The organism is Peptacetobacter sp. AB845 (assembly GCF_047528295.1).
GTDB lineage: Bacteria > Bacillota > Clostridia > Peptostreptococcales > Peptostreptococcaceae > Peptacetobacter.
Genome location: NZ_CP180001.1, coordinates 1,268,772 through 1,326,442, shown reverse-complemented (window position 1 = coordinate 1,326,442; position 57,671 = coordinate 1,268,772). Strand labels below are relative to the sequence as shown.

At 31.4% G+C, this 57,671-nt stretch carries 51 protein-coding genes and 1 other annotated feature (1 of these 52 only partly in view); of the genes, 4 read left to right on the top strand and 47 right to left on the bottom strand.

The window, feature by feature from the left end; genetic code table 11:
* Together ACK2WO_RS06220 and rny are read right to left on the bottom strand one after the other, a co-directional pair.
* A protein-coding gene (locus tag ACK2WO_RS06220) for a DNA helicase (RefSeq protein WP_414697082.1) crosses the window boundary here: on the bottom strand, positions 1-1,496 show its 5' portion. 310 nt of this gene lie to the left of the window's left edge; the window shows 1,496 of its 1,806 coding nt (coding positions 1-1,496); the start codon lies at positions 1,494-1,496; its stop codon lies beyond the left edge, outside the window.
* 128 nt (positions 1,497-1,624) lie between these two features.
* Positions 1,625-3,166 carry a ribonuclease Y gene (gene rny / locus ACK2WO_RS06215; protein WP_178412345.1) on the bottom strand — a complete coding sequence of 514 codons (1,542 nt, stop codon included), beginning with the start codon at positions 3,164-3,166 and terminating at the stop codon, positions 1,625-1,627.
* 409 nt (positions 3,167-3,575) lie between these two features.
* On the opposite strand from rny, the gene ACK2WO_RS06210 reads away from it, so the two are divergent.
* The gene (locus ACK2WO_RS06210) at positions 3,576-3,800 is read left to right on the top strand and encodes a hypothetical protein (protein WP_414697081.1); all 225 of its coding nucleotides are present in this window, start codon (positions 3,576-3,578) and stop codon (positions 3,798-3,800) included.
* Between the two features lie 71 nt (positions 3,801-3,871).
* On the opposite strand, the gene recA is transcribed toward ACK2WO_RS06210, so the two are convergent.
* From recA to ACK2WO_RS06115, 19 genes are all read right to left on the bottom strand, one after another.
* Positions 3,872-4,951: a recombinase RecA gene (gene recA, locus ACK2WO_RS06205; protein WP_414697080.1), complete on the bottom strand. Its 1,080-nt coding sequence runs from the start codon at positions 4,949-4,951 to the stop codon at positions 3,872-3,874.
* A gap of 246 nt (positions 4,952-5,197) precedes the next feature.
* On the bottom strand, positions 5,198-5,740 hold the full coding sequence (gene pgsA / locus ACK2WO_RS06200) for a CDP-diacylglycerol--glycerol-3-phosphate 3-phosphatidyltransferase (protein ID WP_414697079.1): 543 nt from the start codon (positions 5,738-5,740) through the stop codon (positions 5,198-5,200).
* Positions 5,724-7,061: a 30S ribosomal protein S12 methylthiotransferase RimO gene (gene rimO, locus ACK2WO_RS06195; protein WP_414697078.1), complete on the bottom strand. Its 1,338-nt coding sequence runs from the start codon at positions 7,059-7,061 to the stop codon at positions 5,724-5,726. The genes pgsA and rimO overlap by 17 nt, the downstream gene beginning before the upstream one ends.
* 61 nt (positions 7,062-7,122) lie before the next feature.
* The gene (locus tag ACK2WO_RS06190) at positions 7,123-9,465 is read right to left on the bottom strand and encodes a DNA translocase FtsK 4TM domain-containing protein (protein ID WP_414698739.1); all 2,343 of its coding nucleotides are present in this window, start codon (positions 9,463-9,465) and stop codon (positions 7,123-7,125) included.
* Between the two features lie 247 nt (positions 9,466-9,712).
* The gene (dapG, locus tag ACK2WO_RS06185) at positions 9,713-10,915 is read right to left on the bottom strand and encodes an aspartate kinase (protein WP_414697077.1); all 1,203 of its coding nucleotides are present in this window, start codon (positions 10,913-10,915) and stop codon (positions 9,713-9,715) included.
* A gap of 24 nt (positions 10,916-10,939) precedes the next feature.
* Positions 10,940-12,184: a M16 family metallopeptidase gene (locus tag ACK2WO_RS06180; protein WP_414697076.1), complete on the bottom strand. Its 1,245-nt coding sequence runs from the start codon at positions 12,182-12,184 to the stop codon at positions 10,940-10,942.
* A gap of 129 nt (positions 12,185-12,313) precedes the next feature.
* Positions 12,314-14,401 carry a polyribonucleotide nucleotidyltransferase gene (pnp, locus tag ACK2WO_RS06175; RefSeq protein WP_414697075.1) on the bottom strand — a complete coding sequence of 696 codons (2,088 nt, stop codon included), beginning with the start codon at positions 14,399-14,401 and terminating at the stop codon, positions 12,314-12,316.
* A 98-nt stretch (positions 14,402-14,499) separates the two neighbouring features.
* Positions 14,500-15,342: a DegV family protein gene (locus ACK2WO_RS06170; protein WP_414697074.1), complete on the bottom strand. Its 843-nt coding sequence runs from the start codon at positions 15,340-15,342 to the stop codon at positions 14,500-14,502.
* 127 nt (positions 15,343-15,469) lie between these two features.
* Positions 15,470-15,727: a 30S ribosomal protein S15 gene (rpsO, locus tag ACK2WO_RS06165; protein WP_414698738.1), complete on the bottom strand. Its 258-nt coding sequence runs from the start codon at positions 15,725-15,727 to the stop codon at positions 15,470-15,472.
* Between the two features lie 131 nt (positions 15,728-15,858).
* A complete protein-coding gene (locus tag ACK2WO_RS06160; protein WP_414697073.1) occupies positions 15,859-16,794 on the bottom strand; it encodes a bifunctional riboflavin kinase/FAD synthetase in 936 nt (311 codons plus the stop codon).
* A 63-nt stretch (positions 16,795-16,857) separates the two neighbouring features.
* A complete protein-coding gene (gene truB, locus ACK2WO_RS06155; protein WP_178411934.1) occupies positions 16,858-17,766 on the bottom strand; it encodes a tRNA pseudouridine(55) synthase TruB in 909 nt (302 codons plus the stop codon).
* Between the two features lie 10 nt (positions 17,767-17,776).
* Positions 17,777-18,778 (bottom strand): DHH family phosphoesterase, encoded by a 1,002-nt coding sequence (locus ACK2WO_RS06150; protein WP_414697072.1) that lies wholly within the window; start codon positions 18,776-18,778, stop codon positions 17,777-17,779.
* Complete coding sequence (rbfA, locus tag ACK2WO_RS06145; protein ID WP_300529813.1) at positions 18,768-19,151, bottom strand: 30S ribosome-binding factor RbfA; 384 nt, start codon at positions 19,149-19,151, stop codon at positions 18,768-18,770. Before rbfA ends, ACK2WO_RS06150 begins: the two co-directional genes overlap by 11 nt.
* Positions 19,152-19,244: 93 nt before the next feature.
* Positions 19,245-21,176 carry a translation initiation factor IF-2 gene (infB, locus tag ACK2WO_RS06140; protein WP_414697071.1) on the bottom strand — a complete coding sequence of 644 codons (1,932 nt, stop codon included), beginning with the start codon at positions 21,174-21,176 and terminating at the stop codon, positions 19,245-19,247.
* Between the two features lie 16 nt (positions 21,177-21,192).
* Entirely contained in the window at positions 21,193-21,510 is a 318-nt protein-coding gene (locus tag ACK2WO_RS06135; RefSeq protein ID WP_178411638.1) for a ribosomal L7Ae/L30e/S12e/Gadd45 family protein, read from the bottom strand.
* A complete protein-coding gene (gene rnpM / locus ACK2WO_RS06130; protein WP_178411637.1) occupies positions 21,503-21,775 on the bottom strand; it encodes an RNase P modulator RnpM in 273 nt (90 codons plus the stop codon). Before rnpM ends, ACK2WO_RS06135 begins: the two co-directional genes overlap by 8 nt.
* A gap of 20 nt (positions 21,776-21,795) precedes the next feature.
* Positions 21,796-22,968, bottom strand: coding sequence for a transcription termination factor NusA (gene nusA / locus ACK2WO_RS06125; RefSeq protein WP_178411636.1), 1,173 nt, complete (start codon positions 22,966-22,968; stop codon positions 21,796-21,798).
* A gap of 23 nt (positions 22,969-22,991) precedes the next feature.
* Complete coding sequence (gene rimP / locus ACK2WO_RS06120) at positions 22,992-23,456, bottom strand: ribosome maturation factor RimP (RefSeq protein WP_414697070.1); 465 nt, start codon at positions 23,454-23,456, stop codon at positions 22,992-22,994.
* A gap of 223 nt (positions 23,457-23,679) precedes the next feature.
* The gene (locus ACK2WO_RS06115) at positions 23,680-27,981 is read right to left on the bottom strand and encodes a PolC-type DNA polymerase III (protein ID WP_414697069.1); all 4,302 of its coding nucleotides are present in this window, start codon (positions 27,979-27,981) and stop codon (positions 23,680-23,682) included.
* A gap of 140 nt (positions 27,982-28,121) precedes the next feature.
* Between ACK2WO_RS06115 and ACK2WO_RS06110 the strand changes: the two genes are divergently transcribed.
* Positions 28,122-28,877 carry an NAD-dependent protein deacylase gene (locus ACK2WO_RS06110; RefSeq protein WP_414697068.1) on the top strand — a complete coding sequence of 252 codons (756 nt, stop codon included), beginning with the start codon at positions 28,122-28,124 and terminating at the stop codon, positions 28,875-28,877.
* 131 nt (positions 28,878-29,008) lie between these two features.
* Here ACK2WO_RS06110 and ACK2WO_RS06105 read toward each other — a convergent pair whose 3' ends face one another.
* From ACK2WO_RS06105 to ACK2WO_RS06075, 7 genes are all read right to left on the bottom strand, one after another.
* On the bottom strand, positions 29,009-29,449 hold the full coding sequence (locus ACK2WO_RS06105; RefSeq protein ID WP_178412931.1) for a winged helix DNA-binding protein: 441 nt from the start codon (positions 29,447-29,449) through the stop codon (positions 29,009-29,011).
* A 48-nt stretch (positions 29,450-29,497) separates the two neighbouring features.
* The gene (gene scpB, locus ACK2WO_RS06100; protein WP_414697067.1) at positions 29,498-30,028 is read right to left on the bottom strand and encodes an SMC-Scp complex subunit ScpB; all 531 of its coding nucleotides are present in this window, start codon (positions 30,026-30,028) and stop codon (positions 29,498-29,500) included.
* 1 nt (position 30,029) lies between these two features.
* Positions 30,030-30,779, bottom strand: coding sequence for a segregation and condensation protein A (locus ACK2WO_RS06095; protein WP_414697066.1), 750 nt, complete (start codon positions 30,777-30,779; stop codon positions 30,030-30,032).
* 47 nt (positions 30,780-30,826) lie between these two features.
* Positions 30,827-31,417 carry a site-2 protease family protein gene (locus ACK2WO_RS06090; RefSeq protein WP_414697065.1) on the bottom strand — a complete coding sequence of 197 codons (591 nt, stop codon included), beginning with the start codon at positions 31,415-31,417 and terminating at the stop codon, positions 30,827-30,829.
* A gap of 220 nt (positions 31,418-31,637) precedes the next feature.
* Positions 31,638-32,912 carry a glucose-6-phosphate isomerase gene (locus ACK2WO_RS06085; protein ID WP_414697064.1) on the bottom strand — a complete coding sequence of 425 codons (1,275 nt, stop codon included), beginning with the start codon at positions 32,910-32,912 and terminating at the stop codon, positions 31,638-31,640.
* Between the two features lie 196 nt (positions 32,913-33,108).
* On the bottom strand, positions 33,109-33,312 hold the full coding sequence (locus tag ACK2WO_RS06080; RefSeq protein WP_414697063.1) for a hypothetical protein: 204 nt from the start codon (positions 33,310-33,312) through the stop codon (positions 33,109-33,111).
* Positions 33,313-33,399: 87 nt separating this feature from the next.
* Complete coding sequence (locus tag ACK2WO_RS06075) at positions 33,400-35,076, bottom strand: ribonuclease J (protein WP_414697062.1); 1,677 nt, start codon at positions 35,074-35,076, stop codon at positions 33,400-33,402.
* 523 nt (positions 35,077-35,599) lie between these two features.
* On the opposite strand from ACK2WO_RS06075, the gene ACK2WO_RS06070 reads away from it, so the two are divergent.
* On the top strand, positions 35,600-36,337 hold the full coding sequence (locus tag ACK2WO_RS06070) for a metal-dependent hydrolase (protein ID WP_414697061.1): 738 nt from the start codon (positions 35,600-35,602) through the stop codon (positions 36,335-36,337).
* Positions 36,338-36,430: 93 nt separating this feature from the next.
* Here the strand turns inward: ACK2WO_RS06070 and ACK2WO_RS06065 are convergent, their stop codons facing one another.
* From ACK2WO_RS06065 to ACK2WO_RS05990, 16 genes are all read right to left on the bottom strand, one after another.
* On the bottom strand, positions 36,431-36,886 hold the full coding sequence (locus tag ACK2WO_RS06065; protein WP_414697060.1) for a Fur family transcriptional regulator: 456 nt from the start codon (positions 36,884-36,886) through the stop codon (positions 36,431-36,433).
* A gap of 97 nt (positions 36,887-36,983) precedes the next feature.
* Positions 36,984-37,250: a DUF1292 domain-containing protein gene (locus tag ACK2WO_RS06060; protein WP_414698737.1), complete on the bottom strand. Its 267-nt coding sequence runs from the start codon at positions 37,248-37,250 to the stop codon at positions 36,984-36,986.
* Between the two features lie 174 nt (positions 37,251-37,424).
* Positions 37,425-37,847 carry a Holliday junction resolvase RuvX gene (ruvX, locus tag ACK2WO_RS06055; RefSeq protein ID WP_006440123.1) on the bottom strand — a complete coding sequence of 141 codons (423 nt, stop codon included), beginning with the start codon at positions 37,845-37,847 and terminating at the stop codon, positions 37,425-37,427.
* On the bottom strand, positions 37,834-40,053 hold the full coding sequence (locus ACK2WO_RS06050; RefSeq protein WP_414697059.1) for a hypothetical protein: 2,220 nt from the start codon (positions 40,051-40,053) through the stop codon (positions 37,834-37,836). The genes ruvX and ACK2WO_RS06050 overlap by 14 nt, the downstream gene beginning before the upstream one ends.
* Positions 40,054-40,057: 4 nt before the next feature.
* Positions 40,058-40,315: an IreB family regulatory phosphoprotein gene (locus ACK2WO_RS06045; protein ID WP_414697058.1), complete on the bottom strand. Its 258-nt coding sequence runs from the start codon at positions 40,313-40,315 to the stop codon at positions 40,058-40,060.
* Between the two features lie 29 nt (positions 40,316-40,344).
* Complete coding sequence (gene alaS / locus ACK2WO_RS06040; RefSeq protein WP_414697057.1) at positions 40,345-42,981, bottom strand: alanine--tRNA ligase; 2,637 nt, start codon at positions 42,979-42,981, stop codon at positions 40,345-40,347.
* A 67-nt stretch (positions 42,982-43,048) separates the two neighbouring features.
* Positions 43,049-43,273, bottom strand: a binding site (T-box leader).
* A gap of 86 nt (positions 43,274-43,359) precedes the next feature.
* The gene (mnmA, locus tag ACK2WO_RS06035) at positions 43,360-44,433 is read right to left on the bottom strand and encodes a tRNA 2-thiouridine(34) synthase MnmA (RefSeq protein ID WP_414697056.1); all 1,074 of its coding nucleotides are present in this window, start codon (positions 44,431-44,433) and stop codon (positions 43,360-43,362) included.
* Positions 44,434-44,468: 35 nt separating this feature from the next.
* Complete coding sequence (gene nifU, locus ACK2WO_RS06030; RefSeq protein WP_040410429.1) at positions 44,469-44,909, bottom strand: Fe-S cluster assembly scaffold protein NifU; 441 nt, start codon at positions 44,907-44,909, stop codon at positions 44,469-44,471.
* 91 nt (positions 44,910-45,000) lie between these two features.
* The gene (nifS, locus tag ACK2WO_RS06025; RefSeq protein WP_414697055.1) at positions 45,001-46,197 is read right to left on the bottom strand and encodes a cysteine desulfurase NifS; all 1,197 of its coding nucleotides are present in this window, start codon (positions 46,195-46,197) and stop codon (positions 45,001-45,003) included.
* Between the two features lie 117 nt (positions 46,198-46,314).
* Positions 46,315-46,782 (bottom strand): RrF2 family transcriptional regulator, encoded by a 468-nt coding sequence (locus ACK2WO_RS06020; RefSeq protein ID WP_414697054.1) that lies wholly within the window; start codon positions 46,780-46,782, stop codon positions 46,315-46,317.
* Between the two features lie 89 nt (positions 46,783-46,871).
* The gene (locus ACK2WO_RS06015; protein WP_414697053.1) at positions 46,872-48,164 is read right to left on the bottom strand and encodes a replication-associated recombination protein A; all 1,293 of its coding nucleotides are present in this window, start codon (positions 48,162-48,164) and stop codon (positions 46,872-46,874) included.
* Positions 48,165-48,287: 123 nt separating this feature from the next.
* Positions 48,288-49,073 (bottom strand): GTP-sensing pleiotropic transcriptional regulator CodY, encoded by a 786-nt coding sequence (gene codY, locus ACK2WO_RS06010; protein WP_414697052.1) that lies wholly within the window; start codon positions 49,071-49,073, stop codon positions 48,288-48,290.
* Between the two features lie 288 nt (positions 49,074-49,361).
* Positions 49,362-51,443, bottom strand: a complete 2,082-nt coding sequence (gene topA / locus ACK2WO_RS06005) for a type I DNA topoisomerase (RefSeq protein ID WP_414697051.1) — start codon at positions 51,441-51,443, stop codon at positions 49,362-49,364.
* A gap of 25 nt (positions 51,444-51,468) precedes the next feature.
* Complete coding sequence (gene dprA / locus ACK2WO_RS06000; RefSeq protein WP_414697050.1) at positions 51,469-52,590, bottom strand: DNA-processing protein DprA; 1,122 nt, start codon at positions 52,588-52,590, stop codon at positions 51,469-51,471.
* Positions 52,591-52,741: 151 nt separating this feature from the next.
* Complete coding sequence (locus tag ACK2WO_RS05995) at positions 52,742-54,298, bottom strand: YifB family Mg chelatase-like AAA ATPase (RefSeq protein WP_414698724.1); 1,557 nt, start codon at positions 54,296-54,298, stop codon at positions 52,742-52,744.
* Between the two features lie 14 nt (positions 54,299-54,312).
* Positions 54,313-54,660, bottom strand: coding sequence for a YraN family protein (locus tag ACK2WO_RS05990; protein WP_414698723.1), 348 nt, complete (start codon positions 54,658-54,660; stop codon positions 54,313-54,315).
* 316 nt (positions 54,661-54,976) lie between these two features.
* Here ACK2WO_RS05990 and ACK2WO_RS05985 point away from each other — a divergent pair, with 316 nt between their 5' ends.
* Positions 54,977-55,483: a flavin reductase family protein gene (locus ACK2WO_RS05985; RefSeq protein WP_414698722.1), complete on the top strand. Its 507-nt coding sequence runs from the start codon at positions 54,977-54,979 to the stop codon at positions 55,481-55,483.
* Positions 55,484-55,636: 153 nt separating this feature from the next.
* On the opposite strand, the gene ACK2WO_RS05980 is transcribed toward ACK2WO_RS05985, so the two are convergent.
* Genes ACK2WO_RS05980 through ACK2WO_RS05970 form a run of 3 tightly spaced genes read right to left on the bottom strand, consistent with a single transcriptional unit; the run spans position 55,637 to position 57,401 of the window.
* Positions 55,637-56,509, bottom strand: a complete 873-nt coding sequence (locus tag ACK2WO_RS05980) for an IS3 family transposase (RefSeq protein ID WP_414698735.1) — start codon at positions 56,507-56,509, stop codon at positions 55,637-55,639.
* Positions 56,510-56,514: 5 nt separating this feature from the next.
* On the bottom strand, positions 56,515-56,685 hold the full coding sequence (locus tag ACK2WO_RS05975; protein WP_158573270.1) for a hypothetical protein: 171 nt from the start codon (positions 56,683-56,685) through the stop codon (positions 56,515-56,517).
* A complete protein-coding gene (locus tag ACK2WO_RS05970) occupies positions 56,652-57,401 on the bottom strand; it encodes a transposase (RefSeq protein WP_178411908.1) in 750 nt (249 codons plus the stop codon). The genes ACK2WO_RS05975 and ACK2WO_RS05970 overlap by 34 nt, the downstream gene beginning before the upstream one ends.
* Positions 57,402-57,671 lie beyond the last annotated feature (270 nt).

Below are 57,671 nucleotides of genomic sequence, written 5' to 3'. Positions count from 1 at the left end.
ACTATCACTTCTATACCAGCATCGTCTAGCGCTTTCTTTATCATATACTGGAAGTAGATAGTTTTTCCATTTTTAAGTCTTTTCTTATTAAATGGATATATTATAGCTATATCTGAATAATCTAATCCTTTCTTATCTACAAAGTACTCAATTTCCCATATAACAGAACTAATCTGATCATCTAAATCACTTACTTTAATAAGTGCTACCTGATTCTTTCCAAAGTCTCTAATAGGCTCTGATTCTAAGAATACACTTCTCTTTATATCAGGTCTGATTTCTTTATAGTAATTATCGGCATTTTGACCTAGTTTATTAGAAAAATCTACAAGACTACCAGTCTGTCTGTAATTTTTTTTCAATTCTACAATCTTATCTATATGTATATTCTCATATTTATTTTTGAATATGTTCATATTATTGGTTAGATTCATTGTCTTACAATTGAAAATATTGAAAATATGCTTTGTCTTATATAAGAACTCCTCTAGGAATTTTATCTGATCCTCGCTGAAATTCTCAGCCTCGTCTATAAATATTCCCTTGAACATTCTTTTATTTTTTATAACATTTTTAGCCTGTTTAATTATATTTTCAAATGTTTTTTCGTAATCCCTTTTAAGCATAGCATAGTCAAACACTAGATTGTATATTCTAGCAAGTTTAAATACAAAAGATCCAAATGTATGTATTTCTAAATTTGAAATATCATTGCTAAGAACCTCTAATTTTTCTCTTAAATCACTGCTAGACTGTTTATTTTCAGTTATTATAAGGAATTTATGATGAGGATATATCTTTGATAGCTTTATAGCTCTACTAAGCATTAGAGACGTTTTTCCCGTCCCTGAAGCACCATTGTAAAGAGTTGTCCCATAATGTATAGAATCTGCCTCTACAATCTGGCTATTTTCCATAACAGTAGCAGTATATTCGTATTCATTGCTAAAGAAAGATATTTTCTTAAAATCCTTATTTAGATGTAGTTTGCTATCCAAAATATAGTATTCAGAGCAAACATCAAATAGGAATAGGTTTAAAATTATTTCGTCATTTTCTTCATTCATATAATCGTCAAGAGATTTTTTACCACTCATAATTGCTTCAAAGCCATCTCTATCTATTATATTTTTTTCTACAAAATCTCCATAATCGTATACATCATCTATATTCACATATGGCATAACAAACATATAATCATACGATATTTGATTGTGATTTTGCTGCATTTTTATTTTTAATAAATCATATTCTTCTTTCATTATCTCTAAAAGTTCTTCATCCAATATAGAGAATAATTCATCAGTAGTATTCATAAACTTAAGAAATAAAGCTTTATTATCTTTTATGTAAAGCATATCTGTGTTTACACCTTTAAAAGGTATAACTTTGGGAATTATCCTTCCTTCATCCTTTATCTTTTCATAAAATATTTTTTCTATTTCTTTAAGCTTCAGGGCTTCTAATTGCGAATTTATATTTTCGTAATAGTTCATTAAATCTCCCCCCTTGTATTCTCTATTATATATTTAAACATAAGTATGTCTATTCCCTTTTTTTATAACTATTAAATTTATATTTTATACATAAAAAGCTATCTCATACGAGATAGCTTTTTAATTCATTATTTTGCATATTCTATTGCTCTAGTTTCTCTTATTATGCTTACTTTTATCTGACCTGGATATTCAAGTCCTTCTTCTATTTTCTTAGTCATATCTCTAGCTAATAGATGTATTTCTTCATCGCTAACTTCTTCTGGTTTTACCATTATTCTTATTTCTCTACCAGCCTGTATTGCGAACGATTTTTCTACACCTTCATAAGAATTGGCTATCTCTTCAAGTTTTTCTAGTCTCTTAATGTACGCTTCTAAAGTTTCACGTCTTGCACCTGGTCTAGCTGCTGATATAGCATCTGCAGCAGTAACTAGTACAGCTTCTATAGTCTGTGGTTCGTAATCTCCATGGTGAGTTGACATAGCATGTATAACTTCTTTAGATTCTTTGTATCTTCTTAATAAGTCCATACCTATTTCAACATGAGTACCTTCCATTTCATGGTCAACAGACTTACCTATATCGTGAAGAAGACCTGCTCTCTTAGCTAACTTAACGTCTACACCTAATTCAGATGCCATTATACCAGCTATATGAGCAACTTCTATAGAATGTTTAAGTACATTCTGTCCATAACTAGTTCTGTAGTTTAATCTACCAAGAAGTTTTATAAGTTCAGGATGAAGTCCATGCACACCTGTTTCAAATGCTGCCTGTTCTCCATATTCTTTTATTATATTTTCAACTTCTTTTCTAGCTTTTTCTACCATTTCTTCTATTCTTGCTGGATGTATTCTTCCGTCTGCTATAAGTTTTTCAAGAGCTATTCTAGCTATCTCTCTTCTTATTGGGTCGAATCCAGAAAGTATAACTGCTTCAGGAGTATCATCTATTATTAGATCTATTCCTGTTAATGTTTCAAGTGTTCTTATGTTTCTACCTTCTCTACCGATTATTCTTCCCTTCATTTCGTCATTTGGAAGATTTACAACTGTAACAGTTGTTTCGGCAACGTGATCTGCTGCACATTTCTGTATAGCATATCCTATTATTTCTCTAGCTTTCTTTTCAGCTTCATCCTTTGCCTGAGATTCTACTTCTTTTATCATTATAGACATCTCACGTCTAACATCTCTTTCAGCATTTGTAAGTATGATTTCTTTAGCCTTTTCTGAGCTTATTCCTGAAATACTTTCAAGTTTTTCAAGCTGTTTGTGCTTTATGATTTCTACTTCTTCTTCTTTTTTGTCTAATGCTTTTACTTTGTCTCTAAGATTTGCTTCTTTTGATTCAAGTTCAGATGTCTTTTTGTCAAGATTTTCTTCTTTCTGTAATACTCTTCTTTCGTACTTCTGTACTTCGTTTCTTCTTTCTCTGTTTTCCTTCTCTGCTTCTGTACGCAATTTATGAATTTCTTCTTTAGCTTCTAATAGTTTTTCTTTTCTTACTGTTTCAGAATCATGGTTTGCTTTATCTATAATTTCTTTAGCTCTAGTTTCTGCCTGGCCCACTTTAGCTTCAGATATATTTCTTCTAACAAAATAACCTACTATTATTCCGACTATTGCGCAACCTAACGCCACTAATATCTTATCTATGACATCCACCTCCTTTTTAATATTGCTAACTATTGTATAGACAATAGTTTTTAGGATTCCTCCCTTAATTTGCTAATCTTCCATTTTCATATTAACTCTCATATTCTAGTATATTAAACTTTTTAAAGAATATATTATTTTATTGGATATAGTTAAGTTTGGATAAAATACCCTCTTTTAATTTTATAATGTTTTCATAATCATGTCAAGATTGAGGAAACACAATGATAGTAATATTATTCACAATTTTTTCATATTTTTTATATTTATACCACTATTTATATTTTTTATTCTTATTTCAAAAAAATTTTTTATAATAATTATTTTAATATCTGATTTTGATTATTTTTACTTCTTGACTTTTTATTAAAAATCATTGTATATTATTCATATTAAAATTTAATTTAAGAGGTGTATTATGTTAGAATTTCAATTTTTAATAACAGCTTCTATAATTGGTTCTGGTTTACTTTTTGGACCTGGTGCTGTTACATTTGTAAGTGTTTTATGGTGTATTGAAACAGTTACTGTTGTTTTTATGCCTTGGGTTATGGCTATTCAGTTTATAAATATAGCTATTTCTTTTTTAATTGGAAAAGTTGTGGGGGGTATAAGAAACTTTATAAGAAATCTTTTTAGATAATCGTAAACATAAAAAAAGAGAGTTTTAAAACTCTCTTTTTTTATCGTTATATATTTGAACTTTATCTTAAATTAAACTGTTTTCTCTTCTTTTTTATCATCTTTAGCTGCTTTTGTAGCTTTTGGTTCTTCTACAGTTTCTTCTTCTGGAGAACTTCCATCTAAATGATAGTAATGTCTTACTTTAGCTTCTATTTCGTTAGTTAAATCCATATTGTCTTCTAAGAATTTTTTAACATTTTCTCTACCCTGACCTAGTTTAACATCCTGGTAGTTGTACCAAGAACCAGATTTTTTAACAACATCTATATCAGCTGCTATATCTAATAAGTCACCTATTTTAGATATACCCTGTCCATACATTATATCAAATTCTGCCTGTTTGAATGGTGGTGCAACTTTATTTTTAACAACTTTTACTCTTGTTCTACTTCCTAAAACTTTATCTCCCTGTTTTATAGTGTCTATTTTTCTAACATCTAATCTTACAGAAGAGTAGAATTTAAGTGCACGTCCACCAGTAGTTGTTTCTGGGTTACCAAACATTATACCAACTTTTTCTCTTAACTGGTTGATGAATATTGCAACACAGTTAGATTTCTTTATTGAACCTGTTAATTTTCTAAGAGCCTGAGACATAAGTCTTGCCTGAAGCCCTACATGAGAATCCCCCATATCACCTTCTATTTCGGCTTTAGGAACTAATGCAGCAACAGAGTCGACTACTATTATGTCTATAGCCCCACTTCTTATAAGAGCCTCTGCTATTTCTAGTGCCTGTTCTCCTGTATCTGGCTGAGATATTATAAGGTTTTCTACATCTACACCTAATGCTTTAGCATATACTGGGTCTAATGCGTGTTCTGCATCTATGAACGCTGCTATTCCTCCTGTTTTCTGTGCTTCTGCTACACAGTGAAGTGCAACTGTAGTTTTACCAGAAGATTCTGGTCCGTATATCTCAACTATTCTTCCTTTTGGAAGCCCGCCTATACCTATTGCTATATCTAGTCCTATAGAACCAGTAGATATTGTATCTATTTCTAGAGAAGTAGCTTCTCCTAATCTCATTACTGAACCTTTACCAAAGTCTTTTTCTATTTTCCCTAATGCTTCGTTAAGGGCTTTTAATTTTTCCTGATCTACACTCATCACGATTCTCCTCTCAGTTTATATATCAAACATTTGTTCTATCTTTTTTATATACTTATTATATCGTATAAAAACAACCTCGTCAATAAATAAGATTCGTTAAAAATTTTTTATTTTTAAAACGATACAAAATATATAAAATTTGCCTTCACTTTATTTATTGACATCTTAACTTAAACCTAAACAAATTTTTGCTAAAAAAAGAACTATTACAAAATTGTAATAGCCCTTTCAATAAATTTTAAATTATTTTGAATTCATAAATACGTGTCTATTTCCGTATAGGTATTCCCAACCTGAATAAAGAGTAAGAAGTGTAGCTATTATTAATAAAATATTTCCTACCATTAATATTGTTGCATTTCCTAGATGTGCTCCAAATAATAATAAAACTATTGAAACCATCTGAGTAGCAGTTTTCCATTTTCCACTCTTACCTGCAGCTATAACTGTACCGTCTGCAGCTGCTATTGCTCTAAGAATACTTACAGATAACTCTCTTGCAACTATTATTATTACCATCCATCCAGCAGCAAGATCTGTTTCTATCATACATATTAGTGTAGATATAACTAATAGTTTATCTGCTAATGGGTCCATAAATTTCCCAAAATCTGTTACTAGATTGTATTTTCTAGCTATTTTACCGTCTAGCATATCTGTAAGTGATGCAACTATAAAAATTATACAAGCTATTAAAAATTTAGACGGTATATCCATCATCATAACAATTACTAGAATCGGTATAAGGAATACTCTGAATAAAGTTAATTTATTCGGCAAGTTCATCTACAACATCTCCAATCAAATCATATTCCATAGCTTCTGTTATATAAACATTTACAAAGCTACCTATTTCTAATTCTTCATCAGAATTAACATATACAACACTGTCTATTTCCTCAGCATCTCCCTGAGTTCTACCAACGTATACGCCTTCTTCAGCCTCTTCTTCTATAAGTACTTCAAATACTTTATCTTCTCTTTTCTGATTTATTTCCTCAGATATTGCCTGCTGAACCATCATGACTCTATCTCTTCTTTCTTCTTTGATTTCCTCGTCCATGTGTCCATCCATTCTATCTGCAGGAGTATCTTCTTCTCTTGAATACGCAAATGCACCTAATCTATCAAATTTTATTTCTTTCATAAATTCTATTAATTCTTCTAGATCTTCTTCTGTTTCTCCTGGGAATCCAACTATAACAGTAGTTCTTATTACAGCATCTGGTATTTTACTTCTTATCATATCAACTTTATTTCTTATATCTTCTTTAGATGTTCTTCTGTTCATTCTTTTTAATACTCTGTTGCTTGCATGCTGTATTGGCATATCAAAGTAACTGCATATATTGTCGTGAGCAGCTATTACATCTATTAATTTTTCAGTTATTGATTCTGGGTAAGAGTACATTATTCTTATCCATTTTATACCTTCTATACCTGCTAATTCTTCTAATAACTCAGCAAGTTTAGCTTCTCCGTATAAATCTTCACCGTATCTAGTAGTATCCTGAGCTATTACAACTAACTCTTTTACACCTTCTGCAGCAAGAGTTTTAGCTTCTTCCACTATATCTTCTATTTTTCTACTTCTGTATTTTCCTCTTAATTTAGGTATTATACAGTATGTACAGTGGTTAGAACATCCTTCACCTATTTTTAAATAAGCCATATGCTCTGGAGTAGATACATATCTAGGTAAAGTTTCGTCAAATGCAAATTCTATATTTCCTATTTCTGTTACATTCTTTTCACTTTCTAATCTATCTATTATTTCAGATATATTCATAAAGTTACCAGTTCCAACTATTGCATCTATTTCTGGTATTTCTTCTAATAATTCATCTGCATATCTTTGTGCTAGACATCCAGTAACTATTAGGTATTTAAGCTTTCCAAATTCCTTTAACTGAGATAATTCAACTATTGTATCTATTGATTCCTGTTTTGCATCTCTTATAAATCCACAAGTATTAACGATTATTATATCTGCTTCGGCAAATTCTTCTACAAATTCGTATCCTTTTTCTTTTAAGATCCCTGTCATTATCTCCGCATCCATTAGGTTCTTTGAACATCCTAGGGATTCTAATGCTATTTTTAACATGTATTCTCCTTTCAATTTTAAAATTAAGGTGGAGTAATATCCACCTTAATCTAAATTTATATTATTTTTTCATTTCTTCTAACTGTTCTTTAGATATAAGGACTTTTCTAGGTCTACTACCTTCGTTCTGTCCTACTATACCTCTTTCTTCCATTGCATCTATCATTCTAGCTGCTCTGTTAAATCCTATTTTGTATTTTCTCTGTAGCATTGATGACGATGCCTGTCCATTATTAACTACAAATTCTATTGCTTCTGGAAGTAATTCATCTTCATCATCATGTTCTATATTTCTTACAGAAGATATTGTTTCTATTATATCTTCTTCATATTTAACTTCATCGTCTTTAAACTGAGATTTAACATATTCTATTACATTTTCTAATTCTGAATCAGATATAAATGCACCCTGAAGTCTTTCTGGTTTAGCTGCACCTAGTGGGTAGAATAACATATCTCCTTTTCCAAGAAGTTTTTCTGCTCCACCCATATCAAGTATTGTTCTTGAATCTGTCTGAGAAGAAACTGCAAATGCTATTCTTGAAGGTATATTAGCCTTGATTACACCTGTTATTACATCTACAGAAGGTCTCTGTGTTGCTATAACAAGGTGCATACCAGCAGCTCTAGCCTTCTGAGCTAATCTACATATATAATCCTCAACTTCTTTTGCACAAGTCATCATAAGGTCAGCTAACTCGTCTATTACAATAACTATGCTAGGCATTTTTTCTTCTGCCTTTTCATTATAGCTTTTTATATCTCTAACACCTGTATCGCTAAATGCTTTATATCTTCTATTCATTTCTGTAACCGCCCAATTTAACGCATTTGCTGCTTTAGATGGATCTGTTACAACTGGTATTAGAAGATGTGGTATACCATTGTAGTTAGAAAGTTCTACTACTTTAGGGTCTATTAGAAGTAATTTAACCTCATCTGGTTTTGCCTTGAATAAGATACTGTTTATAAGTGTATTTACGCACACACTCTTCCCAGAACCAGTTGAACCTGCTATTAAAAGATGTGGCATCTTAGCTATATCACTTACAAATATCTTACCAGAAACGTCTTTTCCAAGCCCCATAGCAAGAGGAGATTTAAAATCTTTAAATTCCTTACTTTCTATTATTTCTCTTATTCCAACCATCTGAGTTTCTTCATTTGGAACTTCTATACCTATAGCATTCTTACCTGGTATAGGTGCTTCAATTCTTATACTTCTAGCTGCTAGACTAAGAGCTATATCATCAGTTAAATTAACTATTTTGCTAACTTTTACACCTGGTTTAGGCTGAACTTCATATCTAGTTATTGTAGGCCCTACAGTAACCTGACTTATAGTAGCCTCTACCCCAAAGTCAGAAAGAGTTTTTTCTAATAATCCAGCATTTTTTATAACTGATTTTTTTACATTTTCATTTGATTTTTTATTTACTTTATTTAAAAGAGTTACTGGTGGAATCTTGTAATTTTTATATTTTTCATTATCTAAAGCCGAATCAAATGGCATAGTTGATTCCATAGTCTTAGGACTAACAGCAGAAGTTGTATTTACAGGCTCATCTTCAAACATATTATTGTATGTTTTTACATCTTCATTTGAAGGAGTGTTATCCCTTCTAAATACATCTTCTTTAGGCTCTCTTTCCTGATTTTGTAGCTCTTTTAATACATCAAGTTCTGACATACTCTGAGTTCCTTCAAGTATTTCTAAGTAATCGTCCTCAGCTTTATTGAATCCAACTATTTTTATAGTCTTATCATCATTAAATTCTTCTTCCTCAAAATCTTCTTCCTCAGATTTATTGAATTTATCCTTTAAGCTGCCAAACATTCCTTTTTTATCATCACTTGCATCTCTAGCAATCATAGTTTTATCGTCCATTTCATCTACTTCATCTGTTACCAGATTGATTGCAGAATCTTTCATTTTGCTAAATCTTTCTCTAAGCGATAATCCACTATTTTTAGTTGCTTTAAATCTTTTGAACATATCGCTAACTGATACATTGCATACATACACTATACTTATAATAAGTGCAAATATAGCAATTAACCAAGCACCTACTGTACCAAATATTTTACACATATAATATACGATAACTGTAGATATAAGACCGCATCCATTTCCTGTTACTCCTTGATGCATTATCTCTGTCATCATACTCTTTTCAAATGGGCTACTTACAACCATACTATCGGCATTTAATAATCCGTAGAATACAAATACAAATAATATTATTAGATAATAAACTTTTGTTTTTCTAAATCTGTAAATGTATTCATTTCCATCCATAAACCCTAAAATTCCTGTTAATATAAGTAGAACAGGTATGAATATAGAAAGTCCCCCAAATAAACCTTTAAAAATATTTTGCATAAACTGAGGTATCCATCCCATAGAATTCGAATTTAAGCTATATAGAAGGAATATCCCTAAAAATATAGTTATCAGATTATGATATTCTGAGTTAAATCTTATTTTCTGTTTCTTTTTTCTTTTTTTCTTGTTTTTCAAACTCGCCAAAAATATCACTCCTTTTCTTTTCTAAAATTATAATATTTAACATTTTCAAAGTAAATTATCAAAATCAACATTATATTATTATATCATATATATGACATTTTCAACAAATTTAGATATTAAACTAGCAACAGAATTTGCTATGTATAGCATGGACTGCATTTTCCATGTCATTTTCATCAACTAAGCAAGATATTGTCATGCTAGAGTCAGATGTCTGTAGTAGAGGTATTCCAGCTTCTTTAAGACCTCTAGCCACTTTAGACATAACACCTGGAATTCCTGTCATTGAAGAACCTATAAGTGTTACCTTTGCACAATTTTCTTTTATTTCATAGTCTACTTTATTTCCCTTTAATATTTCTTCTAGGTTATCCTTATCCTTTTCATCTATTACAAAGGCCTTTTCTCCTATGAAAAAGTTTATCATATCCATACTTATGCTTTTTTCTTCCATTTCAGATAATATGTCTGTAAAAGTTCCATTATCTTTTATTTTTATCTGAACTATATCTCTTTTATTTGCTACAGCAAATCTCTCTTCTTTGCAACAACATTCAAATCCGTCATTTTCTATATTTTTAACTGAGCAAATTTTTGTTCCTTCATAACTTGGATTTAATGTATTTTTTATAGCAAGAGTTATATTTCCGTCTTTAGCTATCTGAACAGCTCTCGGATGTATTACCTTAGCTCCCTTATCAGCCATCTGGAATACTTCTTCATAATCAATATAGTCTAGTACTTTTGCATCTGGCTCAACTCTTGGGTCTGCAGTCATTATTCCGTCGACATCTGTATATATTTCAACATATTTACAACCTAAAGCCTTTCCAAGTGCAACAGCAGAGGTATCTGAGCCACCTCTTCCAAGTGTGTTTATATCTCCTCTATCATCTCCACCCTGGAATCCAGCTACAACTACAACATTTCCATTTTCAAGCTCAGCCTTTATTCTACTTGGGTCTATATCCTTTATTTTTGCATCTGAATAAACACCATTTGTCATCATACCAGCCTGACTTCCTGTAAATGCAACAGCATCTACTCCATTTGCAGTAAGCATACTAGCCATTAAAGTTGAGGAAATTATTTCCCCACATGACATAAGCATATCTTTTTCTCTATCTGTAGGTTTATCTGTTACTTGTTCTAAAAGCCCTAATAGAGTATCTGTCGCATAAGGATCTCCTTTTCTACCCATAGCTGATACAACTATTACAACATCATTTCCTGTTTCTTTAGTTTTTTTAACTATTTCACATACCTCAGCCATTTTTTCAAAATTAGCTACTGAAGTACCGCCAAATTTCTGAACTACTATCATTTTAACCTCCTAAAATATGAACTTCTAAAGTTCAATCTCACTTACACCTTTTCCTACAACACATACTCCCATTTTATCTATATCTAAAACGTCTGATATTACCCTATTTATATCGTCCATAGTTATAGAATTTAATCCTTCTATAACATCTTCTAAGGTTTCAACTCTTCCTGTTATAAGCATATATTTCCCAATAGCATTCATTCTACTTTCAGTACTTTCCATGCCTAGCATAAACTCTCCCTTTAGCTGCTCCTTAGAATTATTTAATTCTTCTTCTGTTATTCCATTTTCATTAAGAGAAATAATTTCCTCTTTTATTAATCTATATACATCCTCTAAATTTTCTGTACTCATACTAGCATATATACCAAGCTCTCCCTTATCCCGATAGAATTCCTGTTCTGAGTAAATAGAATACACTAGCCCCTCATCTTCTCTAATTCTCTGGAATAATCTAGATGTAGAACTTCCACCTAAAACATTATTTATTATATCTATAGTATATACATCGTTTGAGCTAGAGCCTATTTTATCACATTCAAAACAAATAGCTAAATTTGTCTGTTCATAATCTCTATCTTTCTTTATGATACAAGGTTTAAATACTTCATCTTGTAGATTATAGTCTGGCTTTTGTCCATGCCAATTCTCAAACTTATCTTCTATAAGCTTTACAGTTTCCTCAAAGTCAAAATTACCACATATTGAAAGAACTGCATTTTCTGGTACATAAAATTTTTCAAAGTAATCTAAAATGGCTTCTCTATTCATACTTTTTATAGATTCCTTGTTTCCAAGTATGTTTTTACCAATTCCTTTATTATCATATACTTTTTCAAGTAGTATGTCGTATGTTAAATCCTCAGGAGAATCCTCGTACATTTTTAATTCCTCTGTTATTACACTCTTTTCTCTTTCAATGTCCTTTTCATCGAATTTAGAGTTTAAAATCATATCAGAGATAATATCTATACCTATATTCAAATGTTCATCAAGGAGTCTTACGTAGTAACATGTACATTCTCTACCTGTAAAAGCATTGATTACACCACCTAAATTTTCTATTTCTGCAACCAATTGTTTTGATGTTCTATTTTTAGTCCCTTTGAACATCATATGCTCTATAAAGTGAGACACACCATCTATATAATTTTCTTCTGTTTTTATTCCAGATCTAAACCATATCCCCATAGAGATTGATTTTAAATAAGGAATTTCTTCTGCTATAATTGTAAGCCCATTGCTTAATTTTTTTGTCTTATACATAAATCCTCCAAAAACATTTTTTATTCACTCCATTATATCATTATAATTTACATAGAATATATTATCAACTCAATTAGATAAAAAAAGAGATGCCTCAAAATTTTTCGGCATCTCTTGATTATTCATTTATTATAATAAAACTTTTCTAGAAAGATTTATTCTTCCTTTTTCATCTATTTCAGTTACTTTAACTTCTAATTCGTCGCCTATGTTTAGAACATCTTCTACATTGTTTACTCTTTCTTTAGATATCTGAGAAACGTGAAGAAGTCCTTCTTTACCTGGAAGTATTTCCATGAAAGCACCGAAGTTCATTATTCTAGTTACTTTACCTCTGTATACTTTGCCAACTTCTGCTTCAGCAACTATATTTCCGATAAGTTCTTTAGCTCTGTCTATCATAGCTTTATCTGTACCAGCTATGAATACTTCACCAGTCTGTTCGATGTCTATTTTAACACCAGTTTCATCTATTATCTTAGTTATAACTTTTCCACCAGGTCCTATTACATCTTTTATCTTATCTGGATTTATGTTCATTCTTTCTATTTTTGGAGCGTATGGAGAAAGCTCTGGTCTTGGTTCAGATATAACTTTTCTCATTTCTCCAAGTATGTGCATTCTACCTTCTCTAGCCTGTGCAAGAGCTCTTCTTAGTATATCTTCATCTATACCGTCTATTTTTATATCCATCTGTATAGCTGTTATACCGTGTTCAGTACCTGCAACTTTGAAGTCCATATCTCCTAAGTGGTCTTCCATTCCCTGTATATCTGAAAGTACAACTACTTTATCGTGATGTTTTATTAGACCCATAGCTATACCAGCTACCATGTCTTTTATTGGAACACCGGCATCTAATAATGATAATGTAGATGCACAAACACTTGCCTGAGAAGTTGAACCATTTGAGCTTAGTACTTCAGATACTAATCTTATTGCATAAGGGAAATCTTCCTGAGATGGTATTACTGGTAGTAATGCTCTTTCAGCAAGTGCCCCATGTCCTATTTCTCTTCTTCCTGGTCCTCTTGAAGGTCTAGCTTCACCTACTGAGTAAGCTGGGAAGTTGTAGTGGTGCATATATCTTTTGTTTTCTTCTTCATCTAATCCATCAAGTTTCTGAACATCACCTAAAGCTCCTAATGTAGCTATGTTCATTACCTGAGTCTGACCTCTTGTGAATATTGCAGAACCATGAGTTCTTGGTATCATACCAGTTTCACACCATATAGGTCTTATTTCATTGAATTTTCTGTTGTCTGGTCTTACTTCGTCATCAGTTATTAAAGATCTAACTTCGTCTTTTATTATAGCCTGAAGAACTTCTTCTATATCTCCAGCTACTTCTTCAAAGTTTTCTAATTTTTCTTCAAAGTAAGCGAATGTTTCTTCTTTAACTTTATCCATATTTTCCATTCTTTCCATTTTTTCAACAGTCTGAACGGCTTCTCTCATTTTTGCTGAAGCAAATTCTTTTACCTGAGCTTCTATATCTTCATCAGCATGGTATAATTTTACTTCTTCTTTTTCTTTTCCTGAACCTGCTACTATTTCTTCTATGAATTCAACTATTTTTTTGATGTGTTCATGTGCAAATAATATAGCTTTTAACATAGTATCTTCAGATACTTCCTGAGCACCTGCTTCAACCATCATTATAGCATCTTTTGTACCAGATACTACTAAGTGCATTTCACTTTTTTCTCTCTGCTCAGCATTAGGGTTTACAACGAATTCTCCGTCAACTAAACCTATACAAACTGAACCTGTTGGCCCATTGAAAGGTATATCAGATATTGATAATGCAACTGATGAACCTATCATAGCTACTATGTCAGGAGTACAATCCTGGTCTACTGAAAGAACAGTTGCAACAACCTGAACATCATTTCTGAATCCTTTTGGGAATAAAGGTCTTATTGGTCTATCTATTAATCTTGATGTTAATATCGCTTTTTCTGAAGGTTTTCCTTCTCTTTTTAAGAATCCACCAGGTATTTTACCTACTGAATATAATTTTTCTTCGTAATCAACACTTAGAGGGAAGAAATCTATTCCATCTCTTGGTTCTGCTGATTTTGTTGTGTTTACCATAACTACACTGTCACCGTATTTTACTATACAGTTACCATTAGTCATTTCACATATTTTTCCTACTTCTACAGAAAGCTCTCTACCAGCAAATTCTGTAGTATATATCTTATGTTCAACCATAATCTATTTTTCCTCCTAATTCTTCCGTTTTCTCGTCTCAATTAATATATTATCAAAAATATTAAACTTCTACAATATATTTAATCATTCCTTAATGTTTAAAGAGAGCTACTCAAAGCAATTATATCTGGTCCAGTATGAGAACATATACATACTCCACCTCTTGTAAACATTACTTTTCTCGCATTTATTCTCTTTCTAACTTCTTCCTCAAGACCTTTCATCTCGTCGTAATTAGCTCCACATCCTATTGTAACTATTTTATCTTCTAGCTTTCCATCATTCATATCAATTAGTACATCGACCATTGTATGAGGAACTTTTTTAGCTCCTCTTATTTTTTCTAACATTTTTATATCTCCATTTTCGACATAAAATAATGGTTGAACATGAAGTAGATTTCCTATAGTAGCAGTAGCACTAGGAACCCTTCCACTTTTCTTTAAATAAGTAAGTGTAGATGGTACAAATAATAAGTGTACGCTTTCTCTAATATTATCTAATTCCTTTAGTATTTCTTCATAACTTTTTCCTTCATCTATCAATTCGCATGCCTTTATAACATACTGTCCACTTCCTAAAGAAAGATTAAGCGTATCAAATACAGTTATTTCTGCATTTTCACAATCTTCTTTTGCAAGTGTAGCACTCTGATAAGTTCCAGACGATTTTGAAGAACCTGTTATACATATAATTTTTTTACCCTCAGAAGTATACTTATCGAATGCTTCTCTAAACTCGATATATGTAGCCTGAGAAGTTTTAGGTATTTCTCCAGTAGATTTTACCCTTTTATAAAACTCCTCTTTACTTATGTCGATACCCTCTCTAAATTCCTCATTATCGAACATTACTGTCAATGGAATAACTTCTAAATATGGTTTAGCAGCTATTTCATCTGGTATATCGCATAAACTATCGCATAATAGTTGAATATCCATATTATACCTCCTTGTGTCTGTTATTGAATTTTTATCAGCGTAAAATCCCCTATATTTTACCCTGTTATTATATTTCTATTTGAAAAAAGCAGGTAATTATATACCTGCTTTTTACTGATAAATAAAATTATTTTCTTAAACCTAATTTTGCTATTAAAGCTCTGTATCCTTCTAGGTCGTTTTCTTTTAAGTAAGAAAGTAAGTTTCTTCTTTTACCAACCATTTTTAATAGACCTCTTCTTGAGTGATGGTCTTTTTTGTGAACTTTTAAGTGTTCGTTTAATTCGTTTATTCTAGCTGTTAATATAGCTATCTGTACTTCTGGAGAACCTGTATCTCCTTCTTTTCTTCCGAATTCTTTGATTATTTCTGATTTGTTTGCTATCATTTCTGTTTCCTCCATAAATTTATTATAATCGCCCTTCACTAGGCAGTGATCGGAGTGTTCAACTGCTGAGTGTGGGTTAATCACCTTACTTATAGTAACATATCTTAAAAATATTTGCAAATATTTTTTTACTTGTTATTTTCATTTGATATATATTTTTCTCTAACAAATCCAGTGTCTATATCCAACTGTTTTCTTAACTCATCAAGCGATTCAAATTTCTTTTCATCTCTTATTTTTTCCAAAAACTCGATTCTAACTATTTTACCGTATATATCCTCATCAAAATCAAGAATATTTGTTTCTATTGAAAGATCTTTTCCATTTACAGTCGGATTCATTCCTACATTAGTGGCTCCAAAATATTTTTTGCCATCTATAATTACTCTAGTTGCATAGATTCCATTTTTAGGATTGATAATCTGATCTTTTAGGCTTATGTTTGCAGTTGGATATCCCATCTTTCTTCCATTAGCCTTTCCATGTATTATCTCTCCTTCTATTACATAAGGAGTACCCAAATACTGAGGAATTTCATCAACACGCCCTTCAGATATTAACTCTCTTATAAACGTACTGCTTACTCTTATATCATTTATTTTTATGGGTTGAACTACTTCTACTTCAATCCCATATTCATGCCCCATTTCTTTAAGTACATTTACATTTCCCTCTTTATTTCTAGCAAATGTAAAATCATGTCCTACAACTATTTTTTTTGCATGTACTTTGTCCTTCAATATTTTAACTACAAATTGTTCTGCTGATATTTGAGTCATCGCCTTGTCAAAAGGTATATCTATTAGATAATCTATTCCAAAGCCCTCTATCAGTCTCTGTTTTTCCTTTTCATCGAATATATTCTTTACTTTTTCAGGTACAAAATAGTTTATTGGATGATTTAAGAATGTAAAAACAGCACTTTTAATGCCCCTCGCTTTTGCGTATGTAGCTGTTTTTTCGATAAGCACTTGATGTCCCTTGTGAACTCCATCAAAGTTACCAATCGTAACAACTGTATCAAATTCAATATCTATATCTTTTATGGCTTTAATAATTTTCATATTAATACTCCGGTAGTTTTAATAGAATTTATTTTATCCTGCATAAACCTAAATTTTTGTAGCTTATACAAAGATTTTATCGCTTTTCACACTGGTTTTTCCGTTTTCTCTTATCAATCTTCCAACTCCGATAAATCTTTCGTGACTGTAAACTCTTACATACTCATCTTTATCTGTATAATTTTTTTCATCAAATCTATAAGATTCTATGATTCCACCATTAGAATAGTATTTAACAGCATTGTCTCTAAGTACTATCCTAGGATATGAATCTAAAGTATAGTCTATATCAAATGCATGCTCTTCAACTGTTCCCTCTTCAACAAATTTTTCTAACTCATCTAAAGTTATAGAATTTTCAAGATTGAACTTTCCTGAAGATGTTCTAAGAAGGAATGACATATGTCCTCCACATCCTAAAATTTCGCCTATATCATAGCATATACTTCTTATATATGTCCCTTTTGAGCACTCAACATAAAATCTTACTTTATTATTATCTATACTCAATATTTCTAGTTTTTTTATAGTAACTTTTCTAGGTTTAAGAACTATCTCATCTTCTCTTCCGCTTCTAACTAAATCACACATTCTCTTGCCATTTACTTTTAGAGCAGAATATTTTGGAGGATACTGTTCTATGTCCCCCATCTGAGATTCAAATGCTTTTTTTATAGCTTCTTCTGTGTATTCAAAATCCTCTGGTGCTTTAAACAATATTTCTCCAGATGAATCATAAGTATCTGTAGCTGCCCCAAGAGTCAATTCACATAAATATGATTTTTCTTTATTTAAAATAAGCTCACTTACCTTTGTTGCCCTACCTATACAAATAGGAAGTACTCCAGCAGCGTCAGGATCTAATGTCCCAGTGTGTCCAATTTTCTTTATTTTTAAAATTTTTCTAGCTTTTCCAACAACATCATTTGATGTCATCCCAGTAGGTTTTAAAATACTTATTATCTTATCCATATAGTTAATCCTAAAAAGCCCTTAAAACCCGCTCTTTTATAATTTTTTCTGCATTTTCAATAGTATCATTTATTGTGCATCCGGCAGCTCTTACATGTCCACCACCGTTAAATTGCATAGCAATTTTACTCACATCTATATCATTTTTTGAGCGTAGGCTTATTTTTATTTCGCCCTTTCTTTTTTCTTTTAGAAATATTCCTACTTCAACATTTTCTATATCTCTAGTATATGTTGTAACACCATCTATATCGTTGTATCCTATAGAATGTTTTTTCATCATATCTATAGAAACACATATAGAAGCTACAAGCTGTCCATTAGAAGCCTCAGCTATACTTAAGGTATTAAGTGCATCCCCTAATAATCTATAGTAGTTTGGAGAATTACTCTGATATAACTTCTGTATAATCATATCTCTTTTTGCGCCATGTTCTAATAAAACTTTAGCCATTTCAAAAGATGATGGTGCAGTAGACGAATACTGGAAGTTTCCTGTATCTGTTGATAATCCAGTATATAATCTAGATGCTATTACCTCATCTATATAATCTTTATCTTTTAAATCACCATATCTTCTTATTATGTTGTATACAAGCTCACATGTAGATGATGCCTCACTGTCTATGTAGTTTACCTCACAGAAACTTGCATCATTACTAGCATGGTGGTCTATACAAACTCTAGTACTGGCATTTTTCTTTATATCATCACTTACACAAATTCTCTTTTCATCTCCACAGTCAAGAGCCAACATTACATAATTTTCTTCATTAAATTCTGTAGAAGTTAATTTTTCTACATCCTTTGAAATAAAAGCTAGATTAGAAGGAATATCATCGTCTAGCACATGATAAACCTTCTTACCTAATTTTTCTAAAAATCTATACATTCCAAGAGTAGAACCTATATTATCTCCATCTGGACTGACATGTGAAGTAACTACGAAAGTATCGTTATTATCGATGTATTTTATTACACTGTCTACCTGTGGGATAAATTTACTCTTCATCTTCCTCTACCTCTTTGCTATTTTCCATATCGTGCTCCTGAACCTTTTTGATCAGGCTATCCATGTACATACCTCTTTCTATAGAGTCATCTACTTTGAATACTATTTCAGGTATATATCTAAGTTTTACTTTTCTTCCAACTTCTCTTCTTATATAGCCTGCTGCACTTTTTAATCCAGCAAGAGATTCTTCTTCATTTCCACCTAATAAACTAACATATACAAATGCATATCTTAAATCATTAGTAACATCTACATCTGTAACACTTATCATAGATGTTATTCTAGGGTCTTTGATTCCGTTTATTAACATCTGCCCTATTATTTTTTTTATTTCTTCTGATATTCTTCTTGTTCTATTATATGATGTCATATCTTCGACCTCTTTCCTTTTATAATTTTTAAATTAGCAGCCGACTTAAATATGTTTAATCTCCTAAAATTAAGAGAAACATCTTATTATCTATTATAATGTTCTTTCAACCTCTTTAGTTATGTATGCTTCTACTATATCGCCTTCTTTTATATCGTTATAATTTACGAAGCTCATACCACATTCGTATCCTTCTGCAACTTCTTTAACATCGTCTTTGAATCTTCTAAGAGCAGCTAATTCACATTCATGAACTATTATACCGTCTCTTACTATTCTAGCTTTACAGTTTCTGTATATTTTACCATTTGTTACGTAGCATCCAGCAACTGTACCAACACCAGATATTCTATAAGTTTCTCTTATTTCTGCTTTACCTGTGTCTTCATCAACTATATCTGGATCAAGCATACCGCACATAGCTGCCTGTATATCTTCTATAGCTTTGTATATTATTGTGTATGTTCTCATATCCACATTTTCTTTTTCAGCTAGTGATTCAGCTCCTGATACTGGTCTAACGTTGAATCCTATTATTATAGCATTAGATGCAGCTGCAAGAAGTACGTCTGTTTCAGTTATCGCACCAACACCACCGTGTATAGCTTTAACCTGAACTTCATCATTAGATAATCTTTCTAATGACTGTTTAACTGCCTGAACAGAACCCTGAACGTCTGCTTTTATAACTATATTTAATTCTTTTAATCCATCATTCATCTGGTTGAATAAATCATCAAGAGATAATCTCTGGCTTGATTTTAACATTTCTTCTCTCTGCTGCTGCTGTCTTTTTTCTGCTATACTTCTAGCAACTTTATCACTTGGAACTTCAACGAACTGGTCTCCACCCTGTGGAACATCAGAAAGTCCAAGTATTTCAACTGCAGTAGATGGTCCAGCAACTTTAACTCTCTTACCTTTTGAGTTTATCATTGCTCTAACTTTACCACTTGCAACACCTGCTACTATTGGATCTCCAACTCTTAGAGTACCACCCTGAACAAGCACTGTAGCAACTGGTCCTCTACCTTTATCAAGCTGTGCTTCTATTACTGTACCAACAGCTCTCTTATCTGGATTTGCTTTTAATTCTTCCATTTCAGCAACTAATAGAACCATTTCTAGTAAGTGGTCTATTCCTATATTTTTCTTAGCTGAAACTGGAACTGCTATAACATCTCCACCCCAGTCTTCAACAAGAAGTCCGTGTTCAGATAATTCCTGTTTAACTCTGTCTGGGTTTGCTCCATCTTTATCTATTTTGTTTATAGCAACTATTAGTGGAACTTCTGCTGCTTTGGCGTGGTTTATTGCTTCTACTGTCTGAGGCATTATACCGTCGTCTGCTGCAACAACTAGTATAGCTATATCTGTAACCTGAGCACCTCTTGCTCTCATTGATGTGAAAGCTTCGTGTCCTGGTGTATCTAGGAATACTATTTTCTGTCCGTTTATTTTAACTTCTGAAGCCCCTATGTGCTGAGTTATACCACCGGCTTCACCTTTTGTTACGTTTGTTTTTCTTATTGCATCTAGTAAAGAAGTTTTACCGTGGTCAACGTGTCCCATAACTGTTACAACTGGTGGTCTAGGTTTTAAATCTTCTTCTTTATCTTCTTCTATTTCCATTAATTTTTCTATTTCGTCTTCTGTTTCACTATCATCTGCTGTAGTTAATTCAAATCCGAATTTAGTAGCAACTAATGATGCTATTTCAAAGCTTATTTCCTGGTTTATTGTTGCCATTGTACCCATCATCATAAGCTCTTTTATTACTTCTGATACAGTTTTACCCATTTCATTAGCTAAATCCTGTACAGTTATTTTTCCGCTAAGAGATATAACATTACCTCTTTCAGCTATTATTTCTTCTTTTATCATTTCGTAAGCAAGTTCGAATTCTTCTCCTTCAAGAACGTCCTCTTCACTTGCTACTTCTATATCGAAAGCTTTTAATTTGCTTATAAGCTCCTCAATCGATATTTTTAATTCTTTTGCTAACTGGTCTACTCTTGTTGACAAAAGACCACCCCCTATATTAAATTTCTTCTATCAATTCTACTATCTTCTTCGCAAAGCCTTTATCCTCAATACCTATAACAGCACGAAAATCTTTACCTATTGCGCTTCCAATTTCTTCCTTTGTTCCGTATTCAACCATCTTTACATTTCTAAAAGATGATTTATCTCTAAAAAGCTTTTTAGTATTATCTGATGCGTCTGTTGCAACAATAACTAAATCTACTTTTCCCTTTTTTAAGTCTTGAAGAGTCGTATCATCTCCTGATACAACCTTTCTAGCTCTAGTAGCTAGACCTAATAGTGACATTACTCTTTTTTTAGACATATTATTCATAATCTTCTAACTCCGTAAGTAATCTTTCATATACTTCTTGTGGTACTTCCATTTTAAAAGCTCTATTTAACGCTTTACTTTTTATAGCCTTTTTAAGACATTCGGCACTTTTGCAAATATATGCACCTCTACCATTTGCCTTACCTGTTGGATCTAAAAATATTTCGCCTTCTTTATTTTTAACTATTCTTATAAGACCTTTTTTAGAATCTCTTTCCTGACAAGCTATACATTTTCTCTGAGGTACTTTTTTCACTTTCTGCAAAACAATCCCTCCTAACTCATCTATTCTTCTACAGTTTCTTCTTTTTCTTCTATATCATCTGCGAATAAATCTTCATCTGAGAAATCTGCAAATTCATCATTGAATTCTAATTCGCTTTCTTCTTTTTTATCGTATACACCATTTGCTAAATCTTCTTCATACTGAGATTCGCTTTTTATATCTATTTTCCATCCTGTAAGTTTAGCTGCTAATCTAGCATTCTGTCCGTCTTTACCTATTGCTAATGAAAGCTGGTAATCTGGTACAACTACTAATGCAGATTTTTCTTCTTCATCAACTTCAACTTTAACAACTTTTGATGGGCTTAATGATGCAGATATAAATTCAGCATAATCGTCGCTGTATTTGATTATATCTATTTTTTCATCTCCAAGTTCATCAACTATGTTTTTAACTCTTGAACCTTTAGGTCCTACACATGCTCCGATTGGATCTATTTTTTCATCTAATGATTTAACAGCCATCTTAGTTCTTGAACCAGCTTCTCTAGCTATTGATTTTATCTGAACTATTCCCTGTTCTATTTCTGGAACTTCAAGTTCAAATAATCTCTTAACAAGACCTGGATTGCTTCTTGATATTATTATCTGAGGTCCTTTACTTCCTTTTTTAACTTCTACTACGTAAACTTTTATTCTCTGACCTTCTTTGTATGTTTCTCTGTCTATTTTTTCGCTCCGAGGCATAACACCTTCTATTTTTCCAAGATCTACGTATACAACGCTTGGAGTAGCTCTAGTTATTTCACCATCAACTATTTCACTTTCTCTTTCCATAAATTCGTTGTAAACTATTTCTCTTTCAGCTTCTCTTAATCTCTGAACAACTACCTGTTTAGCTGTCTGAGCTGCTATTCTACCAAAGTTACTTGGAGTTACTTCATTTCTTATAACATCTCCTATTTCGTAGCTTGGGCTTATTTTTCTAGCTTCTGAAAGTTCTATTTCTAGGAAGCTGTCGTAGTAGTTAGATTCATCAACTACTTCTCTTGTAGAATATACTTTTATATCTCCGTTATCTCTGTCAAATTCTACTTCAACATTCTGTGCCTGACCAAAGTTTTTCTTATAAGCTGTTAAAAGAGCCTGTTCGATAGTATCTATAAGTATTTCTTTGTCTATACCTTTAGTTTCTACTATCTCGTTTAATGCGTTTAAAAATTCCTGATTCATTTTTCCTCCTTGTGCATTTAAGACTAGAATTTTATAGCTAATCTTATTATTGCAACGTCCTTTCTATTGAATTTTACTTCTTCATTATTTATTATAACAACTATATTATTTTCATCATCTAAACCTACTAGTTCCCCTTCGAACTGTTTAACACCGTCTATTGCCTTGTAAAGTTTTATTTCTACATCTCTTCCTTTGTACTTCACAAACTCTTTATCTCTTTTTAGTGCTCTGTCAATTCCAGGAGAAGATACTTCAAGATAATAATTTTCTTCGATAAAATCATTCTCGTCAAGTTTTGGACTTAGCTCTCTACTTACCTCTTCACATTCGTTTAGAGATATTCCACCTTCTTTATCTATGTATACTCTTAAATAGAACTGTCCTGCTTCTTTAACATACTCGACATCTACTGTTTCAAAACCTTTTTCGTCTGTTATAGCAGTAACCATTTCTTCAACTCTAGCTACTATTTCACTTTTTTTCATTATTATCTATCCTCCTTATTCAATTGTAATTTTTCGTTCTTTTTCCATAAAAAAGAGTGAGAACCACTGCCTCACTCTTCCTTTCCTTGTAAAAGATAAACTGTATTAATTTATATATTAGCATACATTTCCCATGTTTGCAAGGTTTGACAACAATAATTTACAATATATTATGATAATGTCATCTGATATATAAATCTAACATTTACTTTAAATAAATTTTTTAAAATAAAGATAGCTGATTCTTATCGCTCATACTTCCAAGTGCACCATGTTTGTCTAGTGTTTCTACAACAGTTCTCGAAATCTTAGTTCTCTTTCTAAAATCTTCCTTAGAAATAAACTCTCCATTCTCCCTTTCCTCGACAATATGTATAGCTGCATTTTCTCCAACTCCTTGAAGTGCTGTCATAGGTGGTCTTAATAGTCCAGGCCCAATCACTTCAAACTCAGATGCAGACGATTTATAAATATCAACAGGTGCAATCTTTATTCCCCTAGCGTACATTTCTTGAGCAACTTCTAAAATTATATACATTCCCTTTTCTTTCTGGGTTGCATCATTTCCAAGCTCTTCTATTTCTTTTTTCTTTGCCTTTATCGCATCGTATCCTTTTATTATAAGATCCGCATCAAAATCCTCAACCTTAGTAGTAAAGTATGTAGCATAGAATGCCTCTGGATAATGTACTTTACAATATGCAAGTCTGAAAGATGTCATAACATATGCAACTGCATGTGCTTTAGGAAACATGTATTTTATTTTCTTACAAGAATTTATATACCAATCCGGAACATTATTTTCTATCATCGCAGCCTCATGTTCAGGCTTTAATCCCCTACCTTTTCTGACACTCTCCATTATTGTGAAACTCATCTTAGGTGGAAGTCCTTTAAATATCAAGTAGTTCATTATATCGTCTCGTGTCGATATAACTTCTTTTAGCCCAACTATATTTTCTCTAACTAAATCCTGTGCGTTGTTTACCCAAACATCAGTCCCATGAGAAAGCCCTGATATTCTGACAAGCTCGGCAAATGTAGTTGGCTTCGTATCTAAAAGCATCTGTCTAACAAACTTTGTCCCAAATTCTGGAATAGCAAGACATCCTATTTCACAGTCTATTTCCTCAGGAGTAACACCTAATGCCTCAGTTGAAGTAAACAGAGACATTGTAGCTGGGTCATCAAGAGGAATATCTGTTATTGTTATTCCTGTTATATCTTCAAGCATTCTTATAATTGTTGGACCATCGTGCCCAAGTATATCCAGTTTTAGGATTCTACCACTTATAGAATGATAGTCGAAATGAGTAGTTATAACTCCACAATTTACATCGTTAGCTGGATACTGTATCGGAGTAAAATCATAAACATCCTTATAATCTGGTATAACCATTACCCCTCCAGGATGCTGCCCTGATGTTCTCTTAACACCTGTACAACCCTCAGCCAGCCTAAGTACCTCAGCTGATGGAACTTCTATATCATTTTCTTCAACATATTTTTTAGCATAACCAAATGCAGTTTTTTCCGCTACTGTACCTATTGTACCTGCTCTATAAACATGCCCTTCACCAAATAGTTCCTCGGTATATTTGTGGATAACTGGCTGATATGAACCTGAGAAGTTAAGGTCTATATCTGGCTCTTTATCTCCTTCAAATCCTAGGAAAACTTCAAAAGGTATATCGTGTCCGTTTTTTATAAGTTTCTCACCGCATTTTGGACAAACTTTATCTGGTAAATCTATTCCAGAACCCCATTCACCTATAGCATAGAAGTACGAATACTTACAGTCTTTATTAGGGCAAACGTAATGTGCTGGAAGTGGATTAACTTCTGTTATATCACTCATTGTAGCTGCAAAAGATGAACCAACAGACCCCCTCGAACCAACAAGGTATCCATCTGAAAGTGATTTTGCAACTAGCTTCTGTGCAATTATATACATCACCGCATAACCATTACCAATTATAGAGTTTAGCTCTCTATTAAGTCTCTTTTCTACTATCTCAGGCAGTGGGTCTCCATAAATATCCACAGCCTTTTTGAAACACATTTCTCTAAGCTCCACATCAGAACCCTCAATTACTGGGGGATAGGTTTCATCAGGTATTGGTTTAACATCTTCTACCATATCAGCTATAAGGTTTGTATTTTCTACAACAACCTCATAAGCTAGTTCCTCTCCCAAATAAGAGAATTCATCTAACATCTCATCTGTAGTTCTAAAATGTAGATAAGTTTCTTCATCATCTAGCTTAAATCCCTGTGAAAATTTAAGTACCCTTCTTAAAATAGCATCGTGCTTATCTAAGAAATGGACATCTCCTGTAGCTACTGGAATCTTTCCAAACTTTTTAGCAGTCTCTACAATTCTTCTATTTATTTCTTTTAATTCGTCCTCGTCCTCGACATCTCCGTTATCTATCATAAACCTATTATTATCTATAGGCATTATTTCTATATAATCATACGGTGCTATAATTTTCTCCATTTCTTCATCAGGAAGTCTTTTCTTAACGGCATCGTATACAACACCTGCCTCACAAGCAGATCCTACAATAATTCCCTCTCTGTACTTATCTAGAACACTTTGAAGTATTCTCGGTGCTCTATAAAAATGATTTACATGTGCATCAGATACTATTTTATAAAGATTTTTAATTCCCGTCTGATTCTTTGCAATCAGTGTTATATGGTGAGTCTTTAGTTTTGTATAATCAACCTTACCAAGTACTGTATTTACATCGGATAATTTTTCTACTCCGCGTTTTTTTAACATTTCAAGGAATTTTATATAAATATTTGCAGTTGCTTCGGCATCGTCTACTGCTCTATGGTGATTAAGTAACTGCACACCTACCTCTTTTGCAACCTTATCTAGCTTATATCTTTTTAAATTAGGTAGCATAATTCTAGCAAGCATCAATGTATCTACCTTTTTATTTTTATACTCTAATCCTTGCTCTTTGCACTTCTGCATTATAAATCCTGTATCGAAATCTGCGTTATGAGCTACAAGAACATCATTTCCTACAAACTCCATAAACTTAGGAAGTATTTCCTCTATCGTAGGCTTATCTTTAACCATTTCGTTGGTAATTCCTGTAAGCTCCTGCACCCTATAAGATATATCTTTTTCTGGATTTACAAGCTCACTAAATCTATCAACAATCTTAAAATCTCTTATCTTAACAGCACCTATTTCTGTTATCTTGTCGTTTATATTTGAAAATCCTGTAGTTTCCAAGTCGAATACTACAAATTCCTGAGAAAGACTTTCATCATTTGCATCCTCTATGGCATCTTTATTATCTTCTGTTAGATAGCCTTCAACCCCATAAAGGACTTTAATTCCTTCCTTTTTAGCTGCATTCATAGCATCTGGGAATCCCTGAACAACACCATGGTCTGTTATTGCAATTGCAGGATGTCCCCATTTTGCAGCACGAGATACCAGTCCTTTAACAGAACAAATAGCATCCATTGAAGACATCTGAGTGTGTGCATGAAGCTCTACCCTCTTCTTCTCAGCAGTATCTTTTCTTTCTTCTCGCTCTTCTTTTCTCATACCACTGATTGTCATACTTATCTCTCTTTGGAATGTATCGTAAAGAACATCTCCCTTTATCTTTATATACATTCCCTTGCTAATTTTCCCAAGAACCCAATCTTTATTTGTATCTGTCAGGAATATTTTACATGTTATTGAGCTTGTATAATCCGTAACCATAAGCATTAGAAGGATTTTCCCATTTCTAAGTTCTTTAATCTCAATATTAAATATAGTCCCTTCTATACCTACAGTCCCAGAATTATTGTCTAAGTCCTCTATTTTTTCTGTAAGGACGTTTACATTTTCACCGTAAATCATATTTTCGTCCTTTTCATCTTTTATAACATATCCGCTTTCTTCCTCTGATTCCTGAGATTTATTTCTATTTTCCTTTTCTAAAATCATTACCTTTTCATTAAATTCTCTGTCTATCTTTTCAACCAACTTTTGTCTATCTATTTTTTCGTCTACTGCACTCTCTATTTCAACATCCATATCAAGTCCAAATTCTTCACTTATCGTATGTTTTAGAGTAGTTACAACATTTTTATTCATTATTCTTTGATAGAATATCCCCTTTGGAATCTTTATCTTTAACTTATTATCTATACAAAGATACTCTATCTCCTTCTGCCATCCAGATATAGACGGACATATACTCTTTAGAATATAGACTATATTTGGCCAATATTTTTTCATTATATCTTTTTCAGATTTTCTATCAAATCCTGTATACTCTACCTTAAACTTAATATCCCTAAAATATTTATTCTTGGCCTTTATCTCTCTCTGAGTTCTTTCTAAATATTCGTAGGGAACAATATCCTTAGAAGATAGATAAAAATATACAGTTTTATTTTCCTTAAAGTAAATAACTTTTTTGATATAAACATCCTCCATCTTTTTTATTAGAGAAGTATTGCTTATATCCATTTTTACCATACACTCTTTTAAACTTTCCAATTTTACATCTCTCTCCTAACTAATTCACATTATTTTTTTATTATCTATTATTTTTCATCATCTATTATATAATAATTTTTTGAACAACTCATTACAATTTTATTCTTTTGTAGTAATATTATAATATAAAACAAAAGGAGATGATTGCTTTGTTCGAAAATGAAGTACAAGAATTAAAAAAATTAATAGACTCTCACAATAATATAGTTTTCTTTGGAGGAGCTGGTGTTTCAACTGAATCAAACATCCCTGATTTTAGAAGTTCTGATGGTTTATTTAATCAAAAGTTAAATAGAAGATTTTCTCCAGAAGAAGTTGTATCTTATTCATTCTTTGTGAGATACCCAGAATATTTCTATGAATTTTATAAAGATAAACTGATATACCAAGATGCAGAGCCAAATAACGCACACAAAGCTCTGGCATATTTAGAAGAAATAGGTAAATTAAAGGCTGTTATAACTCAAAATATAGATGGACTTCATCAAAAGGCAGGTAGCAAGAATGTTTTTGAACTTCATGGCTCTGTTCAGAGAAATTATTGCACAAAATGTCATAAATTCTTTGACTTAGATGATATGCTTGCACTTGATGGAACAATTCCAAAATGCGATGTATGTGGGGCGACAGTAAAACCTGATGTAGTTTTATATGAAGAAGCACTTGATGAAAATACAATAGATGGTGCTATAAAAGCTATAAAAAATGCTGACCTTTTAATAATTGGAGGTACATCTCTTGTAGTATATCCTGCTGCAAGTTTTATAAACTACTACAGAGGAAAAGATTTAGTTCTTATAAATAAAAGCTCTACATCAATGGATGGAAAAGCTACTTTAAAAATAAATGCTCCTATAGGAAAAATCTTGTATGATGCTGTTTTAGCAGATAAATAAATTATCAAATATAAAAAGGACAAGAAAAATAACTGCTCTTTGTTCTAGGTTGTACGCTCCATATTACAATTATGGGGCGTTTTCAGTATTATCACCTTAGAACAGTTATTTCCCTTGTCCTTAGTTTATTTTTATTTAAGTGTTACTATTAATGTATCAAAGACTAAATCTAGTGCTTTGTATAAATCTTCTCTTTTTTCTTCATCTATAAGTTCTACTTTTTTATTTATAAGATTTAATATATCCGCTTTTTCTATTTCTAATACTTCTCTTCCTTTTTCTGTTATTCCGTAGAATGTGTTTCTTCTATCTTTTTTATCCTCTTCTCTATAAACATATCCCTGTTCTACAAGTTTGTTTAAAAGTATGCAAAGGCTTGAAGTAGATACATGTAATACTTTACTTAGATTTTTAAGCTCCATTTTGTCTATCTCAGCCATTTTCTTTATGGCAAAGAACTGTCTTTCTGTAAGTATTCTGCTCTCATTTCTCTCACTAACTATTACCTTAACTATACTGTGGAATACATGTATGTTTTTTAGTAACATTATTGATAAATCTCTGTCTTCCATTTTTTCTCCTCCGTTCCACATTTAACCAGCAAATCATAAATAATTCTTTTAAATATTTTCCTCTACTTCCTCAACCTTAGGTAATTCCTCTATAGATTCTATATTGAGCAATTTTAAAAATTCATCACTAGTTTTATATATTATAGGTTTCCCTATTTTATTCAATCTTCCAGCTTCAACTATTAAATCATTTTCTTGAAGTGTTTTTAACGCTTTATCACATTTAACACCTCTTATATTTTCTATTTCTAATTTTGTAACTGGCTGTTTATACGCTATTATTGTAAGTGTTTCAAGAGTTGCCTGGCTTAGAGTCTTTTTCTTCTTGGGCTCAAGAACCATTTTTATATAATCAGCATATTTTTCATTTGTACACATCTGGTACTTATTTTCCAATCTTATAATCTGAATACCTCTATCATTTTCCTTGTACTCATTTATAAGTGAATCCATCATAAACTCTATCTCCTTATGAGAAAGGTCTTTATTTATAATAGAGTTTAATTCTTTTATGCTTATCGGCTCTCCATACGCAAACATAATAGCTTCTATTATATTTTTTATTTCTTCTCTTTTCATACTAATTCTCCTCAGAATGTTCTAGTATATCATCTGTTCTTTTAACTATTATTATATCCTCAAAGAAGTCGTCTTGAGTTACTATTATTTCTTTTTCTTTTATCAATTCTAAAACACATAAAAACGATGCGATTATATCTCCTCTATCGTTTTGGTCTACTGTTTCAAGGAAGCTTACTTTTTCCTTTGTAGAAAGCACATTTCTCAGTGATACTATTTTTTCTTCTACAGAGACAATTTTTCTATTTACAAGCTTATCTAATATATCATTTTTAGGTGCTTCTTTATTTTTGTCTATATTTTTCAACAATTTTGGAAGTAGTTCCATCATTTTTGCTATAGATACATCTTCTAAACTTAGCTCGTCCTCTATTATAACTTCCTCTTTTTTTCTAAAGAATCTCTCGTGTTCTTCATCAGCTTTTTCCTTTAATTCTTTAGATATTTGTTTGTATTTTTTGTACTCCTTTAACCTTTCAACTAATTCGATTCTAGGATCTTCCTCTTCAGAATCATCTCTTTGAAGATAAAGTAAGTATCTCGATTTAATTTCTACTAATTTAGATGCCATTGTGATAAAATCACTAGTTATTTCCATATCCATGGCTTCCATAGCATCTAGGTAATCTAAATACTGCTTTGTTATTTCTGAAATAGCTATATCTTTTATATCTATTTTATGTTTTGTCACGAGGTCGTACAAAAGATCCATAGGACCTTCATATACTTTTAATTGCACATTATACTTCATATAATCTCCTCTTTAAGCAAATAATCTTAAATTATTTTAATAAATTATTAGACCATAAACATTTGAACTATTGTCGCAAATAAACCATGTATTGGATTTATTATTATTCTATAAGCACCAGTTATTAGAAGTAATATAAGAACAAATCCACTTATACTTTCAAATTTGTATGCATATTCTCTCCACTGATATGGTATAAATGTTTCTATTACTCCCCAACCATCAAGTGGTGGAACTGGAAGTAAGTTAAATGCTGCAAATCCTATATTATACATTATACATGTATAAGCTAAAACCTGAACCCCATAAATAGGAATATTTTTATAAATTACTGCACATATTATAGCTGTTATAAGGTTACAACATACCCCTGCAATAGAAACTATAAAATTACCAATTCTATAATTTTTGTAGTTCATAGGGTTTACTGGTACTGGTTTAGCCCAACCTATATGAAATATTATCATTGCCAATAAACCAAGTGGATCTACATGTTTTATTGGATTTAAAGTCATTCTTCCATACATTTTCGCTGTATCATCTCCTAAAAGATGTGCTGAGTAAGCATGTCCAAACTCATGTACTGATATTGCGATTGCTATCCCTGCAGCAGTCGCTACTATACTTGCTATATCCATAAATTCTTTTCCTTTCAAAATAATTTTAATTATTATATATTATAACTAATAAATTAAATTTTATCAAATTAGGTTTTGAATAATGCTTTTAAATTTTAGGGATAAATTTTTTATTTTTAAATCGTTTTAGCTTGTTTTTCTAAAAAACAAAAAATAAAAAGCAGTTATAGTATAATGTATAACTGCTTTAAAATATAATTTTATTATTAATATCTAATTATTAATTTTTTCCTAATAATTTGAACATGTTCTTTTTGTATACTTCAACACCTGGCTGGTTGAATGGGTTTATGTCTAACATGTAGCAAGTCATTGCACAAGCTCTGAAGAAGTAGTAGCATAAGTATCCAAAGCTCTTAGCACTCATATCTTTTACAGTTATTAAAAGGTTTGGTACTCCACCTGTATTTTCATGAGCATCTAATGTTCCCTGCATTGCCATTTTATTTATCCAATCAACGCTTTTACCAGCTAAGTAGTTCATTCCGTCCATATTTTCTTCATCTGAAGGGAATATAACATCTTCTATTGGATTTTCAAATAAAACTAATGTTTCAAATAAGCATTTAGTTCCATCCTGAACAAACTGTCCTAATGAATGAAGGTCTGTTGAAAATGTAGCACTACATGGTAGTACACCTTTTCCATCTTTACCTTCTGATTCACCGAATAACTGTTTCCACCATTCAGCAAGCATTGTTGTATTTAAGTCGTAAGTTACGAACATTTCTGCATTTTTACCTTTTCCTTCTAAAACTCTTCTAGCTACTGCATATGCGTAAGCTGGGTTTTTAGTAAGGTCTGGATCTTCTAAATCATGGTAAGCTTCTTCCATTCCTGCCATTAAATCGTCTATATTTATTCCAGCAACTGCTATTGGTAATAGACCAACAGGAGTTATAACAGAATATCTACCACCTATATCATCTGGTATTACGAAAGTAGCATATCCTTCTTTATCAGCCATTGCTCTTAATGTACCTCTTGATTTATCAGTTGTAGCGAATATTCTATTTTTAGCTTCGTCTTTTCCATATTTATTTTCCATGAACTGTTTTAATAAACGGAATGCTAAAGCTGTTTCAGTTGTTGTTCCTGATTTAGATATAACATTTACACAAACTTCTTTGTTTTCTATATATTTCATAACCTGTGCTATGTATGTAGAAGAGAATGTGTTACCAACGAATATTATTTCTGGTTTTTTGTCAGCGTATAATCCGTTTATCATTTCTATAGCTGCACGAGCACCTAAGTATGATCCACCTATACCACAAACAAGGAATACGTCGCAGTTTTCTCTTATGTATTTAGCACTTTCTTTTACTCTTTCAAATTCTTCTTTATCGTAGTTTTTATACCAATCTACCCATCCTAGGAAGTCATTTCCTTCCCCTGTTTTTTCTACTATTTCTTTGTGAAGAACATTAACTCTATCCTGATAAGCTAATATTTCTTCCATTTTACATGCATGTGAAGCATCAAATTTTATCATAATATTTTTCTCCTTTGTATTTATTTTATATAGCTTTTCCCACCTTAAAATATATACACTTTATACAAATATATTATACCAATTTTTTGCTTTAGTAAAGGGCTACTTTTGACTGTCTTACTAGGTTTTAAATAGCTTTTAGCAAGAAACCGTTTTTTCTATTATATCCAATTAATATCTAAAATATAATTTTTATTTATTTTTTTGAAGCTTCTTCCTTTTTCATATCAAGCATTCTTTTTAATTCATAAATAGATACAGCTAAGCATCCTGCTGCACTTATAAGTGTCATTGTAGATTTATCAATTCCACTAAAATAAACATACATACAGGCCACTGTTAAAAATGCAAATCCTACAGTAGCTCCAAGTCTAGTTTTTGTTGTAATTTTTTTTCTCAATTTAAACTCTCCTAACTATAAAATTTAAACTTTTATATATAAAAAGCCGGAATAGAATTCCGGCCATTTATTTCTATTATACAAATCCTATACTTCCATTATTATAGGTAGTATCATTGGATTTCTCTTTGTCTTCTGGTAAAGATATTCTTTTAACTGTTCTTTTATATTGTTCTTTAGATATGCCCATTCTTTTATGTTGTGCTCTTCACATTCACTTAAGACATCTCTAACTATCTGTTTTGCTCCATCCATAAGGTCTTCAGATTCTCTTACATATACAAATCCTCTTGAAATTATATCTGGACCTGCAAGTACTCTTCCTTCTTCTTTAGATATTGTTACAACTATTGTCATAAGCCCATCTTCAGAAAGATGTTTTCTATCTCTAAGTACTATATTTCCAACATCTCCAACACCTAGTCCATCTACTAGTATATTTCCTGTTGCAACCTTACCTTTTATAGCTGCCTCATCCTTGCTAACTTCAAGTATATCCCCATTATTTATAACAAATATATCTTCCTTGTTCATTCCAAGTTCTCTAGCAAGTTCAGCATGTTTTTTAAGCATTCTGTACTCACCATGAGCAGGTAGGAAGAATTTAGGTTTAACTAATCTAAGCATTAATTTTAATTCCTGCTGACATGCATGTCCTGAAACGTGTATATCTGCTATTTCACTTGAAACAACCTCAGCACCTTTTTCAAGTAAGAAGTTTATTACCTTAGATATTAATTTTTCATTACCTGGAATTGGATGAGCTGATATTATAACAAGGTCTCCCTCTTTTATTTCTATTTTCTTATGTTCTGAATTTGCCATTCTTGCAAGTGCTGACATAGGCTCTCCCTGAGAACCAGTAGTTATTATTACTAGCTCTTTATCTTCATAATTGCCTACATCATTTAAATCTATTATCATTTCATCGTCTATTTCAAGATATCCAAGTTCTTTTGCTACATTAACAACATTAAGCATTGATCTTCCTGAAACAGTTACTTTTCTGTTGTGTTTTTTAGCTGCATCTACAACCTGCTGTAATCTATGTATATTAGATGCAAATGTTGCAACGATTATTCTGCTATCCCCTGCTTTTGTAAATAAATCGTCTAAACCTACCCCAACTTTTTTCTCTGATTTAGTATATCCTGGTCTTTCTGCATTCGTACTATCAGAAAGCATTAGAATTACTCCCTCTTCACTTAATTCGCATATTCTCCGGAAATCCATTACATCTCCGTCTATAGGAGTTAAATCTACTTTAAAGTCCCCTGTGTGGAATATTACTCCCTGGTCAGTATGTATAGCTATAGAATATGAGTCCGGTATACTGTGTGTAGTTTTTACAAATTCTACTTCCATATTTCTAAGCTTTACAGTCTCACGTGGTTTTATTATGTGAAGCTCTACATTTTCTAGTTTGTGTTCTTTTAGTTTAACCTCTAAAAGCCCCATACTTAATCTTGAACCGTATACAGGAATATTTATCTTCTTTAAAAGATAAGGTAAAGCTCCTATATGGTCTTCATGGCCGTGTGTTATAAATATTCCCTTTATTTTGTCCCTATTTTTTACTAAATAAGATATGTCCGGTATAACTATATCTATCCCTAACATCTCATCTTCCGGGAAACTTAGACCTGCATCGATTATCACTATTTCGTCTCTATACTCGATAACAGTCATATTCTTTCCTATTTCGTTCATTCCGCCAAGAGGAATGACTTTTATCTGTTCATCGTTCTTAAACAATAACATCATCTCCTTCTATTAATTTTTTATTTTCATTCAATTATAATCCTTTAAAATAATTTAAAACTCTAATCATTTTGGTATATATATACGCTCTCCCTGAATTCTATATAAAATCTATATACCTCTTTTAGTTACAAAAATATATCCGGTAAAACAGGATTTCTCCGCAATAAAATCCTGGTTAAATGTTACCGGAAATTTTTGTTTCACAGATTAAATTTTTAATAATTCTTCACGACCACTTTACCAGTTAATATTATTGTAACATATATTAGATTATAATTTAAGATTTATTTATTAGTCTAAATTAATTAACATTTCTTTATTTAACACGAATTCTCTATATTTCAATGTCTTTGATGAATTTCTTCCATTTTTCTTTATAAAAAATTCAGATGTTTTTCATAATTATTTTTTATCTTTAAACTATATTTTCTTAAACAATATGATATAATTAGATGTAATTTGTAGAAACACACGTTCTGTAGAAACTGTAATTTCTATAAAAATATTATTTTGGAGGTTAAAAATGCGAGGCAAAACTCATTGTGCTGTAGGAATTATAGCCGGTATTCAGTTATCATTAGTATTATCACAACCTATAACCCCTACTAGTATTCTGACTTCCGCTGTATTTTCTACACTTCCAGATTTAGATAAGTCGAATTCTATAATAGCTGGTACAATTTTTAAAAAGAAGTTTTCAAAGTTTTTATATAAGTTACTTATATTTTCATTGAACCTGTTTATATTTTTTCTGTCTATAAAAATTAGCAGCAGCTTCTTTATAAGTGCGGTTATTACTTTTTTTGCAATAGCTTTTTTAGAAAAAAAGCTCACCCACTATAATATGAGAAAGGCTCTTATTTCTGCAACATTGCTTTTATTAGCACTTATTTTGATAATTTCTAAAGTAGATATATCTCTTATCGTACCTATTTTAGTATTTTCAATATTTCCTTGGCTAAAACACAGAAACTTTTCTCATAGTATTTTAATGGTTTTAATAGTATATATAATTATGAATCCACTCGGTGAATTTTTTAATTACGATTATTTGGGAATTATGTCTGCTTCTATGTATCTCCTGCATATAATCTGTGATATGTTTACTAAGCGGGGAGTAGCTATCTTTTATCCGTTCTCTACAAATATGATTTCATTAGGATATATAAGGGTTGGAGGAAAGTTTAGCAATATAATCGAAAATATTCTAGTTTTCATTTTGATTCTATTTACTATATACCTTATATTTAAAGTTTTATAAAATCAAAACTAACATCTATCTACAATAATAAAAAAAGAACTATCGCTAAATCTTATAATTTGATTTATCTATAGTTCTTTTTATTTTATGTATTTATTTGTCTTTTCTCATTTCTTTGTAACAGTCTTCACAATATCCGTCGAATTTAAGATCATGATTAACTACATGGAATTTATAATTCTCCTGAATTTTCATTTCTATGTCTTTAAGAAGATCCTCTTCAACTCCAATTATTTTTCCACAGTTTTTACATACTAGATGATGGTGGTTGTGTCCATCGTTATCAAGGTCTATTTCATATCTTATACAGCCGTCATCTAAATTTAATTTTGATATAGCTCCAATTTCGTCTAATAGCTGCATAGTTCTGTATACTGTTGCTAAACCTATTTCTGGGCAATTTTCTCTTACTTTATCGTATATTTCTTCACTGCTAAGATGATAGTATCGATTTTCAAGAAGAACTTCTATTATCGCTCTCCTCTGTGGAGTAATCTTAAAGCCTGTCTTTTTTAGTTTTTCTTTTAAAAGATCCATTCCATTATTCATATTTACCACACCTTTTCTCATTTATTAATCAATATAAGTTAAAATAAATGCTGTAATAGAGCTTAACCCTATTACAGCATTATCTAATTTTTACTTATTATTCATCAAAGTTAAGACCTTCTTCTTCCATTAAAGCTTCATATACAGCTACAACAGTTGAATACTCATCGTCGTCTTCTAATGGAACTAGCATTTCTCCTTCTTCATCTTCATCTATTCTATATATATATGCTTCTTCTTCTTCATTTTCTTCTAGAGGCATTAATATAGCGTACTCTTTTCCTTCTGCTTCAAGAGTTAATATTATTTCGAAAGCCACTTCTTCGCCATTTTCGTCTATTAGGTTTACTACGTTTTCATTCATTTCTTCCATTTGTTTCACCCCATTACCTATTATTTGATTTTATTATATAACAAATTTTATATAATAACAATTACCATTTTCTTATTTATTAATCTCTTCCATATGAAAATCAATCAATTATCATCTATTCTATATGATAATACCCATTTTTCCATATTATATTCAATTTTTTTGTTATTTAACTTTAAAATCTAAATATCCTTGAAGAATTAATACTGCTGCCATCATGTCTATTACATTTTTTCTTTTTTTTCTGCTTACATCTGCAGTTATAAGAGTTTTTTCAGCAGCAACAGTTGTAAGTCTTTCGTCCCAAAATTCTATTTCTAGTCCTGTCTCTTCTTTTATAAGTTCACAGAATTTCTGAACTTTTTCACCCTGAGGCCCAACAGTACCATTCATATTTTTAGGAAGTCCAGATACTATTAGATTAACCTGTTTTTCTTTTATTATCTGTTTTATTTCTTCTATATCATTTTTTTTGCTAGTTCTTTTTATAGTCTTGATACCCTGAGCAGTCATTCCCATAAGATCACTTACTGCAACACCTATAGTTTTATCTCCTATATCAAGTCCCATTATTCTACCTGTTAGCATCTATTTTCTCCTTTTTATCCTCATTTAAAATCATATTTATTGTTATTATCATCACCGGTATTAGGATATATATAGATGCAGTAGAGGCCGCTACTATACCAGAGTCATTTACTAGTAGAGTTATTATACAACCTACCATTGCTGCAACAAATCCTCTGAATACCATAGGATATTTACCTGCTATTACTCTAAAGTGTTTGTTTGGTTTGAATATTAATGCTGCAATTATTACGATTCCAACTATTAATATATTTACCCATACACTAGTCTGTGCTAGTTTAACATTCATCTGGATTTTTCTAGTAAATGTAAGTACTATTTCACCTGGCCCGTTTAACATTATCTGCTGAACAAATAAACCTAGATGAGATGGACTTCCTGAAGATAAATCCATAAAAGCAAATACTCCTACTACACCGACAACTGCAAGGCCTATTCCTACAATCTTCTTCCAGTCAACTTTTACATTGTACATTAGAAGAACGAATAGTAAGTATGCAGCACATTCAGATATAGCTCCACCGACATTGGCACCCATAGAAGGGTATGCACTAGTTATTAGAATTACACCAAATGCGACTGTAGCAACCCATTTAGGTATTTTTTTGTAGTATAGAAGTACTGCAAATGCAAATACTGCACTACCTATAGTAACACCTTCATATTCATTTCCTATACCGTAGTATCTAGCTCCTACCATAGCATCGTAGCTCATTATATTATTTTTCATTAAATATGTTCCAAATACAGCATCAACAGCAATTAGTAGTATAGTAACTAATGCTATGAATCCCATCTGTTTTAGGTCATCATCTTTAAACATAGCCTTTGCTATAAAGTAAATCAAGAATGTAACACCTATTACAGCTAGAGACATACTTACCTGTCCACTAAAGTTAAATAATGGAGCCACCATAAATGATAACGGCATTATTATACCGAATTTTATAAGCTCTTTAAGTATAGTGAATAGTTTATCTTTGTATTTTGGAGCGATTCTCTTAGCTAAAAGAACTGCTATTAATCCTATTACCCAAGATGCAGATACTACTCCTACAAATGTATTTACAACCCCTGCTCTTATTAAAGCAGCTGAGTTTATTTTTGAGTATTCTTTAAGAAGAAACTCTATATTATTTTCTTTTTCAACATTAGATATAGTTCTTCCTAACATTAATTCACTTGATAGACCAAAATTATTTAGTATATCAACACCTATATCCATGTTTGCGATTATACCATCTCTTCTTGTTGTAGCAGAAGTTAAGACTCCCTTACCAGAAACACCTTTAGAGAATTTCATTACAGGTGAAAGTCTTTTTTTATTGCTATAATCTAAATTATTTGGGAATGCACTAACTATATAAACAGTATCATTTTCGCCTACCATAGAAAATACTTCTTTTAGATAAGAATTTATTCTGCTATATGTTCTACCTCTCATATTGGCATAAGTGTTTTCGTTTAGGTTCATTTTGTACTCATCTAATCTGTATGTATCTCCTAAATCTACATATACAGCATCAGTTTCTTTATATAGTCTCTTTGTTTCTGATTTTAATTTTTTATAATCTGTAGAGATTCCAAATGGCATATTGCTATCTTTAATATTGATATTGTCTATATTACCATCATCAACTCTTCCAAAATTATCCATAGCTGCAAATGCTATGCTTCTGTTTTTAACAAGAGTACCATCAAAATCACTATAATCTGCATTTCCTATTACAGATGTTTTGTATCCGTTTTCAGAAAGAATTTGGCCTACCATACCAAGGGTAGACTCAAATTCTCCTTTTTCAATATTTTCATTTAAAGACCTATTAGCCTCAAGATTAACTATTTTTTTAGCTTTTTTACCTGTAGAGGCTTCATATTCTTTTGCCTGTGCTGGATTTGGTTGTACAAAATCTACAGCAACTTTTCTATCAAACTCGGCTATTGTAGATCTCCCTGTAGCTCCCATTGTAGCTAGACTTCGTGCGTCATCGTTACCCTGGTCGCCTTTAATATTCATCAATCCTACATAACCTTCTTTTTCAACTCTATTTCCAATCTCTTTTATGTTCATCATATTTTCAAGACTAGTTCTACTCATATTTATAAATATAACTTTTCCTTTTGCTGATTCTGCATTTACAGTAGAAAAAGCAGAACTAAAAATTATAAATAGAGATGCAAGTATTGATATAAACTTTCTGAACATTTATTTACCTACTTTCCTCTAGATATTTAGTTATAATTTCTTCAAGGATTTCATCTCTTTCAAATTTTCTTATTATCCCTCTTGCGTCCTTATAACTAGTTATATAACTAGAATCTCCTGATAGAAGATATCCTATTATTTGGTTTACTGGGTTGTATCCTTTTTCTTTAAGTGCCCGATAAACTATTTTCATTGCTTCTTCAACAGTCATTTTTTCCTGCTGTGCTCCTTCAAATTTCATAGTGAAATCCATGTTATCCATTTATCTCATTCCTCCCTTTTTTAGAGAAATTATTTTACCTGAGATTCGATTACTTCTTTCGCATAATTTAAAGCTTCGTCAACTTTTGCTGGTTCTGTAGCACCTGCCTGAGCCATGTTAGGTCTACCTCCACCTTTTCCGCCAGCTATCTTAGCTACTTCTCTTACTATGTTTCCAGAATGAACACCTTTTTCTATAACATCTTTAGTTGCAGTAACAACAAAGTTTACTTTTCCATCAGCTACATTTGCTAATACAACTACACCGCTTCCCATTTTATCCCTTAAATTATCTGCAGTGTCTCTTAAAGTATTCATATCCATATTTTCGTATTTGTTAGTAACTAGGTTTACACCTTTTACTTCTACTTTTGAATCTAAAGCAGAGTCAGCTGACTGCATACTTATCTGAGTTTTTAAATTGTGTAATTCTTTCTCTAAGTTTTTATTTTCCTCTAAAACATTTTCTACTCTGTGTAAAAGACCATCTTCTTTAGCTTTTATTGTAGCACAAACTTTAGCTATTAATTCATCTTTTTTGTTCATATATTCATAAACTGCTTTTCCTGTTACAGCTTCTATTCTTCTAACACCTGCTGCTACCCCACCTTCTGATAGTATTTTGAACATACCAGCCTGTGCAGTATTTGAAAGATGAGCACCTCCACAAAGTTCCATTGAGTAATCTCCCATAGAAACTACTCTAACTTCATTTCCGTATTTTTCACCGAATAATGCTGCAGCTCCTTTTGCTTTTGCTGCATTTATATCCATTGTTTCAGCTACTACATCGTAAGCGTTGAATATAGCATTGTTTACTTTTTCTTCTATTAATTTTAATTCTTCTTTTGTAACTGCTTCAAAGTGAGTGAAGTCGAATCTTAATCTATCAGCAGTAACTAATGAACCTGCCTGATTTGCATGTTCTCCTAATACTTCTTTTAATGCTTTGTGTAATAAGTGAGTTGCAGTATGGTTTCTTGAACAAGCCATTCTGTTTTCTCTATCTACTTCACAAATTAAAACATCTCCAGCTTTTAATTCACCTGCTACTACTGTACCAAAGTGTTTTATACTTCCTGCTGGACCTTTTTTAGTATTTTTAACAGCTACTGTACAGTTATCATTTTTAAGAACACCACAGTCTCCTGCCTGTCCACCACCTTCTGGGTAGAAGTTAGTTTTGTCTAATACTACAATAACATCTGTACCTTCAGAAGCTGATTCTACTATTTCAGAATCTTCAACTATAGCTAAAACTTTTCCTTCGCCTGTTAATTCAACGTATCCTACAAATTCTGATTCTACATTTTCTTCTTTTGCAAGAGGATCTTCTTTCCAGCTTTCACCGTCCATGTTTCCTCTAGCTGTTCTTGCTCTTTCTTTCTGTTTTTCCATTTCTTCACTGAATTCTTCTTCATTAACAGAAAGACCTTCTTCTCTTAATATTTCAACTGTTAAGTCTAGTGGGAATCCGTAAGTGTCGTAAAGCTTAAATGCTATTTCTCCGCTAAGAACTGTTTTTCCTTCTTTTTTAAGTTCTTCTTTATAAGAATTTAACATTTCCATTCCCTGGTCTATTGTTTCATTGAATTTTTCTTCTTCTATTTTTATAACTTTTTTGATGTAGTCTTCTTTTTCTACTAGTTCTGGATAAGCATCTCCACTAACTTTTATAACTTCATCAACTAATCCACTTAAGAATGTTCCTTTTATTCCAAGAAGTTTACCGTGTCTAGCAGCTCTTCTTAATAATCTTCTTAATACATATCCTCTACCTTCATTTGATGGTAATACACCATCTGCTATAAGGAATGATACTGCTCTTATGTGGTCAGTTATTATTCTTATAGATTTATCATTTGCTTTATCTTTTCCATATTCTACACCTGCAACTTTAGAAACAGCTTCTAATACTGAATGTATAGTATCTACTTCGAATATGTTGTCAACACCCTGCATTATACAAGCTATTCTTTCAAGCCCCATACCTGTATCTATGTTTTTGTTTTCTAATTCGCTGTAGCTTCCATCTTCTTCTTTAGAGAACTGAGTAAATACGTGGTTCCAGAATTCTAAGAATCTATCACAATCACATCCTGGTTTACAGTCAGGACTGTCACATCCGTATTCTTCTCCTCTATCGAAGTATATTTCTGAACAAGGTCCACATGGTCCAAGACCTATTTCCCAGAAGTTGTCGTCTTTTCCAAGTCTAACTATTCTTTCTTCAGGGAATCCCATTTCTTTTGACCATATATCAAATGCTTCGTCATCTTCTTCATATACAGTAACCCATATTTTATCTTCTGGTATATTTAACCATTTCGTAGCAAATTCCCATCCCCAAGATAATGATTCTCTTTTGAAGTAATCTCCAAATGAGAAGTTTCCTAGCATTTCAAAGAATGTAGCATGTCTAGCTGTAACACCAACATTTTCTATATCACCTGTTCTTATACATTTCTGACAAGTAGCCATTCTGTTCTTTGGTGGAACTTCTACTCCTGAGAAATAGTTTTTAAGAGGAGCCATACCAGCATTTATTAAAAGTAAACTCTTGTCGTTGTTTGGTACAAGAGGATAACTAGCTCCTACGTAATGTTCTTTAGTTTTGAAGAACTCTAAAAATTTACTTCTTATTTCGTTTAAACCCATTTTTTCCATAACTTTTGCCTCCCAATTTTATATTTTTTCGTTTCGGAAAATAAAAAAACTCGCTCCCTATGATAAACATAGGGGCGAGTATTATTCGCGGTACCACCCTAATTTACAGATAAAAATCTGCTTCTCCGGTAATCCTTAGCTATAACGTCGCTACCGTAAATCTCTACTAATCAAAAGATGTTCAAGATTTATGCTCCAAGACTGCTTCAATCTGCTTATTTCAAGGGTTCTCAGCTACTCCCTCTCTCTGTGCAAAATCAGTAGATTTACTCCTTCTTTTCTTTGCATTTGATAAATATTTTTATTTATTCATATATTTAATATGATACTCGATTATTCTGACATTTTCAAGATTTTTTTCTTTTGGAAAAATATTTTTTATAGTATATCGTCGATAATTCCTCCACCGACTAATATATCTCCATCGTACATAACTAAAGACTGACCTTTAGTTATAGCTCTCTGTGCTTCCTCAAATACAACCTTAGCTGTATTATCAGATAGCTTTGTTACAGTAGCTAGAGACGGTTTCGCTGCATATCTAACCTTTGCATATACCTTAAACTCATCTACTTCTGCAAAATCAAATGGAATTGTGTTTACATCCTTTATCACAAGCTCTTTTTTGAAAAGATCTTCATTGCTTCCAAGTACTACTCTATTTTTCTTTGCATTTATATCAACTACAAACATAGGCTTACCAAAAGCTATTCCAAGACCTTTTCTCTGTCCTATTGTGTAGTTTATAATTCCTTTGTGATTTCCTAGTACTGTTCCGTCAGCTTCTACAAATTCCCCAGGTTTTATTTTTATATTTGAGTTTTCTTTTAGGTATCTTACATAGTCGTTGTCTTTTATAAAGCATATTTCCTGACTGTCTTTCTTATTATGTACATCAAGACCTATTTTTTTAGCTATTTCTCTTACGGCGTCCTTTTCGTAATTTCCTATAGGAAGCAGTATTCTTTCTAGCTGTTCCTGTTTTATATTGTAAAGGTTGTATGTCTGGTCTTTTTTATCAGATTCACCTTTTTTAAGAACTAATCTGCCAGTTTTTTCATCTCTTTCAACTCTTGCATAATGTCCAGTAGCTACATAATCGCAACCAAACTTTTCTGCAACGTCAAAAAATAGACCGAACTTTATAAACTTGTTACACACTATACAAGGATTAGGAGTTCTTCCCTGTGCATACTCTTTTATAAAATCGTCTATTACCTTTTCTTTAAATTCTCTTCTAAAATCTAGTACGTGTAGTGGAATATCTAGCTTTTCAGCTACTCTTCTCGCATCTCTTATACTATCCTCTGTCATTCTTTTTTCTTCTTCGGTATTATCATTTGATAACATCATATTGACGCCAATCACATCATAACCCTGTTCTTTTAAAAGATATGCAGCGACGGAGCTATCAACTCCGCCGCTCATACCTAGCATAACTTTCTTCTTCATCTATTTAACACCTCTAATGTTTTCCGAATTGATTGCTAGTCTTCTTCTATTTCTTCATGTTCATGCGCATCTGTTATTTCGTATCCTTCAAGCTCTGGTATAACTATGTTGTGTTTCTGAGCATAGTCTATAAGAGCTGCTTTTACTGCCTGTTCTGCAAGTACTGAACAGTGCATTTTTACTGGTGGTAGTCCATCTAATGCTTCAGCAACTGCTTTATTTGTTAACTGAAGAGCTTCGTGTATACTCTTTCCTTTTATCATTTCTGTTGCCATTGAAGAACTTGCTATAGCACTTCCACATCCGAAAGTCTTGAATTTAACGTCTTTTATTATATCATCTTCTATATCAAGATATATTTTCATTATATCTCCACAAGTTGGGTTACCAACTTCTCCAACTCCACTTGCGTCCTCTATTGATCCCATGTTTCTTGGGTTCATGAAATGGTCCATAACTTTATCACTATACTGCATAATAATTTCCTCCGTAATTTCGATTATATTTTTCCGATTCTTTATTTTATTTATATTGATTCTTATTTTTATTTATACTGCTTTATTTTAATTATTTTCCTTCAGCCTGTAAAGCTTCTTCGTATAAAGGAGACATACTTCTTAATCTTTCTATTACCTTAGGTAATACTTCTAGTATGTAGTCTATATCTTCATCAGTTGTAAAATCACCAACTGTTAATCTTAATGATCCATGAGCTATCTCGTGTGGTAAGCCTATTGCTAAAAGTACATGTGATGGGTCTAATGATCCTGATGTACATGCTGAACCACTTGAGCCAGATATTCCAGCGTGGTTAAGAAGTAATAATATTCCTTCACCTTCTATAAACTTAAATGCGAAGTTTGCATTTCCTGGAAGTCTGTCTTCTAAGCTTCCGTTTATTCTTGTATAAGGTATTCTTTCTTTAACACCTTCTATAAGTTTATTTCTAAGTCTTGTAAGCTCTTTTATATGGTTATCCATATTAGCTTTAGCAAGTTCTGCTGCTTTACCATATCCTACTATTGCAGGTATGTTTTCTGTACCAGCTCTTCTTCTTTTTTCCTGAGCTCCACCGTGAACAAGATTATCAAATCTAAGTCCTCTTCTTATAAATAAAGCCCCTACTCCTTTTGGTCCGTATATCTTATGAGATGACATACTTACCATATCTACACCAAGTTCTTTAACATCTACTGGTATATTTCCAGCTGCCTGAACAGCATCTGTGTGGAATAGTATTTTATGTTTTTTAGCAACTTCTACTAATTCTTTTATAGGTTCTACTGTACCTATTTCATTATTTGCAAACATTATACTTATTAGTATTGTGTTGTCTTTTATTGCATTTTCTAAAGCTTCTGGGCTAACTTTACCTTCTTCATCTACATCAAGATAAGTAACTTCAAATCCGAAGTTCTTTTCTAAGTATTCGCAAGTATGTAATACTGCGTGATGTTCTATTTTTGAAGTTATTATGTGGTTTCCTTTACCCTTTCTCTGAAGGTCAAAGGCAACTCCTTTTATTGCCCAGTTATCACTTTCTGATCCACCAGCAGTGAAGTATATCTCATTTGGTTCTGCATTTATAAGAGATGCTACTCTAGTTCTAGCTAGCTCTAAAGCTTCTTTAGCTTCATGTCCATAACTATAAAAACTAGATGCATTCCCAAATCCTTCATTAAAATATGGAAGCATTTCATCTAATACTTCTTTTTTAACAGGTGTTGTTGCAGAATAGTCCATATAAATTCTTTTATTTTCCATAGTTTTTCCCCTTCCATTTGCAATCTTGCAAATTTGAAATATATTTAAACTTAAAACTTAATTCCATTTGACTTGTATTATTATTTATATCCTAAATTTAACATTTTAACCATTTTTTTATTGTTTATTTAAATCTATTTTATAAATATCTTTTTCGTCACTAGACAATCCATTTTCACCTATCCGATCGTCTACCATATCTTGTAAAAAAGTAGTATTTACAACTTCATCGATTGCGTTTTTCATCTTTTTCCATACTAACCTAGTAGCACATTTATCAGAGTTACTGCAAACGCCCTCTTCTTTTAGACAATCTGATATAGTTATAGGACCTTCTAGGACATTTAATATATCTCCAACAGAAATCTCATCTGGTTTTCTAGCTAAAAAATATCCTCCTTGAGAGCCTCTTATACTTTTTACAAGGCCTGCTTTTTTTAGTTTAGAGAATATTTGCTCCAAATACCGCTCTGAAACATTCTGCTTTTCAGATATATATTTTATAGATATAGGTTCTTCACCATAGTTTAATGCTAGTTCAAACATAGCCTTTAACCCATACCTTCCCTTTGTTGAAAGCTTCACTTTATCACCTTCTTTTAATTCCTACTGTTTTACTATGCTTTAATAATATTATATCCGACTATTTTTGTCAAGTATAAATTCCGACTATTTTACTCTACTTTATTTTTTCTAATTTCTTTTACCTGCTTCCAATAAGAATCATATGCTTTTTCATTTTTATTTTCGCCAGGAGTATAATAAACTCTATCTTTCAATTCATCTGGAAGGTACTGCTGCTCTATCCAATGATTTGGGTAATTATGAGGATATTTATATTCTACCCCTCTTCCCAATTTTTCAGCACCTGCATAATGAGCATCTTTTAAATGATTTGGTATATCACCTATATCAGAATTTTCAACATCGTACATCGCTTTTTCAATTGCATCTATTACAGAATTTGATTTTGGACATTGAGCTAAGTATATCGTAGCCTGTGCAAGTGGCAATCTCGCCTCGGGAAAGCCAAGCTGAAGGGCTGACGATACACAAGCGTATGTTATAGACACTGCATTGGGCACAGCTAATCCTACATCCTCTGAAGCCACACAAAGCAGTCTTCTAGTTATATTTTGCATATCCTCTGCTTTTATAAGTCTAGCCAAATAATGAAGTGCTGCATCTACATCTGAGCCTCTAAGCGATTTATGAAAAGCAGATAAAATAGAATATCCATCATCTCCCTTTCTATCGTAGCTTACAGACTTAGCTGTTGAGCTATCCAAAACATTTTGAAGTGTTATATCTACATTTCCTGTAGCTATATTTATTCCAAGATTAAATGCAAGCTCTAATCTATTTATCGCAGTCCTCATATCTCCATTGCTTAACTGAGCAATATAATCTAATGCTTCATCTTCAACATTGCCTATCGTATATGTTTTACTATCTTTTAATTTTTCAATACAGTTTTTTAATCCCTTTACGACATCGTCCTTTTCAATAGACTTAAATTCGAATACAACACTTCTGCTTAGTATGGCCTTGTATATTACAAAGTATGGGTTATCTGCTGTACTTGCAACTAGTGTAACCGTACCATCCTCTATTACCTCAAGAAGGGATTGCTGTTGTTTTCTATTTAATGCCTGGATTTCATCTAACATAAGTATTATCCCATTAAAAGAAAATAAATCCTCTCTCTTAGAAGCCTCTATAACTTCTTTTATTTCTTTTACACCACAGTTTACAGCATTTAGCTTAACATATTTTTTGCCTGTTACATTTGCTATTATATTTGCCAAAGTTGTTTTTCCAGTTCCTGGAGGGCCATAAAAAATCATATTAGGAATATTTCCACTTTGTATTATTCTGTTCATAACCTTATTTTCACCGATTATATGACTCTGCCCTACCATATCCTCGAGTCTACTCGGTCTAAATCTATCAGCAAATGGCTGCATAAAATCACCTTCTCTTATAATCAAACTACAATAAATATAATTATTTAATAATAATTAATAATAAAAAAGGGATACCAAATTTTGATACCCCTCTCGCTTTTAATTCAAATTTTTAGATATAAACTATCTATTTTCTTTTGTTTTAGCAAGTTCTTCTAATAACTTGTCGTTTAATATTCTTATATGTGTTCCCTTCATTCCAAGAGATCTAGATTCTATAACACCAGCACTTTCGAATTTTCTAAGTGCATTAACTATAACTGATCTAGTTATACCAACTCTATCAGCTATTTTACTAGCTACTAAAAGACCTTCTTTACCGTCAAGTTCTGCAAATATATGTTCAACTGCTTCAAGTTCTGAATATGAAAGAGTTCCTATAGCCATCTGAACAACAGCTTTCTTTCTCATTTCTTCTTCCATTTCTTCGCTTATAGCTCTTAATATTTCAAGACCAACAACTGTAGCTGAATATTCTGCAACAACTAAATCTTCATCATTGAAGTCTTTTTCATATCTAGTTATTATTAATGTTCCTAATCTTTCTCCACTGCCATGTATTGGAACAACTATTGTCTTTTTATTTAATCTACCATGTTCATAAGGGAATATTTTAAGCATTTCTTCACCTGTAATATTCTCTTTAGTATCTTCTATTTTTAGTAGATTTTTAGTATATTCTTCTGGGAACCATTTCTGTTTTGTTATTTCATCTTCTATAACAGAACTATCTTCTTCATCTGTTAAATGAAGGCCTAATACTTTACCTTTTGCACTTATTATATAAGTATTTGATTCTAAAACATCACCTAATACTCCTGCAAGTAGGTTGAAAGATATATTACTTCCACCGCTAGTCTGTAAAGTTCTGTTTATCTTTCTTGTTTTCTGTAATAATTCACTTACCATATCGAAATTCATCTCCTTGTCAAACTATTATACTCAATAAATAAAGTCGTTTGATTAAATTCTAATAATTTTAATATTTTTTTGATTTTTCCACAAAATCTCATTTTTCTTTCTATACTACTAAAAAGATTATCACAAGTTGAGTTTGATTTCAATATAATTTTGTTACTTTTTTTAATTTTCTATATTTTTTATACTATTTTTAATTTTAATTTATTTCGGAATTGTTTAATTCTAAGCAACAATTCAAAAAAATTGCTGCTCAGAATCTAGTTTTTATTAAATTTATTAATTATCTTCTTCTACAGTCTTTTCAAATCCACATTCTTTATTAGAGCAAAGATGTTTTTTACCCTTTTTAGATACTTTTTCAGTCATATAAGAGCCACATTCTGGACATACTTCCTCAACTGGTTTATTCCACTCTATAAAATCACAATCTGGATATTTACTACATCCATAGAATGCTCTTCCTTTTTTAGTTTTTCTGACAATTATCTCACCTGCACCACATTTAGGACATTTTACGCCTATTTTATTTACTATAGGTTTAGTATTTTTACATTCTGGATAGTTTTTACAAGCCATAAATTTACCAAATCTACCGTATTTTATCACCATATTAGATCCACAAAGCTCGCAAATCTCGTCAGTTTCAACATCCATATTTACCTTTTCAATATTTTCAAGTGCTTCTTTTATTGCCTCTTCAAAAGGTTCATAAGATTCCTTTACAACTTCCTTCCAATTAGCTTCACCTTCTTCTATTGTGTCAAGCTCATTTTCTAATTTAGCTGTAAAATCTACATCCATAAGTTTTGCAAAGTTTGCTTCTAATATCTCTGTAACTAGTATTCCTAGTTCAGTTGGCTGAAGGCTTGAGCCACTTTTTTCTACATATTCCCTATTTAATATAGTAGCTATTGTAGGTGCATATGTACTAGGTCTACCTATTCCAAGCTCTTCAAGAGTTTTTACTAAGCTCGCCTCTGTATATCTAGCTGGCGGCTGAGTAAAGTGCTGTTCTGGGAATATTCCATTAACTTTTAAATCGTCTCCTTCTGATATTTCAGGTAAAATTCTATCTTCTCTATCATAGAAGTTGTAAACTTTTGTATAACCATCAAATATCATTTTTGAGCCTGTAGCCTTAAATGTATAGTTCTCTATCTGACATTCTACATTCATAAGTTCAAATTCAGAATCACTCATCTGGCTTGCAACAAATCTTCTCCAAATTAAGTTGTAAAGTTTATACTGGTCTTTACTTAAAGAATCTTTTATACTTTCTGGAGTTCTATCTACAGATGTTGGTCTTATAGCCTCGTGTGCATCCTGAACCTTTTTAGAATTTTTCTTTTCTGAAGATTTTTTCTCTTCTTTATAGTATTCATTTCCTAAAGTTTCTTTTATATATGATTCAGCCTTACCTTTTGCTTCTTCTGATATTCTATTAGAGTCTGTTCTTATATAAGAAATTAACCCTACTGTTCCTTCGCCTTTTACATCTATACCTTCATATAGCTCCTGTGCAATCATCATAGTTTTCTTAGTTGAGAATCCTAATCTATTAACACCTTCCTGCTGAAGCACACTTGTTGTAAATGGTTTTGGTGCAGATTTCTTTCTTTTTTTAGACTCAATTTTTACAACATGTAAGTCTTTATTTTCTATTATTTCTAATATTTTATTTACTTCTTCTTCATTGTGTATTTCGGCCTTTTTACCGTCTATAGCAGATAATTTGAAGTCTATATCCTCACCTGTTTTAGATTCAGACTTAGCATCTATTGTCCAATATTCCACTGGCTCAAATGCATTTATTTCTTTTTCTCTATCACAGATTAATTTTGTAGTAACAGACTGCACTCTACCAGCACTAAGTCCTTTTCTAAGTTTCTGCCAAAGCACTGGACTTATCTGATAGCCTAATAATCTATCTATAACTCTTCTGGCCTGCTGAGCATCAACTAAATCTAAATTTATTTTTCTAGGACTTTTTATCGCCTTTTTGATAGCGTCCTTAGTTATTTCGTTGAACTCTATTCTACAAGGCTCGTCATTTTCTATTCCTAATATATGCTCAAGATGCCAAGAAATTGCTTCTCCTTCTCTATCGGGGTCGGTTGCAAGGTATACTTTACTAGCTTTTTTAGCTGCTTTTTTTAAATCTTTTATAAGATCTCCTTTACCCCTTATATTTATATATCCTGGTTCAAAGTTATTTTCTATATCAATTCCTAACTTACTTTTAGGAAGATCTCTAACATGACCAACAGATGCTTTTACTGTGTAATGGCTTTTACCAAGAAATTTTTCGATTGTCTTAGCCTTTGCTGGCGATTCGACTATAACTAATATTTTTGCCAAAAAACACACCTCCGTCATTAATTTTCTATATTTTCATACTGTACACCCCCTTTTCGATTTCGAAAATAAGTTCGTACAGTTTTAATTTTTCTATAATTGGATTTAATATTTCAATCCCTAGCTTAGCCTTTAAGCATAGAGAATCAATATCTATACTACCATTTTTTCTGATAATATCAACTATTATATTCTCATTATCATTTAAATCCATATTTTTATCGGCTTTTTCTATAGTATCATATTTTCTTTCTTTTTCAAGTATTTTAAATTTAAATACTTCAAATTCCTCTAAAATATCATCTATATTCTCTGTTAATTTGGCTCCCTCTTTTATAAGTCTATGGCATCCTTTGCTATTTTCCGAAAAAATACTTCCAGGTACTGCAAACACTGTTTTACCTTGTTCTGCAGCAAATTCAGCAGTTATAAGTGCCCCACTTTTTTTAGCTGCCTCAACTATAATAACTCCATCACTAAGCCCACTTATTATCCTATTTCTATTTGCAAAATAATGTGGATGAACTTTTTTATTTATGCCATGTTCTGATAATACAGCTCCTCCAGAATCTACAATTTTATTCATTAACCAGATATTTGTTTTAGGAAGAGGATTGTCTATTCCAGATCCGAGCACTCCAAAAGTTTTCCCTTTTCCTAAAAAAGATGCCTCGTGACTTATTGCATCTACTCCTATTGCAAGTCCACTTATTATATCAGCACCATACTCAGAAAGCTCTCTAGCTAATTTTTTAGTACATTCTGCACCGTATACAGTAGGTTTTCTAGAACCAACTACTCCAACAGAAAAATGTTTACCTAAAGCAGATATATCTCCTTTATAAAACAACACCTTTGGAGCATCGTATATATTCGTCAATTTATCTGGATAATCATCATCTCCAATAACCGAATATTTTACATTTTTTCTGTAAAGAAGTTCTTTATAGTCATCTACATTCATTTTATTTTTACATTTAATGATATTCTCTTTAACTTTATCATTTACTCCTTCAAGATTATATATTGTTTTCTCTGAAAAATCAAATATATCTTTGATTGAACTCATTCCTCTTTCAATTTTATCTATGTTTAAATTGCTACATCCAGCAACACCATAAAGCCATAAGTATGCATCTCTTCTTTCCATTTTATAAACTCCCTCATTTTTTATATGATTACACTTAGCCTAATTCTATTTTTTTATATTCACTATGATTCATTTTACTTTTACTTTTTTACACTGATTCAATTATCTTTACTTTAATTCATTTTATATTTACTTTAGATTACATTAAATTCTAATCATGTAAATTAGAAAAATAGGTATAATATGTTCTCCTCATAGAAAAAGCTTCCAATATATCACTCTCTTGTATTCTTTCCCTCTCATTTAAATCAGCAATAGTTCTAGCTACCTTCAGCAATTTTATATAGCTTCTATTACTTAACCTATATTTATTAAAAATCATCTTCATTACCTTCTCACATTTTTCGTCTAATTTACAGTACTTATCTATTTCCGAACTACTCATATCTCTATTTAATCTACTGCTATTTAAACCAAACCTTTTTTGCTGCATCTTTCTAGCAAGTCCAACTCTTTTCCTTATTTCCTCAGATGTTTCATTCTTTGCAGTTGAGTTAATCTCATCAAATGAAACACTTTTCACTTCAGTGAAAATATCAATTCTGTCTAAAAATGGCCCTGATAACTTTCCAAGGTATCTGTCTATGCTATATCTTCTACATCTACATTCTATGTTAGACCTATAATATCCACACGGGCATGGATTCATTGCAGCTACCAAAATAAAATCACTTGGATATGTAACGCTGTATTTTAGCCTTGATATATTTACAACTTTGTCCTCTATAGGTTGTCGCAATGCTTCAAGTGTATCTCTATTAAACTCTGCAACCTCATCCAAAAATAATATTCCATTATGAGCCAAAGTTATTTCTCCAGCTTTTGCATCACTTCCTCCTCCAATTAAAGACACACCTGTTGCAGTGTGATGTGGAGATCTAAATGGTCTTTTTTCTATTAATCCACTTCTTTCAATTGAACTTGAAAAAACACTGTATATTCTACTAACTTCTAGCATTTCTTCTCTATTCATATCTGGAAGAATTGTAGTCATCCTCTTTGCCAAAAATGACTTTCCAGAACCTGGAGGCCCTATCATAAGCATATTGTGACCTCCTGCCACAGAAATTTCTGCACATCTTTTTACATATATATTTCCCTTTATATCACTAAAATCTATATTTTCATATTCAGTATGTTCTGCACATTTTCTAGATAGAATTTCTGACTTAATCGCTTCTATTTCAAGATTTGTTATATTCCCATTTACTAGCGATATACAGTTTTTAAGGCTATTTACTGGCAATATTTCAATATCATCTATAAAACTACACTCTTCAAAATTATCTTTTGGAATAAATATTTTCTCATATCCATTTTCTTTTGCTCCTATTACAATTGGGAGTATCCCTTTTATAGATTTTACGCTCCCATCTAATGATAACTCTCCTACAAATACAGACTTTTTCATATCATCGTCCTTTGCATGTATTTTATCTCTAAGTATTCCTATACTTATCGGCAAATCTAAAAAGGAACCCTGTTTCTTCATGTCTGCAGGCGATAGATTGACAACTATTCTCGCATTAGGAAATCTATACCCACTATTTGTTATAGCAGACTTAACTCTTTCTCTGGCTTCTTTTATTTCTGTTCCAGCAAGCCCCACTATACTAAAAGACGGCATACCTTTTCCAATATCGACCTCTACCTTTATATCACAACTATCTATTCCAATTATATTTCTAGAATTAATCGAACTTATCATATCTAAACCTCCACCTAAAAAGCATTTACTATATGCCTTATTTTTTTATCGCTCATATATACTTCTATAACATCAAATCTAATAGAAATCTCCTGTAAATTATTCTTCATTATATATTCTTGAGCTGTTTTTTTTATTTTATTCTGCTTTGTTTTATCTACAGCTTCTGCAGGAAAACCATATTTGCAAGTACTTCTGCTTTTAACCTCTATAAAAACTATTTCTGTTGTATTAAAAAACGATATTATATCTATTTCTCCAAATCTCCCCCTAAAATTTCTTTCTTTTATAATAGCACCACCATTTTCTAAAAATTTTGTAGCTATATCCTCACCTATTTTTCCTTTTTCTACATTATTCATAAATTCATACCTCCTATTTTTTATCTATAAAATCAGTAATATTTCTTCTATTTTTATTATTTTCAACCGATACAATTTTTATACAAATCTACAACAGTTTTATATTTTTATTAGAATTTTTTTTAGTACATAACTTTATTATTAGTTTTATAATTTTATTTTTAGAATTTTATTTTTGATATTTTGCTACTTTTATTTAAATTTATGTTTTGATTTTATGAATTTTTAATTTAATTTTGTGATATTATATTTATAGAAATATTTGATTTATAAGAATATTTATTTTTCTTTTGAGGATATTAAAGGAGGTTTTTATATGTTAAAAAAAATAGATCCAAAAGAATTAAATGCAAACCCATTTACACTTTTAGATAATGATTGGGCTCTTCTTATGGCAGGAGATAAAGATTCTTTTAACTCTATGACTGTAAGCTGGGGCGGTGTAGGAGTTCTTTGGAGAAAAAATGTAACTACTGTATATGTTAGACAAAGTAGATATACTAAAGAATTTATGGATAATAGTGAATACTATACACTTACATTCTTAAAAGACGGTTTTAAAGACAAACTTTCTCTTCTTGGTACAAAATCTGGTAAAGAAATAGACAAGATGAATGTAGAAGGTTTAAATCTTGTTGAATTAGAAAATGGATTTGGATATGAAGAATCAAAACTAGTATTTGTTTGTAAAAAATTATTTAAAAATGATTTAAAAGAATCTCAATTCTTAGTTGATGGATTATTTGATGAATGCTATCCTGACAAAGATGACTTCCATACAATGTATATTGGAGAAATAGTTGGATGCTATATAAATGAATAAATTTATTTAAAAAAGCGTATTTGAAAAGTATCGTCCTCGCTCCTGGCTTCGACGCTTTGCTCTGTCTTGTAAGACCTTAAATCTGTGCAAAGCGTGAAGGGGTCCCAATTTGTTGAACTTTGCGAGATAGTTTTAATAAACTATCTCGCATTTTTAAGCAGCTGAAAGGCGAAGCCTATACTCAATAGGACTCATCCAACCAAGCTTCGCTTTAATTCTTTTCTCATTATAATATTTTATATAATTTTCAATAGCCAATTTGAGTTCGTTATAGCCATTATATACATATCCATAATAAATTTCTTGTTTCAATATACCAAAAAAGTTCTCCATAACAGCATTATCAAGGCAGTTTCCTTTTCTGGACATACTTTGAAAAATTCGTTCTTTTTTTAACTTATTTCTATATAAATGCATCTGATATGCCCAACCTTGATCTGAGTGAAATGTTCTTCTATACTTACAATCGGATGTCACTTCTATAGCTTTATTTAGAGCAGACATTACATTATTTGCAGTTGGTCTTTCGGATATACTAAAACTTAATATTTCACTATTATACATATCCATAAACGCATCAAGATAGAGTTTTTTTACTATAGCTTCGCCATTTTTTCCTTTTTCATAATACTTAAACTCTGAAGTATCAGTTGCTATCTTTTGATGAGGGACACTTGTATAAAATTTCTGTCTAAATCTATTCTTTGCAGTTTTACCTACATTACCTTTATATGAGTTATATTTACGACTTTTTCTTGAAAAGGATTTTACCTGTAGACCTAATTTTTTTACTATTCTATGTACTTTTTTTATGTTAACAACCATAGTTTTTCTAAGTTCCCGATGTATACGTTTATATCCATAGTCTTTATGCTGAGCTCTAATTTCTAATATTAACTGTTCTATTTCCTGGTCTTTATTTTTTCTGTTAAATCTCTTTTGCCAATACATATATGTTGATTTTGGAAAATTGATAGCAGCAAGAATATCTTTTAATTTAAATAATCCTCGGAGATTATATACTATTCTTGCTATTTCTTCGGAAGTTGCTTTTCTTCTTCCAGATATAATCTCCTCTTTGCTTTTAAAAATTCATTCTGTATTCTTAGTTTAAGATTTTCTGCTTCGAGTTCTTCGATTCTTTTTAACGTTTTTTCATCTATATTATCTAACTTTCTTTTTTCACTTTTGGATTTAGCCATTCTTTATCATCCTTTCTTTTTACCTTCGGTTTTAAGGCACTAGTCCCATACCTTAGATACTTTATTACCCATAATCTTATTGTTGATCTATCGCTCATATTTAGATAGTCAGCTAGGCTTTGATATGAAAAATTACCTTCTAAGTATAACTTTACCACACGCATTTTATATTCAAAAGAATAATTTCCTCTTTTAGGAGCTATTTTTGAATAATCTCCGACTTTTCTAACGTAATCCATGTACCATTTAGATATGTCAGAACGAGAAGGAATATCATATTTTTTCATTAATACCTTACATCTACATTCTTCATTTATATATTCCTTAAGAACCATTTGTTTAAACTCCTTTGAAAAAGTTCTTTTTTTAGGTCGAAGACATAACGATTCATCTCCGATTTCATTTATGAACTGATTGAACCAATTAGATAGTGTACCTTTTTTTAAATCATATTTTACTTCTATTTCCTTTTGCATACATCCAGAAACAATATATTCCTGAATAATTTTCAATTTAAATGTAGTTGTATACTTACTTTTAGTCTTCGACTTTTTTATTAATGCTAAGTCCTTTGAGTTATTTTTATATTTTTCAATCCATTTGAAAACACTGCTTTGTGATACACAATACTTTTTCGAAAGTTCACTTTGCGTAATTTCAGTATCGAAATATTCACTTGCAATTTTATTCTTAAAATCTTCGCTATATTTAGGCATAAAAAATACTCCAATCGTTAGATTTTTAAGTCCAACAAATTGGAGTACCTACAGCGTCTGTAGATAGTCGCATAGGTACGATACTTTTTCAAATACGCCATATTTAATAATTTTCTTCATTTTTAATATCTACAAATCTGTTATTTATATTGTATTTAATCTTATATTATATATAATTTTATAATAAAAAGGAAAAAGCACCTTTAAAATATTAATTATATACAAAATAAAAAGTGCTACCACAATATTTTTTATGATAGCACCTATTTT

Bases quoted from the DNA above. Each gene is read 5' to 3' on its own strand.
- ACK2WO_RS06090 (WP_414697065.1), bottom strand. From the start codon at position 31,417: ATGGATATAGCAAGTATAGTAGCGACTGCTGCAGGGATAGCAATCGCA.
- ACK2WO_RS05975 (WP_158573270.1), bottom strand. From the start codon at position 56,685: ATGGCTAAATCCAAAAGTGAAAAAAGAAAGTTAGATAATATAGATGAA.
- ACK2WO_RS06085 (WP_414697064.1), bottom strand. From the start codon at position 32,912: ATGATAAAATTTGATGCTTCACATGCATGTAAAATGGAAGAAATATTA.
- pnp (WP_414697075.1), bottom strand. From the start codon at position 14,401: ATGGTTGAACATAAGATATATACTACAGAATTTGCTGGTAGAGAGCTT.
- ACK2WO_RS06150 (WP_414697072.1), bottom strand. From the start codon at position 18,778: ATGAAGAGTAAATTTATCCCACAGGTAGACAGTGTAATAAAATACATC.
- alaS (WP_414697057.1), bottom strand. From the start codon at position 42,981: ATGGAAAAAATGGGTTTAAACGAAATAAGAAGTAAATTTTTAGAGTTC.
- ACK2WO_RS05995 (WP_414698724.1), bottom strand. From the start codon at position 54,298: ATGATAAGTTCGATTAATTCTAGAAATATAATTGGAATAGATAGTTGT.
- nifU (WP_040410429.1), bottom strand. From the start codon at position 44,909: ATGCAGTATAGTGATAAAGTTATGGACCATTTCATGAACCCAAGAAAC.
- nifS (WP_414697055.1), bottom strand. From the start codon at position 46,197: ATGGAAAATAAAAGAATTTATATGGACTATTCTGCAACAACACCTGTT.
- pgsA (WP_414697079.1), bottom strand. From the start codon at position 5,740: ATGAACTTGCCGAATAAATTAACTTTATTCAGAGTATTCCTTATACCG.
- codY (WP_414697052.1), bottom strand. From the start codon at position 49,073: ATGGTAAGTGAATTATTACAGAAAACAAGAAAGATAAACAGAACTTTA.
- rimP (WP_414697070.1), bottom strand. From the start codon at position 23,456: ATGAAAAAAAGTGAAATAGTAGCTAGAGTTGAAGAAATGGTTACTGCT.
- ACK2WO_RS06070 (WP_414697061.1), top strand. From the start codon at position 35,600: ATGCGAGGCAAAACTCATTGTGCTGTAGGAATTATAGCCGGTATTCAG.
- ACK2WO_RS06095 (WP_414697066.1), bottom strand. From the start codon at position 30,779: ATGAAGTATAATGTGCAATTAAAAGTATATGAAGGTCCTATGGATCTT.
- ACK2WO_RS06135 (WP_178411638.1), bottom strand. From the start codon at position 21,510: ATGAATAATATGTCTAAAAAAAGAGTAATGTCACTATTAGGTCTAGCT.
- ACK2WO_RS06160 (WP_414697073.1), bottom strand. From the start codon at position 16,794: ATGAAAATTATTAAAGCCATAAAAGATATAGATATTGAATTTGATACA.
- ACK2WO_RS06075 (WP_414697062.1), bottom strand. From the start codon at position 35,076: ATGATGTTATTGTTTAAGAACGATGAACAGATAAAAGTCATTCCTCTT.
- ACK2WO_RS06110 (WP_414697068.1), top strand. From the start codon at position 28,122: ATGATTGCTTTGTTCGAAAATGAAGTACAAGAATTAAAAAAATTAATA.
- ACK2WO_RS05990 (WP_414698723.1), bottom strand. From the start codon at position 54,660: ATGAATAATGTAGAAAAAGGAAAAATAGGTGAGGATATAGCTACAAAA.
- ACK2WO_RS05985 (WP_414698722.1), top strand. From the start codon at position 54,977: ATGTTAAAAAAAATAGATCCAAAAGAATTAAATGCAAACCCATTTACA.
- mnmA (WP_414697056.1), bottom strand. From the start codon at position 44,433: ATGAAGAAGAAAGTTATGCTAGGTATGAGCGGCGGAGTTGATAGCTCC.
- ACK2WO_RS06170 (WP_414697074.1), bottom strand. From the start codon at position 15,342: ATGGATATTCAACTATTATGCGATAGTTTATGCGATATACCAGATGAA.
- ACK2WO_RS06190 (WP_414698739.1), bottom strand. From the start codon at position 9,465: ATGGGATGGATACCTCAGTTTATGCAAAATATTTTTAAAGGTTTATTT.
- ACK2WO_RS06060 (WP_414698737.1), bottom strand. From the start codon at position 37,250: ATGAATGAAAACGTAGTAAACCTAATAGACGAAAATGGCGAAGAAGTG.
- ACK2WO_RS05970 (WP_178411908.1), bottom strand. From the start codon at position 57,401: ATGCCTAAATATAGCGAAGATTTTAAGAATAAAATTGCAAGTGAATAT.
- ACK2WO_RS06065 (WP_414697060.1), bottom strand. From the start codon at position 36,886: ATGAATAATGGAATGGATCTTTTAAAAGAAAAACTAAAAAAGACAGGC.
- ACK2WO_RS06210 (WP_414697081.1), top strand. From the start codon at position 3,576: ATGTTAGAATTTCAATTTTTAATAACAGCTTCTATAATTGGTTCTGGT.
- ACK2WO_RS06105 (WP_178412931.1), bottom strand. From the start codon at position 29,449: ATGGAAGACAGAGATTTATCAATAATGTTACTAAAAAACATACATGTA.
- recA (WP_414697080.1), bottom strand. From the start codon at position 4,951: ATGAGTGTAGATCAGGAAAAATTAAAAGCCCTTAACGAAGCATTAGGG.
- scpB (WP_414697067.1), bottom strand. From the start codon at position 30,028: ATGAAAAGAGAAGAAATAAAAAATATAATAGAAGCTATTATGTTTGCG.
- nusA (WP_178411636.1), bottom strand. From the start codon at position 22,968: ATGAATCAGGAATTTTTAAACGCATTAAACGAGATAGTAGAAACTAAA.
- rimO (WP_414697078.1), bottom strand. From the start codon at position 7,061: ATGTTAAAAATAGCATTAGAATCCCTAGGATGTTCAAAGAACCTAATG.
- ruvX (WP_006440123.1), bottom strand. From the start codon at position 37,847: ATGCTAACAGGTAGAATAATGGGACTTGATATAGGAGATAAAACTATA.
- rbfA (WP_300529813.1), bottom strand. From the start codon at position 19,151: ATGACATCATATAATAGAACAAGAAGAATATCAGAAGAAATAAAAAAA.
- ACK2WO_RS06045 (WP_414697058.1), bottom strand. From the start codon at position 40,315: ATGGATAACATGGATTTCACTATGAAATTTGAAGGAGCACAGCAGGAA.
- dprA (WP_414697050.1), bottom strand. From the start codon at position 52,590: ATGGAAAGAAGAGATGCATACTTATGGCTTTATGGTGTTGCTGGATGT.
- ACK2WO_RS06015 (WP_414697053.1), bottom strand. From the start codon at position 48,164: ATGCAGCCATTTGCTGATAGATTTAGACCGAGTAGACTCGAGGATATG.
- ACK2WO_RS06050 (WP_414697059.1), bottom strand. From the start codon at position 40,053: ATGTTCAGAAAGTTTATATCAATACTTGCATCTCTATTTATAATTTTT.
- truB (WP_178411934.1), bottom strand. From the start codon at position 17,766: ATGGATAAGATAATAAGTATTTTAAAACCTACTGGGATGACATCAAAT.
- dapG (WP_414697077.1), bottom strand. From the start codon at position 10,915: ATGATAGTAGTTCAGAAATTTGGCGGTACTTCAGTAGCTAATTTTGAA.
- ACK2WO_RS06180 (WP_414697076.1), bottom strand. From the start codon at position 12,184: ATGTATAAGACAAAAAAATTAAGCAATGGGCTTACAATTATAGCAGAA.